36 protein-coding genes, 1 tRNA gene and 3 rRNA genes are annotated in these 40,819 nt (G+C 66.7%); 31 read left to right on the forward strand and 9 right to left on the reverse strand.

The features are described 5' to 3' along the window. The 5 genes from FPZ47_RS28910 to FPZ47_RS12075 all read right to left on the reverse strand — a co-directional run. Positions 1 to 257: hypothetical protein (locus FPZ47_RS28910; RefSeq protein WP_210419889.1), on the reverse strand; the 257-nt coding region annotated here is incomplete at its 3' end. 107 nt (positions 258 to 364) lie between these two features. After that, a complete protein-coding gene (locus FPZ47_RS12060) occupies positions 365 to 805 on the reverse strand; it encodes a DUF732 domain-containing protein (protein ID WP_168209427.1) in 441 nt (146 codons plus the stop codon). A 59-nt stretch (positions 806 to 864) separates the two neighbouring features. Further along, positions 865 to 1,218, reverse strand: a complete 354-nt coding sequence (locus FPZ47_RS12065) for a hypothetical protein (RefSeq protein WP_144952072.1) — start codon at positions 1,216 to 1,218, stop codon at positions 865 to 867. 290 nt (positions 1,219 to 1,508) lie between these two features. Beyond that, complete coding sequence (locus tag FPZ47_RS12070; protein WP_144952070.1) at positions 1,509 to 1,853, reverse strand: hypothetical protein; 345 nt, start codon at positions 1,851 to 1,853, stop codon at positions 1,509 to 1,511. 14 nt (positions 1,854 to 1,867) lie between these two features. Next, positions 1,868 to 1,943 (reverse strand) — tRNA-Arg (locus FPZ47_RS12075). 111 nt (positions 1,944 to 2,054) lie between these two features. On the opposite strand from FPZ47_RS12075, the gene argS reads away from it, so the two are divergent. The 21 genes from argS to FPZ47_RS12185 all read left to right on the forward strand — a co-directional run bounded on the left by argS (position 2,055) and on the right by FPZ47_RS12185 (position 23,779). Next, positions 2,055 to 3,707 carry an arginine--tRNA ligase gene (gene argS / locus FPZ47_RS12080; RefSeq protein ID WP_144952068.1) on the forward strand — a complete coding sequence of 551 codons (1,653 nt, stop codon included), beginning with the start codon at positions 2,055 to 2,057 and terminating at the stop codon, positions 3,705 to 3,707. An 80-nt stretch (positions 3,708 to 3,787) separates the two neighbouring features. Continuing rightward, a complete protein-coding gene (gene lysA / locus FPZ47_RS12085; RefSeq protein ID WP_246133415.1) occupies positions 3,788 to 5,122 on the forward strand; it encodes a diaminopimelate decarboxylase in 1,335 nt (444 codons plus the stop codon). A gap of 7 nt (positions 5,123 to 5,129) precedes the next feature. Beyond that, positions 5,130 to 6,452 carry a homoserine dehydrogenase gene (locus FPZ47_RS12090; RefSeq protein WP_144952063.1) on the forward strand — a complete coding sequence of 441 codons (1,323 nt, stop codon included), beginning with the start codon at positions 5,130 to 5,132 and terminating at the stop codon, positions 6,450 to 6,452. Between the two features lie 11 nt (positions 6,453 to 6,463). Beyond that, positions 6,464 to 7,540 carry a threonine synthase gene (thrC, locus tag FPZ47_RS12095; protein ID WP_144952079.1) on the forward strand — a complete coding sequence of 359 codons (1,077 nt, stop codon included), beginning with the start codon at positions 6,464 to 6,466 and terminating at the stop codon, positions 7,538 to 7,540. Positions 7,541 to 7,551: 11 nt separating this feature from the next. Then, positions 7,552 to 8,487: a homoserine kinase gene (gene thrB / locus FPZ47_RS12100; protein ID WP_425461792.1), complete on the forward strand. Its 936-nt coding sequence runs from the start codon at positions 7,552 to 7,554 to the stop codon at positions 8,485 to 8,487. A 281-nt stretch (positions 8,488 to 8,768) separates the two neighbouring features. Next, positions 8,769 to 10,643 (forward strand): transcription termination factor Rho, encoded by a 1,875-nt coding sequence (gene rho / locus FPZ47_RS12110; RefSeq protein WP_144952061.1) that lies wholly within the window; start codon positions 8,769 to 8,771, stop codon positions 10,641 to 10,643. A gap of 187 nt (positions 10,644 to 10,830) precedes the next feature. Further along, entirely contained in the window at positions 10,831 to 11,073 is a 243-nt protein-coding gene (rpmE, locus tag FPZ47_RS12115) for a 50S ribosomal protein L31 (RefSeq protein ID WP_144952059.1), read from the forward strand. A gap of 90 nt (positions 11,074 to 11,163) precedes the next feature. Then, the gene (gene prfA / locus FPZ47_RS12120) at positions 11,164 to 12,237 is read left to right on the forward strand and encodes a peptide chain release factor 1 (RefSeq protein ID WP_144952057.1); all 1,074 of its coding nucleotides are present in this window, start codon (positions 11,164 to 11,166) and stop codon (positions 12,235 to 12,237) included. Further along, positions 12,234 to 13,181 carry a peptide chain release factor N(5)-glutamine methyltransferase gene (gene prmC, locus FPZ47_RS12125; protein ID WP_144952055.1) on the forward strand — a complete coding sequence of 316 codons (948 nt, stop codon included), beginning with the start codon at positions 12,234 to 12,236 and terminating at the stop codon, positions 13,179 to 13,181. The genes prfA and prmC overlap by 4 nt, the downstream gene beginning before the upstream one ends. After that, positions 13,178 to 13,831 carry an L-threonylcarbamoyladenylate synthase gene (locus FPZ47_RS12130; protein WP_144952053.1) on the forward strand — a complete coding sequence of 218 codons (654 nt, stop codon included), beginning with the start codon at positions 13,178 to 13,180 and terminating at the stop codon, positions 13,829 to 13,831. The genes prmC and FPZ47_RS12130 overlap by 4 nt, the downstream gene beginning before the upstream one ends. Before the next feature lie 49 nt (positions 13,832 to 13,880). Beyond that, entirely contained in the window at positions 13,881 to 15,110 is a 1,230-nt protein-coding gene (locus tag FPZ47_RS12135; RefSeq protein ID WP_144952051.1) for a glycosyltransferase family 4 protein, read from the forward strand. Between the two features lie 228 nt (positions 15,111 to 15,338). Continuing rightward, on the forward strand, positions 15,339 to 15,797 hold the full coding sequence (locus FPZ47_RS12140) for an ATP synthase subunit I (protein ID WP_144952049.1): 459 nt from the start codon (positions 15,339 to 15,341) through the stop codon (positions 15,795 to 15,797). Further along, positions 15,794 to 16,549, forward strand: coding sequence for a F0F1 ATP synthase subunit A (atpB, locus tag FPZ47_RS12145; protein ID WP_144952047.1), 756 nt, complete (start codon positions 15,794 to 15,796; stop codon positions 16,547 to 16,549). Before FPZ47_RS12140 ends, atpB begins: the two co-directional genes overlap by 4 nt. Positions 16,550 to 16,641: 92 nt before the next feature. Further along, complete coding sequence (locus tag FPZ47_RS12150; RefSeq protein ID WP_024636915.1) at positions 16,642 to 16,890, forward strand: F0F1 ATP synthase subunit C; 249 nt, start codon at positions 16,642 to 16,644, stop codon at positions 16,888 to 16,890. A 9-nt stretch (positions 16,891 to 16,899) separates the two neighbouring features. Next, the gene (locus FPZ47_RS12155) at positions 16,900 to 17,451 is read left to right on the forward strand and encodes a F0F1 ATP synthase subunit B (RefSeq protein ID WP_144952045.1); all 552 of its coding nucleotides are present in this window, start codon (positions 16,900 to 16,902) and stop codon (positions 17,449 to 17,451) included. 6 nt (positions 17,452 to 17,457) lie between these two features. Then, entirely contained in the window at positions 17,458 to 18,798 is a 1,341-nt protein-coding gene (locus tag FPZ47_RS12160) for a F0F1 ATP synthase subunit B/delta (protein ID WP_144952043.1), read from the forward strand. A 61-nt stretch (positions 18,799 to 18,859) separates the two neighbouring features. Further along, the gene (gene atpA / locus FPZ47_RS12165) at positions 18,860 to 20,524 is read left to right on the forward strand and encodes a F0F1 ATP synthase subunit alpha (protein WP_144952041.1); all 1,665 of its coding nucleotides are present in this window, start codon (positions 18,860 to 18,862) and stop codon (positions 20,522 to 20,524) included. Positions 20,525 to 20,530: 6 nt separating this feature from the next. Next, on the forward strand, positions 20,531 to 21,445 hold the full coding sequence (locus FPZ47_RS12170; protein WP_144952039.1) for a F0F1 ATP synthase subunit gamma: 915 nt from the start codon (positions 20,531 to 20,533) through the stop codon (positions 21,443 to 21,445). A gap of 27 nt (positions 21,446 to 21,472) precedes the next feature. Continuing rightward, the gene (gene atpD / locus FPZ47_RS12175; RefSeq protein ID WP_144952037.1) at positions 21,473 to 22,924 is read left to right on the forward strand and encodes a F0F1 ATP synthase subunit beta; all 1,452 of its coding nucleotides are present in this window, start codon (positions 21,473 to 21,475) and stop codon (positions 22,922 to 22,924) included. Between the two features lie 39 nt (positions 22,925 to 22,963). Next, on the forward strand, positions 22,964 to 23,329 hold the full coding sequence (locus FPZ47_RS12180) for a F0F1 ATP synthase subunit epsilon (RefSeq protein ID WP_144952035.1): 366 nt from the start codon (positions 22,964 to 22,966) through the stop codon (positions 23,327 to 23,329). A 6-nt stretch (positions 23,330 to 23,335) separates the two neighbouring features. Beyond that, positions 23,336 to 23,779 carry a DUF2550 domain-containing protein gene (locus tag FPZ47_RS12185; protein ID WP_144952033.1) on the forward strand — a complete coding sequence of 148 codons (444 nt, stop codon included), beginning with the start codon at positions 23,336 to 23,338 and terminating at the stop codon, positions 23,777 to 23,779. Between the two features lie 8 nt (positions 23,780 to 23,787). Here FPZ47_RS12185 and FPZ47_RS12190 read toward each other — a convergent pair whose 3' ends face one another. Beyond that, complete coding sequence (locus FPZ47_RS12190; RefSeq protein ID WP_144952031.1) at positions 23,788 to 24,372, reverse strand: cob(I)yrinic acid a,c-diamide adenosyltransferase; 585 nt, start codon at positions 24,370 to 24,372, stop codon at positions 23,788 to 23,790. A gap of 127 nt (positions 24,373 to 24,499) precedes the next feature. Here FPZ47_RS12190 and murA point away from each other — a divergent pair, with 127 nt between their 5' ends. From murA to rrf, 4 genes are all read left to right on the forward strand, one after another. Further along, on the forward strand, positions 24,500 to 25,753 hold the full coding sequence (gene murA, locus FPZ47_RS12195; protein WP_144952029.1) for a UDP-N-acetylglucosamine 1-carboxyvinyltransferase: 1,254 nt from the start codon (positions 24,500 to 24,502) through the stop codon (positions 25,751 to 25,753). A 369-nt stretch (positions 25,754 to 26,122) separates the two neighbouring features. Further along, positions 26,123 to 27,641, forward strand: a 16S ribosomal RNA gene (locus tag FPZ47_RS12200). A 291-nt stretch (positions 27,642 to 27,932) separates the two neighbouring features. Continuing rightward, positions 27,933 to 31,020 (forward strand): 23S ribosomal RNA (locus FPZ47_RS12205). Between the two features lie 69 nt (positions 31,021 to 31,089). Further along, positions 31,090 to 31,203 (forward strand): 5S ribosomal RNA (rrf, locus tag FPZ47_RS12210). The 16S, 23S and 5S rRNA genes sit together here, the layout of an rRNA operon. Positions 31,204 to 31,247: 44 nt before the next feature. Here the strand turns inward: rrf and FPZ47_RS12215 are convergent. Further along, entirely contained in the window at positions 31,248 to 31,745 is a 498-nt protein-coding gene (locus FPZ47_RS12215; protein WP_144952027.1) for a methylated-DNA--[protein]-cysteine S-methyltransferase, read from the reverse strand. Further along, a complete protein-coding gene (locus tag FPZ47_RS12220) occupies positions 31,742 to 33,229 on the reverse strand; it encodes a DNA-3-methyladenine glycosylase 2 family protein (protein WP_144952025.1) in 1,488 nt (495 codons plus the stop codon). Before FPZ47_RS12220 ends, FPZ47_RS12215 begins: the two co-directional genes overlap by 4 nt. 180 nt (positions 33,230 to 33,409) lie before the next feature. Here FPZ47_RS12220 and FPZ47_RS12225 point away from each other — a divergent pair, with 180 nt between their 5' ends. The 6 genes from FPZ47_RS12225 (at position 33,410) to FPZ47_RS12250 (ending at position 39,040) form a co-directional block, all read left to right on the forward strand. Continuing rightward, positions 33,410 to 33,970: a sigma-70 family RNA polymerase sigma factor gene (locus tag FPZ47_RS12225; protein ID WP_144952023.1), complete on the forward strand. Its 561-nt coding sequence runs from the start codon at positions 33,410 to 33,412 to the stop codon at positions 33,968 to 33,970. Continuing rightward, positions 33,967 to 34,665, forward strand: a complete 699-nt coding sequence (locus FPZ47_RS12230; RefSeq protein ID WP_144952021.1) for an anti-sigma factor — start codon at positions 33,967 to 33,969, stop codon at positions 34,663 to 34,665. The genes FPZ47_RS12225 and FPZ47_RS12230 overlap by 4 nt, the downstream gene beginning before the upstream one ends. Before the next feature lie 106 nt (positions 34,666 to 34,771). Next, positions 34,772 to 35,437, forward strand: coding sequence for a fasciclin domain-containing protein (locus tag FPZ47_RS12235; protein ID WP_144952019.1), 666 nt, complete (start codon positions 34,772 to 34,774; stop codon positions 35,435 to 35,437). A gap of 96 nt (positions 35,438 to 35,533) precedes the next feature. Next, entirely contained in the window at positions 35,534 to 37,288 is a 1,755-nt protein-coding gene (locus tag FPZ47_RS12240) for a cytochrome c biogenesis protein DipZ (RefSeq protein ID WP_144957078.1), read from the forward strand. Between the two features lie 120 nt (positions 37,289 to 37,408). After that, a complete protein-coding gene (locus FPZ47_RS12245; protein WP_144957076.1) occupies positions 37,409 to 37,993 on the forward strand; it encodes a fasciclin domain-containing protein in 585 nt (194 codons plus the stop codon). A 78-nt stretch (positions 37,994 to 38,071) separates the two neighbouring features. Continuing rightward, a complete protein-coding gene (locus tag FPZ47_RS12250) occupies positions 38,072 to 39,040 on the forward strand; it encodes a 2-hydroxyacid dehydrogenase (RefSeq protein WP_425461847.1) in 969 nt (322 codons plus the stop codon). A gap of 5 nt (positions 39,041 to 39,045) precedes the next feature. On the opposite strand, the gene FPZ47_RS12255 is transcribed toward FPZ47_RS12250, so the two are convergent. Beyond that, a complete protein-coding gene (locus tag FPZ47_RS12255) occupies positions 39,046 to 40,671 on the reverse strand; it encodes an adenylate/guanylate cyclase domain-containing protein (protein WP_144957068.1) in 1,626 nt (541 codons plus the stop codon). Positions 40,672 to 40,819 lie beyond the last annotated feature (148 nt).

The following is a 40,819-nucleotide window of genomic DNA, read 5'->3' on the forward strand; positions in this document are numbered from 1 at the left end:
ATCAGTTCGATCAAAACTCCCTTGGCCGTGAACCCGAATGCCCAGCTCCGGGGCGGATCATCGTCGATCACGTCGTAAGAGATGTGTCTCGCCGAGGGCCGGGACGCCGAGATCGCCGAACGATTGTCGAAACTCGCTGCGGGACAGCGGAAATGACGGCCCATCCAGTAGTGTGCTGCGGGCGGCCACTCGCGCTGCTCGTCGACGAGGGGCCCGGCGGCGACCTCACCATCATTGGGGATCCAGAAACCTCCCAAACCATCATCGCGGCCGCCCCGGAGGGCCGAGTTTGTCGCGATTCGCGGACCCCTCCGGGCGTGCCCTCCCGCCGGGGCCTTTTGCGTGCGCAGGACGCTCCAGAGACTCAGCTGAGCTTTCCACGCTCCTGCGGGCAGTACGCGTCGATAGCGACATCTATCATCTGCGACAACCGAGGGTAGGTGACGCTCGGGTCTTGCGAGTGCATGTCCTCATAGATGTCCAAGCGGGTGGACCCGTGCTCAAGTCCCAAACACACCCCGCGACCCCAATGCTCTGCCAAGTCCCAGTCATCGGTGCCGGGAAATCCGGGGATCGCCCGAACGCCGGCGCGGAACCGCTCATCTGGTGTGGGCGCGGCGGCGTGGTGCGCCCACAGATACCAGGACGTCCCGGCCACGATCAGCACAGCAATGACTGCGACGGCGAACAGGATTGGCGACGCGGCGGCGAACGCGGCACGCCACGATGCGTCAACGACTGCGGGGGGCGGCTCGGCGTCGTCATCGTCGTCGCTCCAAGCCCGCGGCCTCGCAGTCCGCGTCACCGGGGGAACAACAGCCGTCTCATCGGGTGCCCCAATCGCGGTGGGGTCTGCGTCGTCGCTCATTTCACCGCGCCCCCGCAGCCGCCCGGCGGTGCGGGCTGCGGAACTGGCCCGTTATCGGGGTCGATAACGCATGACATGCCCAGATCGGCTGGCTCGCTCTGGCCGGGCACCATGATCGGCAGCGAGTACGCGCCGCCTGCCATCAGCTTGTGCCAGTAGGAGCCGTCGGGGTAATGCTCCCCGTCGCAATAGCCGCCCATGAGCACGTTGCCGGCGCCGCCGCCGGGGCAGTAGTCGCGCAACGGGTCGGGCATGTGTGGGTCGGGCGCGGCGTGCGCGGGCCACGTGGTGATGCAAGCCGCGCCCGCGGCGACAGTCGCAGCGGCCAGGATCGAGACAAGTCGATTCATGATCGACCACCTTTCAGACTGACGTGTTTAGCAAACCTGCAGATTGTGGCTCACGCAAGTGCCCGGCTGGCGTAACTCGTCGGCGAGGGGTAGCGCACGCCCACCGCAGGAAAGCCGCTCCTCATCGCGCCGACCCGCTGCACGTCAACGTACTCAACGGGGGCGGTAAGGACGCCGACCCGGCGCCCAGTGGCTCAACGAGAGTCCCCCCCGCGACTGGTGCGCAGGGGGGACAGACGACAGCCCATTCGATGACCGGCGCAGTCACCGCCAGCCCGGGGCTGATCTGATCATTTGGCCCACCCTTCGAGCAGGTCGGCAGCTTCGATGAGTGCTGCGGCCAGGACGCGGGCCTCCGCGCCGCTCACGGCCAGCCGCTCGAACGCCTCTCCATGTTCGCCGAGCTCGTCGATGTAGACCTTCGCATCGGCAACGTCCTGCCGCGCAAAGATCGTCCCGTCGGCGCGCTGACTGGCCACCGCGGAGACGAGCAGGCGGGTGCCTGGGAGGAGCCGTCGCGGCGTGGTGACTACGCGTAGACCGTCCTCCCAGTCGGTGAGGACCTCACTGCCGGCGGGGAGGGGGACGTTGGGGGTGTTGGTTGCTAGTTGTGCGTATCTTGCGCGGGATTGCATCTGCGCTGGTCAGATGGTGCCCCCGGCAGGATTCGAACCTGCGGCCTTCTGCTCCGGAGGCAGACGCTCTATCCCCTGAGCTACGGGGGCGCACCTGACAAGATGTTGCGCCGTTGGGCCCCGACAGCCTAACGCATTCCGGCGACCGCTTCGTCACCGCGATGGATGGCGGGAGCGCCCGAGCCAATAGGATGGACGCTCGTGACCCCCGTCGACCTGGCCGAGCTGCTCAAGACCACCGCCGCCGCGGTGCTGGCCGAGCACGGGCTCGACGCCGCCGCGCTGCCGGCGGCGGTCGCCGTGGAGCGTCCGCGCAACCCCGAGCACGGCGATTACGCGAGCAACCTGGCGCTGCAGCTCGCCAAGTTGGTCGGCGCCAACCCGCGTGAGCTGGCCGGATGGCTGGCCGCGGCGCTGGCGCGCAACGACGGCATCGCGCAAGCCGAGGTGGCCGGTCCGGGCTTCATCAACATGCGCCTCGAGGCCTCGGCGCAAGCCGTCGTCGTCACCAACGTGATCGACGCCGGCGACACCTTCGGCTACTCCGACGACCTGGCCGGGCAGAAGATCAACCTCGAGTTCGTCTCGGCCAACCCGACCGGACCGATCCACATCGGCGGCACCCGCTGGGCCGCCGTCGGGGATGCGCTGGGCCGGCTGCTGTCCAGCCAGGGCGCCGACGTGGAGCGCGAATACTATTTCAACGACCACGGCGCCCAGATCGACCGGTTCGCCAACTCGTTGATCGCCGCGGCCAAGGGCGAGCCCGCCCCCGAAGACGGCTACGCCGGCGACTACATCACCGACATCGCCGCGCACGTGCTGGCCAAGGCGCCCGACGCGTTGAGCCTGCCCGAACCCGAGATGCGCGAGACCTTCCGCGAAATCGGCGTCGACCTGATGTTCACCCACATCAAGGAGTCGCTGCACGAGTTCGGCACCGACTTCGACATCTACACCCACGAAGACTCGATGCACACCAGCGGCCGCGTCGAGGAGGCCATCACCCGGCTGCGCCAGACCGGCAACATCTACGAGAAGGACGGCGCAAGCTGGTTGCGCACCAGCGCTTTCGGTGACGACAAGGACCGCGTCGTGATCAAGAGCGACGGCAAGCCGGCCTACATCGCCGGCGACATCGCCTACTACCTGGACAAGCGGCAGCGCGGCTTCGACCTGTGCATCTACATGCTCGGCGCCGATCACCACGGCTACATCGCGCGCCTGAAGGCCGTGGCCGCCGCCTTCGGGGAGGACCCGGCCACCGTCGAGGTGCTCATCGGGCAGATGGTCAACCTGGTCCGCGACGGCCAGCCGATGAAGATGAGCAAGCGGGCCGGCACCGTGATCACCCTCGACGACCTGGTCGAGGCGATCGGCGTCGACGCGGCGCGCTACAGCCTGACCCGCTCCTCGGTGGACACTCCGATCGATATCGACCTGGCGCTGTGGTCCTCGGCGTCGAACGAAAACCCGGTCTACTACGTGCAATACGCGCACGCCCGACTTTCGGCGCTGGCCCGCAACGCCGCCGAGCTCGGCCTGGTGCCCGACACCGCCCACCTCGAGCTGCTCACCCACGACAAGGAGGGCACGCTGCTGCGCAGCCTCGGCGAATTCCCCCGGGTGCTCAAGACGGCGGCCGCCCTGCGCGAACCGCACCGGGTCTGCCGGTACCTGGAAGACCTGGCCGGTGACTACCACCGGTTCTATGACTCGTGCCGCGTGTTGCCGCAGGGCGACGAACAGCCCACCGACCTGCACACCGCGCGGCTTGCCCTGTGCCAGGCCACCCGCCAGGTCATCGCCAACGGACTGGCGATCCTGGGCGTCGGCGCACCGGAGCGCATGTGACCGTGCATCCCGCCGGTCCCCGGCATGCCGAAGAGACCCGCCACCCGGGCAGCCCACCGCGGCCGCAGTCGCCCGAAGAGCTGCTGCGCCTGGCGCCGAACGTGTGGCCGCGCAACACCATTCGCGACGCGACCGGCGTCGTCAACATCGCCGGCGTGCCGGTGACCGAGCTCGCCCGCGAGTACGGGACGCCGCTGTTCGTCGTCGACGAGGACGACTTCCGCTCACGCTGCCGGGAGATGGCGGCGGCCTTCGGCGGCGGGGGCAACGTGAACTACGCCGCCAAGGCCTTCCTGTGCGGCGAGATCGCGCGCTGGGTCGACGAGGAGGGCCTGTCCCTGGACGTGTCCACCGGCGGGGAGCTGGCCGTGGCGCTGCACGCGAACTTTCCCCCGGAGCGGATCACCCTGCACGGCAACAACAAATCGGTCGCCGAACTCACCGACGCCGTCAAGGCGGGGGTGGCGCACGTCGTCGTCGACTCGATGACCGAGATCGAGCGCCTCGACGGGGTCGCGGCGGAGGCCGGTGTGGTCCAGGACGTCTTCGTGCGCCTGACCGTCGGCGTGGAGGCGCACACCCACGAGTTCATCTCCACCGCCCACGAGGACCAGAAGTTCGGGCTGTCGGTGGCCAGCGGCGCGGCGATGGCCGCGGTGCGCCGGGTGTTCGCCGCCGATCACCTGCGACTGGTCGGGCTGCACAGCCACATCGGCTCGCAGATCTTCGACGTCGCCGGCTTCGAGATCGCCGCACACCGCGTCATCGGGCTGCTGCGCGAGATCGTCGCCGAGTTCGGCCCGGAGAAGACGGCGCAGCTCTCTACGGTGGATCTTGGTGGCGGCCTTGGTATTTCATATTTGGCGCCCGACGACCCCCCGCCGGTCGCCGAGCTGGCGGCCAAGCTGAGCGCCATCGTGCGCAGCGAGTCGGCGGCCGTGGGCCTGCCCACGCCGCGGCTGGTGGTCGAGCCCGGACGGGCCATCGCCGGACCGGGCACCATCACGCTCTACGAGGTCGGCACGGTCAAAGACGTCGACGTGAGCGCCACGGCGAACCGGCGTTACGTCAGCGTCGACGGCGGCATGAGCGACAACATCCGCACCGCGCTCTACGGCGCCGAGTACGACGCCCGGCTGGCCTCGCGGGCCAGCGATGCGCCGGCGGTGCAGGCCCGCATCGTGGGGAAACACTGCGAAAGCGGTGATATCGTCGTGCGCGACGCCTGGGTGCCCGGCGATCTGCAGCCCGGCGATCTGCTTGCGGTGGCCGCGACCGGAGCTTATTGCTATTCGCTCTCGAGCCGCTACAACATGATCGGTCGGCCGGCCGTGGTCGGGGTGCGCGCCGGGCGGGCCCGCCTGATCCTGCGCCGGGAGACGGTCGACGATCTGCTGAGTCTGGAAGTGAGGTGAACGACCTGTGCCCGGTGAAAAGCCAGTCGGCGTAGCGGTACTCGGGTTGGGCAACGTCGGCAGCGAAGTCGTGCGCATCATCGAGACCAGCGCCGAAGACCTCGCGGCCCGCATCGGCGCCCCGCTGCTGCTGCGCGGCATCGGCGTGCGCCGCGTGGCCGCCGACCGCGGCGTCCCCGTCGAGTTGCTCACCGACAACGTCGAAGAACTCGTCTCGCGCGAGGACGTCGACATCGTCGTGGAGGTGATGGGCCCGGTCGAGCCGGCGCGCAAGGCGATCCTGACCGCGCTCGAGCACGGCAAGTCCGTCGTCACCGCGAACAAGGCGTTGCTGTCGATCTCCACCGGCGAACTGGCGCAGGCCGCCGAAACCGCCAACGTCGACCTGTATTTCGAGGCGGCCGTCGCGGGCGCGATCCCGGTCATCCGCCCGCTCACCCAGTCGCTGGCCGGCGACACGGTGCTGCGGGTGGCCGGAATCGTCAACGGCACCACCAACTACATCCTGTCCGCGATGGACAGCACCGGCGCCGACTACGGCAGCGCACTGGCCGACGCCAGCGCGCTGGGTTACGCCGAGGCCGATCCCACGGCCGACGTGGAGGGCTACGACGCCGCGGCCAAGGCCGCGATCCTGGCCTCCATCGCCTTCCACACCCGGGTGACCGCCGACGACGTGTACCGCGAGGGCATCACCAAGATCACCCCCGACGACTTCGCCTCCGCGCGGTCCCTGGGCTGCACCATCAAGCTGCTGTCGATCTGCGAGCGTGTCACCACCGCCGACGGCCAGGAGCGGGTGTCGGCGCGCGTCTACCCGGCGCTGGTGCCCCTGTCGCATCCGCTCGCCACGGTCAACGGCGCCTTCAACGCCGTGGTGGTCGAGGCCGCGGCGGCGGGCCGGCTGATGTTCTACGGTCAGGGTGCGGGCGGGGCGCCCACGGCCTCGGCGGTGACCGGCGACCTGGTGATGGCCGCGCGCAACCGGGTGCTGGGCAGCCGGGGACCCAAGGAGTCCAGGTACGCCCAACTCCCCATCGCCCCAATGGGTTTGATCACAACCCGCTATTACCTGAGCATGGACGTCGCCGACAAGCCCGGCGTCTTGTCCACGGTGGCCGCGGAATTCGCCAAGCGCGAGGTGAGCATCGCCGAGGTTCGCCAGGAAGGCGTGGCCGACCAGGGTGGGCGGCGCGTCGGCGCCCGGATCGTGGTGGTCACCCACACCGCGACCGACGCCGCACTGTCCGAAACCGTAGAAGCGCTCGCCGATCTGGACGTCGTGCAGAGGGTGGCCAGCGTGTTGAGGTTGGAAGGAACCAGCCTGTGAGCATTCCACGGATGGCCCAGTCGGCCACCCACGTGCCGTGGCCGGGAGTGATCGCGGCCTACCGCGACCGGTTGCCGGTTGCGGCCGACTGGACCCCGGTCACGTTGCTCGAGGGCGGGACCCCGCTGATCTCGGCCCCCCGACTCTCGGAGCTGACCGGGTGCACGGTGCATCTCAAGGTCGAGGGCCTCAACCCGACCGGCTCCTTCAAGGACCGCGGCATGACGATGGCGGTGACCGACGCGGTGGCCCGCGGCCAGCAGGCCGTGCTGTGCGCCTCGACCGGGAACACCTCGGCCTCGGCCGCCGCCTACGCCGCGCGCGCCGGCATCACCTGCGCGGTGCTGATCCCGCAGGGCAAGATCGCCATGGGCAAGCTCGCGCAGGCCGTCATGCACGGCGCGAAGATCATCCAGATCGACGGCAACTTCGACGACTGCCTGGAACTGGCCCGCAAGATGACCGCCGACTTCCCGACGATCTCGCTGGTCAACTCGGTCAACCCGGTGCGCATCGAGGGCCAGAAGACCGCGGCCTTCGAGATCGTCGACGCGCTGGGCCGCGCACCCGACGTCCACTCGCTGCCCGTCGGCAACGCCGGGAACATCACCGCCTACTGGAAGGGCTACCGGGAGTACCACCAGGAGGGCGTGATCGACGCGCTGCCCCGCATGCTGGGCACCCAGGCCGCCGGCGCGGCGCCCCTGGTGCTCGGCAAGCCGGTGCGCCATCCCGAGACCATCGCGACCGCGATCCGCATCGGCGCACCGGCATCCTGGACGGCGGCCGTCGAGGCGCAGCAGCAATCGAAGGGCCGGTTCCTGGCCGCCACCGACGAGGAGATCCTGGCCGCCTACCACCTGGTGGCCGGCTCCGAAGGCGTCTTCGTCGAGCCGGCGTCGGCGGCCAGCATCGCCGGGCTGCTCAAGGCCGTCGAGGACGGCTGGGTGGCCCGCGGGTCGACCGTGGTGTGTACGGTCACGGGCAATGGGCTCAAGGACCCCGACACCGCGCTGAAAGACATGCCGTCCGTGTCGCCGGTGCCCGTGGATCCCGTGCTCGTCGTCGAGAAGTTGGGACTGGCCTGACGGTGACTGCCATGCTGCCCGCGGGCGTGGTGGCGAGCGCCGTGGTGTCGGCTTCCAGCGCCAACCTGGGTCCCGGCTTCGACAGCATCGGTCTCGCGCTGAGCCTTTGCGACGAGGTGGTCGTGGAGACAACGGATTCCGGCCTGCGGGTGCTGGTCGAGGGGGAAGGCGCCGACTCGCTGCCGCGTGGCCCCGAACACCTGGTGGTCCGCGCGGTCCGACGCGGTCTGCAGGTCGCCGGCGTCGACGCCCCGGGGCTGGTGGTCCGCTGCCGCAACGCCATCCCGCACTCCCGCGGTCTGGGCTCGTCGGCGGCGGCGGTGGTCGGCGGCCTTGCTGCAGCCAACGGCCTTGTCGCGCAGACGGATTCAGCTCCGCTGACGGATGCGCAGCTGGTCCAGTTGGCCTCGGAGTTCGAGGGTCACCCCGACAACGCCGCGGCCGCGGTGTTGGGCGGTGCGGTGGTCTCCTGGGTGGACCGCGCCGGTGCTGTTCCCGCCTATTCGGCGGTGCCGCTGCGGCTTCATCCGCGGATCCGCCTGTTCTGCGCGATCCCCGAGATGCGCTCGTTGACCGCCGAGACCCGGGTGTTGCTGCCCGCCCACGTCAGCCACGACGACGCGAGCTTCAACGTCAGCCGCGCCGCGCTGCTGGTGGTCGCGCTTACCGAACGGCCGGATTTGCTGCTGGTGGCCACCGAAGACCTGCTCCACCAACCCCAACGCGCCTCGGCGATGCCCGCCTCGGCGGAATATCTGCGGCTGCTGCGGCGTCATAACGTCGCAGCGGCGCTTTCCGGGGCTGGTCCGTCACTGATCGCACTCAGCACAGGGGCGCAGCTGCCCTGGCAAGCGGTGGAATACGGGGCCGCAAACGGTTTCACCGTCACCGAGATGACCGCCGGCGACGCAGTTCGCTGGGGCCCGGGGGTCACCGTCGCCCGTTGAGCCCCGGCGCGGCCAGGGGGGTTTGCTTGCTTCCGGCCAGGATGCGGGCTATCCTCGGCATCGTCCAGCAATCGCAGCATCTGCATCTGCATCCATACTGCCTTGCCGCTAGGACACCACCAATTCTTCTCGTGGACGAGGTCGCCGTTTCTCACGCCGATCCTGGCACTGATCCCGGCGATCACCGTTGCAGAGTCGACGATTGGGCGCACTCGGCAATTCGAGCCACGTGCGCGACGAACCCCCTTATGACGTGATCAGCGGGGGAAGAAAGGAAATCCGTGACTGATACGGACCTCATCACGGCTGGCGAAAGCATCGAGAACGATCACACGTCGAATTCCGTGAACCATGACGCGCCAGCCGTCAAAGCCTCGTCCTCGGGCGGGTCGCTGTCCGCGATGGTGCTGCCCGAGTTGCGCGCGCTGGCTAGCCAAGCCGGCGTCAAGGGCACGTCGGGCATGCGCAAGAATGAACTGATCGCTGCAATCCAGGAACACCGGGGAAAGGCCAACGGCACATCCGCCGGTGGCGGGCCGGCTCCTGAGAACAGCGGTAAATCGGACAACGCTTCCGGCGGCGAAACCGCCACCGCCGAAGCGCCGGCACCCCAGCCGGACCGGAACGATGCGACAACCGAGGCGCCCCGCCGGGAACGCCGCGGCGCGTCCCGCGAAGCCGGAGCCAAAGACCGCAGCCAGGAAGACGAGCGCGACGGCTCGGCTCATGCCGAGGGCAGAGCGGGTGACGCGGCCGACAATCGCCACGAGCGCCGGCGCGACAGCCAAGAGCGCCAACAGAACACGAAGTCCGACGACCGCGGGCGGGACACCGGTGGCGAGCAGGGCAATGACCAGCAGGGCTCGGGCAGCCAACAGTCGCGCGGCTCGAACCAGCAGGACGACGAGGGCGACGGGCGTCAGGGCCGGCGCGGACGCCGCTTCCGGGACCGCAAGCGCCGAAGCGAACGTTCCGGTGACGGCACCGACACCGAACTGCGCGAGGACGACGTCGTCCAGCCGGTGGCCGGGATTCTCGACGTCCTCGACAACTACGCGTTCGTCCGCACCTCCGGGTATCTGGCCGGTCCGCACGACGTCTACGTGTCGATGAACATGGTGCGCAAGAACGGCCTGCGCCGCGGCGACGCGGTGACCGGCGCGGTGCGGGTGCCCCGCGACGGCGAGCAGGCCAACCAGCGGCAGAAGTTCAACCCGCTGGTCCGCCTGGACACCATCAACGGCGGATCGATCGAAGACGCCAAGAAGCGGCCCGATTTCTCCAAGCTGACGCCGTTGTACCCCAACCAGCGGCTGCGTCTGGAAACCACCCCCGACCGGCTGACCACGCGGGTCATCGACCTGATCATGCCGATCGGCAAGGGGCAGCGCGCGCTGATCGTCTCGCCGCCCAAGGCGGGCAAGACGACGATCCTGCAGGACATCGCCAACGCGATCACCAAGAACAACCCGGAATGCCACCTCATGGTCGTGCTCGTCGACGAGCGGCCCGAAGAGGTCACCGACATGACGCGCTCGGTCAAGGGCGAGGTCATCGCCTCGACGTTCGACCGCCCGCCGTCGGACCACACCTCGGTGGCCGAGCTGGCGATCGAACGCGCCAAGCGGCTCGTCGAGCAGGGCAAGGATGTCGTGGTGCTGCTGGACTCGATCACCCGCCTCGGGCGCGCCTACAACAACGCGTCGCCCGCGTCGGGCCGGATTCTCTCCGGTGGTGTCGACTCCACCGCGCTGTATCCGCCGAAGCGCTTCCTGGGCGCCGCGCGCAACATCGAGGAGGGCGGGTCGCTGACCATCATCGCCACCGCGATGGTCGAGACGGGATCCACCGGTGACACGGTGATCTTCGAGGAGTTCAAGGGCACCGGTAACGCCGAGCTCAAGCTGGACCGCAAGATCTCCGAGCGACGGGTGTTCCCCGCGGTCGACGTGAACCCGTCGGGCACCCGCAAGGACGAGCTGCTGCTCTCGCCGGACGAGTTCGCGATCGTGCACAAGCTGCGCCGCGTGCTGTCTGGTCTGGATTCGCACCAGGCCATCGACCTGCTGATGTCGCAGCTGCGCAAGACCAAGACCAACTACGAGTTCCTGGTCCAGGTGTCCAAGACGACGCCCGGCTCCATGGACAACGACTAAAAGGGGCCATCACCGGCCGGTTGGTTCGCGACACATAAACCACCCACACGACACGCCGGGTGACGTCGCCGTGGTTTATGTCTCGACGCAGCCCGGTGCGCCGGGAATGCCGGGTTGCACCTCGGTGTTTTGGGGAGGTACCGGTTGACCTGGCATAATCGACGCTCGACAACCCGAAGAGGACAGCATGAAAACTGACATCCATCCCGCCTACGAGCCGACCACGGTGCACTGCGGATGCGGCAACACGTTCGAGACCCGCAGCACCAAGCCGGGCGGCCGCATCGTCGTCGAGGTTTGCTCGCAGTGCCACCCGTTCTACACGGGCAAGCAGAAGATCCTCGACAGCGGCGGCCGCGTGGCCCGCTTCGAGAAGCGCTACGGCAAGCGCAAGGGCGCAGCTGACAAGGCCGACGCGGCCGACAAATAGCTGGCTCACCGACGCCCGGACTGTGTGTGACCCGCACAGGCGGGCGTCGGTTCGTGTCTGCGCCGAACAGCGTGTGGAAGGAGGTGTGACATGACGCAGCCGACCCAGGCGATCGATGTGCTGCTCGCCGAGCATGCCGAGCTCGAGCACCATTTGGCAGATCCGGAGTTGCACAGCAATCCCGGCGAGGCCCGCAAAGCCGGCCGCCGGTTCGCCCGGCTGGCCCCCATCGTCGCCACCCACCGCAAGCTGACGTCGGCGCGGGGCGATCTGGAGACGGCACGCGAACTGGCCGCCGACGACCCGTCGTTCGCCGAGGAGGTCACCGCGCTCGAAGCGCGGGTGGCCGAGTTGGACACCCAGCTGACCGACATGCTGGCGCCCCGCGACCCGCATGACGCCGACGACGTCGTGCTCGAGGTGAAATCCGGCGAGGGTGGCGAGGAGTCGGCGTTGTTCGCCGCCGACCTGGCCAGGATGTATGTCCGCTACGCCGAACGGCACGGCTGGACGGTGGCGGTGCTGGACGAGACGTTCTCGGACCTGGGCGGCTACAAGGACGCGACGCTGGCCATCACCAGCAAGGGCGACACCGTCGACGGGGTCTGGGCGCGGTTGAAGTTCGAAGGCGGGGTGCACCGCGTGCAACGGGTCCCGGTGACGGAGTCCCAAGGCCGCGTGCATACTTCGGCGGCCGGGGTGCTGGTCTATCCGGAGCCCGAGGAAGTCGGCGAGGTGCAGATCGACGAGTCGGACCTGCGCGTCGACGTCTACCGGTCGTCCGGCAAGGGCGGCCAGGGCGTCAACACCACCGACTCCGCGGTGCGGCTGACCCACCTGCCCACGGGAATCGTCGTCACCTGCCAGAACGAACGTTCGCAGCTGCAGAACAAAGCCCGCGCCATGGCGGTGCTGGCCGCCCGCCTGCAGGCGATCGCCGAGGAACAGGCGCTGGCCGACGCGTCGGCGGATCGGGCCAGTCAGATTCGCACCGTCGACCGCAGCGAGCGCATCCGCACCTACAACTTCCCGGAGAACCGGATCACCGACCACCGGATCGGCTTCAAGGCGCACAATCTCGACCAGGTTCTCGACGGCGACATGGACGCGCTTCTCGACGCGCTGAGCGCCGCCGACAAGCAGTCAAGGCTGCAGCAGGCATGACGACTCGGCTGCGGCGTTCGATCGACTCCGCGGCGGCGCTGCTCGCCCGGGCGGGGATCGATTCGGCGCGTTGGGACGCCGAGGAGTTGGCCGCGCACCTGGCCGGCACTGACCGCGGCCGGCTGAGTCTGCTGGATACGCCCGACGACGAATTCTTCGGTCGCTACCGCGACGTCGTCGCCGAGCGCTCGCGGCGGGTGCCGTTGCAGCATCTGGTCGGGACGGCGGCATTCGGGCCGCTGGTGCTGCACGTCGGGCCGGGTGTGTTCATCCCGCGTCCGGAAACCGAAGCCGTGCTGGAGTGGGCGACCGCGCAGCCGCTCGCCGCGCGGCCCGTGATCGTCGATGTGTGCACCGGATCCGGGGCCCTGGCGGTCGCGCTGGCCCGGCACCGCGCCGGCCTCGGGCTCGACGCCCGGATCATCGGCATCGACGACTCCGCACCGGCGCTCGAGTACGCGCGCCGCAACGCCGAGGGCACGCCCGTCGAGCTCGTGCACGCCGACGTCACCGCACCGGGGTTGCTTCCGGAGCTCGACGGCGGCGTCGACCTGGTCGTGGCCAACCCGCCTTACGTGCCCGACGACCCGGTTTCCAACGCCGTGCTGGAACCCGAAGTGGTCCAACACGATCCGCATCATGCGGTGTTCGGCGGGCCGGACGGGATGGCCGTGATCGGGCCTGTGGTGGACCTCGCGGGGCGCTGGCTGCGCCCGGGCGGCCTGTTCGCCGTCGAACACGACGACACCACCGCGGCGTGCACCGCCCAATTGGTGCGGGACACGGGACTTTTCGACGACGTCCGGTGCCGGCGCGATCTGGCGGGCCGGCCGAGGTTCGTGACCGCCCGCAGGAGCGGCGCCGATGACTCGCGTCGTGACGATGCAGAGCGCAGCGATGAGGTGGGGGCACCTCCCGCTTGCGGGGGAGAGCGGCGCCGATGATTGAGGTGTTCAGCTGTGCCGACCCCGAGCAGCGCGCGCGCGGAATCGCCTCGGCGGTCGGCGCGATCAAGGGCGGCCGGCTGGTCGTGATGCCGACCGACACCGTTTACGGAATCGGTGCCGACGCCTTCGACAGCGCCGCGGTGGGCGCGCTGCTGTCGGCGAAGGGGCGGGGCCGGGACATGCCGGTCGGGGTGCTCGTCGGCTCCTGGCACACCATCGAGGGCCTGGTCTACACCATGCCCGACGGGGCCCGCGAGCTGATCCGCGCGTTCTGGCCGGGCGCGTTGAGCCTGGTGGTGATGCAAGCGCCGTCGTTGCAGTGGGATCTCGGCGACGCCCGGGGGACCGTGATGCTGCGGATGCCGTTGCACCCGGTCGCCATCGAGTTGCTGCGCGAGGTGGGGCCCATGGCGGTATCGAGCGCCAACGTGTCCGGACGCCCGCCCGCGGTGGACGCCGACCAGGCGCGCGACCAGCTCGGCGATCTCGTCGACGTCTACCTCGACGCGGGCGCCGCCCAGCAGCAGGCCGCGTCCACGATCGTCGACCTGACCGGGGCCGCCCCGCGGATTCTGCGCGCGGGACCGGTGAGTGCCGAGCGGATCGCCGAGGTGCTGGGCCTGGACGCCGAAACCCTGACCGCGTAGGGCCGACGGTCGGACTCAGCCCGGCGGCGGTGTTCGGTGCTCGCGGCCGGTGCAGTACGGTCTCGAGGTGTCCAGCGACGTGACCAGCCTTGCCGGTGGTCTGCTCGCCCTGGCTGATCGCGGCGCCGGCGTTCCCCTGCGTGAACTCGCCGTGGTCGGCCTGACCGCGGCGGTCATCACCTACTTCGCGACCGGACCGGTGCGGGTGCTGGCGACCCGGCTGGGAGCGGTGGCCTACCCGCGGGAACGGGATGTGCACGTGACGCCGACCCCGCGGATGGGCGGGCTGGCGATGTTCCTCGGCATCCTGGCCGCCGTGTTCCTGGCCTCCCAGCTTCCCGCGCTGACCCGCGGCTTCGTGTACTCCACCGGCATGCCCGCGGTGCTGGTCGCGGGCGCGGTCATCATGGGGATCGGGCTCATCGACGACCGCTGGGGCCTGGACGCCCTGACGAAATTCGCCGGGCAGATCACCGCGGCCAGCGTGCTGGTCACCATGGGCGTCGCCTGGACCGTCCTGTACATACCGATCGGGGGAGTCGGCACGATCGTGCTGGATCAGGCCTCGTCGATCCTGCTCACCCTGGCGCTGACGGTGTCGATCGTCAACGCGATGAACTTCGTCGACGGGCTCGACGGACTGGCCGCCGGGCTGGGACTCATCACCGCGCTCGCGATCTGCATGTTCTCGGTGGGCCTGCTGCGCGACCACGGCGGTGACGTGCTGTTCTATCCGCCGGCCGTCATCTCGGTGGTGCTCGCCGGCGCCTGCCTGGGCTTCTTGCCGCACAACTTCCACCGGGCGCGGATCTTCATGGGCGATTCGGGCTCGATGCTGATCGGTTTGATGCTGGCCGCCGCTTCCACGACCGCCGCCGGCCCCGTCTCGCAGAACGCCTACGGCGCCCGTGACGTGTTTGCTCTGTTGTCGCCGTTCTTGCTGGTGGCGGCGGTGATGTTCGTGCCGATGCTGGATCTGCTGCTGGCCATCGTGCGGCGCACCCGCGCGGGCCGCAGCGCCTTCAGCCCCGACAAGATGCATCTGCACCACCGGTTGCTTCAGATCGGTCACTCGCACCGCCGGGTGGTGCTGCTGATCTATCTGTGGGTGGGCATTGTCGCCTTCGGCGCGGCCAGCACGATCTTTTTCAACCCCCGCGATACCGGCGCGGTGATGCTGGGCGCGATCGTGGTTGCGGGCGTCGCGACGGCGATCCCGTTGCTGCGCCGGCGTGACGACTACGACGACGACAGATACGACACCTACGACAAGGAGTAGTAGTGGTGTCTGTCGTATGGTACGGTCCAGGCAGAGCCCCGAAAAGAACCTCGAGGGTTGTCGGCCTACCGGCCCATCGGTCGCCTGCCTGATCGCGCCGACTCACGAACGGACGCAGGGAGCTACCCCTTGGGTTATTCCATCGTGATGACTGCGATACGCTCGGCGGGCCACCGATCAGTCGGTCGGGGCGTTCCCGCTCCACTAACCCGGGATTGAGGTGCTGCAGTGACGACGCCAGCGCAGGACGCGCCGTTGGTGTTTCCCTCTGTTGCTTTCCGACCCGTTCGGCTTTTCGTGATCAGTATCGGGATCAGCGCGGTCGCGGTTGTCGCCGCCGCGTTCTCGGGTCATCTCATGCTCGGGGTGTTCTTCGGTGGCGGGCTGCTGCTGGGTTTGCTCAACGCATTGTTGGTGCGCCGCTCGGTTGATTCGATCACCTCCCAGGATCACCCGCTGAAAAGGTCGATGGCGATCAACTCGGCGTCGCGGCTGGCCCTCATCACGGTGATCGCGCTGATCATCGCCTACGTGTTCCGGCCGGCAGGACTGGGCGTCATGTTCGGGCTGGCGCTGTTCCAGGTGCTGTTGGTGATATCGACCGCCGTGCCGGTCTGGAAGAAGCTACGTGCAGGGGTGCCCGGTGACTCGTCGACAGGGCCGGAAGAAAGGGGTACCGGCACATGACCGGTCTGATCCTGGCCGATGCGCAGATCGAGGTCGGAGAGCACACCCACGCCACGTGGCTGGGGATGACCGTCAACACCGACACGATCCTGTCGACCGCCATCGCCGCGCTGATCGTGATCGGGCTGGCGTTCTTCCTGCGCGCGAAGATCACCGCGACGGGCGTGCCCAGCGGGGTGCAGTTGTTCTGGGAGGCGATCACCGAGCAGATGCGCGCCCAGGTCGAGAGCGCGATCGGCATGCGGATCGCCCCCTTCGTGCTACCGCTGGCCGTCACCATCTTCGTGTTCATCCTGATCTCCAACTGGCTGTCCGTGCTGCCGTTGCAGTACACGGACAAGTCGGGGCACACCACCGAGTTGCTCAAGTCGGCGGCCGCGGACATCAACTACGTGCTGGCGCTGGCCCTGTTCGTCTTCGTCTGCTACCACGTGGCGGGAATCTGGCGCCGCGGCATCGTCGGGCACCCGATCGCCGTGCTCAAGGGTCACGTGGCCTTCTTGGCGCCGATCAACCTCGTCGAAGAGCTTGCGAAGCCGATCTCGTTGTCGCTGCGACTTTTCGGCAACATCTTTGCCGGCGGCATCCTGGTCGCGCTGATCGCGCTGTTTCCGCCCTACATCATGTGGGCGCCCAACGCGATCTGGAAAGCATTCGACTTGTTCGTCGGCGCGATCCAGGCCTTCATCTTCGCCATCTTGACGATCTTGTATTTCAGCCAGGCGATGGAGGTCGAAGAGCACCACGACTGAGGCCGCCACCCGTCGGCCTCGTCCGCGCATCATCATCGGCTCCTGGTAGACCGCTACCAGACAGCCACCACTCAAAGGAGGAAAGAATGGCCCTGGACCCCCAAGTCGCTGCCGCCGCACTCATCGGCGGTGGCCTGATCATGGGTGGCGGCGCGATCGGTGCCGGCATCGGTGACGGCATTGCCGGCAACGCGCTGGTTTCGGGTATCGCCCGGCAGCCGGAGGCGCAGGGACGGTTGTTCACGCCGTTCTTCATCACCGTCGGTCTGGTCGAGGCGGCCTACTTCATCAACCTGGCGTTCATGGCGCTGTTCGTCTTCGCTACCCCGGTCGGCACCTAATTCGCTGTGATGGGTGACGCAAGCACTCAGATTCTGGCCGCGGGGATTCTGGCCGCGGGCCAGGCGGCGGAGGAGGGGAAGCCCAACAACTTCCTCATCCCCAACGGCACGTTTTTCTTCGTGCTGGCCATCTTCCTCATCGTTCTCGCCGTCATCGGCACGTTTGTCGTACCGCCGATCTTGAAGGTGTTGCGCGAACGTGACGCGATGGTCGCCAAGACCATCGCCGACAACAAAAAGGCGGCCGAGCAGTTCGAGGCCGCCCAGGCCGATTACGACGAAGCCCTGACGGGAGCCCGGATGGAGGCGTCGTCGCTGCGCGACAACGCGCGAGCCGAGGGTCGTCACGTCGTGGAAGACGCGCGTGCCCGTGCCGAGCACCAGGTGATGTCGACGTTGCAGACGGCCGCCGAGCAATTGAAGCGGGAGAGGGACGCGGTGGAACTGGACCTGCGCGCCAACGTGGCGGCGATGTCGGCGACGTTGGCCAGCCGAATTCTCGGCGTCGAGGTCGCCCCCGTCGCCACGGCGACATCCGCATCCAAGACATCCGGACGGTAATCACGCATGTCGACTTTCATCGGTCAGCTGGTCGGATTCGCGGCCATCGTGTTTCTCGTGGTGCGTTACGTCGTGCCGCCGGTCCGTCGGCTGATGGCCACGCGGCAGGACGCGGTACGCCGCCAGTTGGAGGACGCGTCGGCGGCCGCGGATCGGCTGACCGAGTCGACCACGGCCCACAGCACGGCCGTGCAAAACGCCCAGTCCGACGCGAAACGGATCGTCGAAGAGGCGCAGACGGACGCGGCCCGCATCGCCGAGCAGTTGCAGGCCCAGGCCGGCATCGAGGCCGCGCGTATCCAGGCTCAGGGCGGCCGCCAGGTCGAGTTGCTGCGGACGCAACTGAGCCGTCAGCTTCGGCTCGAACTCGGACACGAGGCGGTGCGCCAAGCGGGCGAGTTGGTCCGTAACTATGTTGCTGATCCCGCCCGGCAGTCGGGTACCGTGGATCGTTTCCTGGACGATCTCGACGCCATGGCCCCCGCGTCCGCGGAAGTCCAGTACCCGTTGTTGTCGAGGATGCGCTCGGCCAGCCGCCAGGCAGTGGTCAATCTGTCGAATCGGTTCGGCGACATAGCCAAAAACCTGGACAGCGAAGGCCTGTCCACCATGTCCAGTGAACTGGTGGCGGTCGCCGGAATGCTGGTTCACGAGGTTGTCGTCACTCGCTATCTCACCATCTCCGCCGAGGATGCGGCGCCGAGGGTCCGGCTGGTCGAGAGGTTGCTTTCCGGCAAGGTCGGCGACGTCACCCTCGACATGCTGCGGTTCGCCGTCTCGCAACGGTGGTCGGCCAACTCCGACTTGGTCGACGCCATCGAACAGGTGTCGCGGCAAGCACTGCTCGAAGTCGCCGAACGTGACGACAAGGCCGACGAGGTCGAGGAGCAACTGTTCCGGTTCTCGCGCATTCTCGACTTGCAGCCGCGACTCGCCATTCTGCTCGGCGACTACTCCGTTCCGGTAGAGGGCCGCGTTGCCCTGTTGCGCAAGGTCCTTGACGCCGCGAGCGGCGGGGTCAACGAGGTTGTGGTGTCGCTGCTGACCCAGACCGTCGAACTGCTCAGGGGCCAGCCGGCCGAGGACGCCATCCAATTCCTGGCGCAGGTCGCGGTGGCGCGTCACGGGGAAATCGTCGCGCGGGTCAGCGCGGCCGCCGAGCTGAGTGACGCCCAGCGCACGCGTCTCACCGAAGTGCTTGCCCGCATCTACGGTCATCCGGTGACCGTGCAGCTGCAGATCGATGCCCAATTACTGGGTGGGCTGCTCATCGCCGTGGGCGACGAAGTGATCGACGGCACGCTTTCGGCGCGATTGACCGCGGCCGAGGCTCAACTGCCCGACTGACCACCAACCATTCATCCCGAAATCGCACACGAATGAAGACCAAGTAGGAAGACGAAAAGCCATGGCCGAGTTGACAATCTCCGCTGACGACATTCAGGGCGCCATCGATGAGTACGTAGGCTCCTTCACCTCCGGCACCTCCCGCGAGGAGGTCGGCACCGTCGTCGACGCCGGGGATGGCATCGCTCACGTGGACGGTTTGCCGTCCGTGATGACCCAGGAGCTGCTCGAGTTCCCCGGCGGGGTCCTCGGCGTCGCGCTCAACCTCGACGAGCACAGTGTCGGCGTCGTGATCCTGGGCGACTTCGAGAAGATCGAGCAGGGCCAGCAAGTCAAGCGCACCGGCGAGGTTCTGTCGGTGCCCGTGGGCGACGCGTTCCTGGGGCGTGTGGTCAATCCGTTGGGCCAGCCGATCGACGGGCAGGGCGACATCGACTCCGAGACGCGCCGCGCTCTGGAGATCCAGGCGCCTTCGGTGGTGGAGCGGCAAAGCGTCAAAGAGCCGCTGCAGACGGGGATCAAGGCCATCGACGCGATGACGCCGATCGGTCGCGGTCAGCGGCAGCTGATCATCGGAGACCGGAAGACGGGTAAGACCGCCGTCTGCGTCGACACCATTCTCAACCAGCGGCAGAACTGGGAGACCGGCGACGTGAGCAAGCAGGTGCGTTGCGTCTACGTCGCCATCGGCCAGAAGGGCACCACGATTGCGTCCGTTCGGCGCGCCCTGGAAGAGGGCGGCGCGATGGACTACACCACCATCGTCGCGGCGCCGGCGTCCGACGCTGCCGGTTTCAAATGGCTGGCGCCCTTTACCGGTTCGGCGATCGCCCAACACTGGATGTACGACGGCAAGCACGTGCTGATCGTGTTCGACGACCTGAGCAAGCAAGCCGAGGCCTACCGCGCGATCTCACTGCTGCTGCGTCGCCCGCCTGGCCGCGAGGCCTACCCGGGCGACGTGTTCTACCTGCACTCGCGGATGTTGGAGCGCTGCGCCAAGCTCTCCGACGAGCTCGGTGGCGGTTCGCTGACCGGGCTACCGATCATCGAGACCAAGGCCAACGACATCTCGGCCTACATCCCCACCAACGTGATCTCGATCACCGACGGACAGTGCTTCTTGGAGTCCGACCTGTTCAACCAGGGCGTCCGCCCGGCCATCAACGTCGGTGTCTCGGTCTCCCGCGTCGGTGGCGCGGCGCAGATCAAGGCCATGAAAGAAGTGGCGGGAAGTCTGCGCTTGGACCTGTCACAGTTCCGCGAGCTGGAAGCCTTCGCCGCGTTCGCCTCCGATCTGGACGCCACGTCCAAGGCGCAGCTGGACCGCGGTGCGCGCTTGGTGGAACTGCTCAAACAGCCGCAGTACCAGCCCATGCCCGTCGAGGAGCAGGTGGTATCCATCTTCCTCGGTACCGGTGGTCACCTGGACTCGGTGCCCGTCGCGGACGTCAGGCGTTTCGAGACCGAACTGCTGGACCACATCAGGGCGTCCGAGGACAAGATTCTCAGCAGCATCCGCGACACCCAGAAGCTCTCCGACGAAACCGCCGAAGAACTCGAGAAGGTCATCGAGCACTTCAAGAAGGGCTTCGCGGCCACGGGTGGGGGATCGGTGGTGCCCGACGAGCACGCCCAGGCGATGAGCGCAGATGAACTGGAAAAGGAAACGGTGAAGGTGAAGAAGCCTGCGCCGGAAAAGAAGGCAAAGAAAGAGAAGAAGTAGCAACCGATGGCTGCCACACTTCGTGAATTGCGCGGACGGATCCGCTCCGCCGGGTCGATCAAAAAGATCACCAAGGCCCAGGAGCTGATCGCGACCTCGCGCATCGGGCGGGCTCAGGCTCGGCTGGAGTCCGCCAGGCCGTACGCCTCCCAGCTCACGGCGATGCTCACCACCTTGGCCGCCGAAGCCGCGTTGGATCATCCATTGCTCGTCGAGCGCCCCGAACCCACGCGTGCGGGCGTGCTCGTGGTGACGTCCGACCGCGGTCTGTGTGGCGCCTACAACGCGAGCACCTTCCGCCGGGCCGAGGAACTTTTTGCCTTGCTTCGGGAAGAGGGCAAAACTCCGGTGCTCTACACGGTCGGCCGTAAAGCATTGAATTACTATAGGTTTCGCAACTGGGACATCGCTGGATCCTGGACCGGCTTCTCCGAGCAGCCGCAGTACGAGAACGCCGCCGAGATCGCCGGGGCTTTGGTCGACGTGTTCATGCTCGGTGCCCGCGGCGAGGGCGACAACGATCGCGACACCGAGGGTGTCGACGAACTGCACATCGTCTACAGCGAGTTCAAGTCGATGTTGTCGCAATCGGCGGAGGCGCACCGGATTGCCCCCATGGTGATCGAGTACGTCGAGGAAGAGCCCGAAGTGCGCACGTTGTATTCGTTCGAGCCCGATGCGACGACGCTTTTCGAGTCCCTCCTGCCGCGGTACCTGACCACCCGTGTGTACGAGGCGCTGCTCGAATCCGCGGCATCGGAGCTGGCGTCACGCCAGCGGGCGATGAAGTCGGCCACCGACAACGCCGACGACCTGATCAAGGCCCTGACGCTGTTGGCGAACCGCGAGCGGCAGGCCCAGATCACCCAGGAAATCAGCGAAATCGTCGGCGGCGCAAACGCGCTCGCCGACGCGCGCTAGCCAGGCCCCACGAGGAAGCGAAAAGATATGACTGCCACTGCCCAAAAAAACGAGAAGGCGACCCAGAGCGACAGCAGCGGCCGCGTGGTCCGGATCACCGGGCCGGTCGTCGACGTCGAGTTCCCGCGGGGTTCGGTCCCGGGCCTGTTCAACGCGTTGCACGCCGAGATCACTTACGAGGAGCTCGCGAAGACCCTCACGTTTGAGGTCGCCCAGCACCTGGGTGACAACCTGGTGCGCACCATCTCGATGCAGCCCACCGACGGACTGGTCCGTGGTGTCGAGGTCACCGATACCGGTAACCCGATCTCGGTGCCGGTCGGCCAAGAGGTCAAGGGCCACGTCTTCGACGTGCTGGGCCAGTGCCTGGACAAGCCGGGTTATGGGGAAGACTTCGAGCACTGGTCGATTCACCGCAAGCCCCCGGCGTTCGAAGATCTCGAACCGCGCACCGAGATGCTCGAGACCGGTCTGAAGGTCGTCGACCTGCTGACCCCCTACGTGCGTGGCGGCAAGATCGCGCTGTTCGGCGGCGCCGGTGTGGGTAAGACGGTGCTCATCCAGGAGATGATCAACCGCATCGCCCGCAACTTCGGCGGTACGTCGGTTTTCGCCGGCGTGGGGGAGCGCACCCGCGAGGGCAACGACCTGTGGGTGGAGCTGCAAGAGGCCAACGTGCTCAAGGACACCGCGCTGGTGTTCGGTCAGATGGACGAGCCCCCGGGCACCCGTATGCGGGTGGCACTGTCGGCGTTGACGATGGCGGAGTGGTTCCGCGACGAGGCGAACCAGGACGTGCTGCTGTTCATCGACAACATCTTCCGGTTCACCCAGGCGGGATCCGAGGTGTCGACGCTGCTCGGCCGCATGCCGTCGGCGGTGGGCTACCAGCCCACGCTGGCCGACGAGATGGGTGAGCTCCAGGAGCGCATCACCTCGACGCGTGGGCGTTCGATCACCTCGATGCAGGCGGTCTACGTGCCCGCCGACGACTACACCGACCCGGCGCCGGCGACGACGTTCGCGCACCTGGACGCCACCACCGAGCTGTCCCGTTCGGTCTTCTCCAAGGGCATCTTCCCCGCGGTGGACCCGCTGGCCTCCAGCTCGACGATCCTCGACCCCGGTGTCGTCGGCGAGGAGCACTACCGTGTGGCGCAGGAGGTCATCCGGGTGCTGCAGCGCTACAAGGACCTTCAGGACATCATCGCCATCCTCGGCATCGACGAACTGTCCGAGGAGGACAAGCAGTTGGTGAACCGGGCCCGCCGCATCGAGCGGTTCCTCTCGCAGAACATGATGGCCGCCGAACAGTTCACCGGACAGCCGGGCTCGACGGTGCCGCTGAAGGAGACCATCGAGGCGTTCGACCGCCTGACCAAGGGCGAGTTCGACCATGTGCCCGAGCAGGCGTTCTTCCTGATCGGCGGTCTCGACGACCTGGCCAAGAAGGCCGAGAGCCTCGGCGCCAAGCTGTGATCGACATCCGGCTGGCAGCAAGGCGAAAGGCGGCGTGAAATGTCGGAATTGAATGTCGAGATAGTCGCCGTGGACCGAAAGATCTGGTCCGGGGAGGCGACGTTCCTGTTCACCCGCACCACCGTCGGCGAAATCGGCATCCTGCCCCACCACATCCCGCTGGTGGCCCAGTTGGTCGACGACGCCATGGTGCGCGTCGAACGGGACGGCGAGGACGATCTCCGGATCGCGGTGGACGGCGGATTCCTGTCGGTCACCGAGGAGACCGTCAGCATCCTGGCCGAATCCGCGGCATTCGAATCGGAGATCGACGAGAGCTCCGCCAGGGAGGATTCCGAGTCCGACGATCCTCGTATCGCCGCACGGGGCCGCGCCAGATTGCGTGCCGTCGGCGCGATCGACTAGCGCCCGATGAGCGCGCCCATGGGTCTCATGGTCGCGCTTGTCGTCGTGCTGGGCTTGGCCGTGCTCGCCCTGAGCTATCGGCTGTGGAAGCTGCGCCAGGGTGGGACGGCGGCGATCATGCGGGACATTCCCGCGGTGGGGGGCCATGGCTGGCGTCACGGCGTGATCCGTTATCGCGGCGGCGAAGCCGCGTTCTACCGGCTGTCCAGTCTGCGGTTGTGGCCGGACCGGCGGCTCAGCCGGCGCGGAGTGGAGATCGTGGGTCGGCGCGCGCCGCGAGGTGACGAGTTCGACATCATGACCGCCGAGGTCGTCGTTTTGGAGCTGCGCGACACGACGCAGGACCGCAGGTCTGGTCACGAGATCGCGCTGGACAGGGGCGCTTTGACCGCATTCCTGTCCTGGCTGGAATCCCGGCCGTCGCCCCGCGCCCGTCGGCGCAGCGTTTAGCCTTTCGGTCAGCCCGGCGCCGGCGCGCCGCCGCCGGGCTTCCAGAGCACGTCGTCGCCGTCATTGGCCACCCGCGTCAGGATGAACAGCAGGTCCGACAACCGGTTGAGGTATTGCGCCGGCACGACGCTGACCGACTCCCGATGGGCGTCCACGGCGGCCCACGCCGAACGCTCGGCCCGGCGTACCACGGTTCGCGCGACGTGTAACAGCGCGGACAGCGCCGAACCGCCCGGCAGCACAAAGGAGTTCAGTGCCGGCAACGCCTCGTTATATGTGTCACACCATTTTTCGAGCCGGTCGATGTAGGGCTGGCTGACTCGCAGCGGGGGGTATTCGGGGTTCTCCACCACCGGGGTCGACAGGTCCGCACCCGCGTCGAACAGGTCGTTCTGGATCTGGCGCAGCACGCCGGAGATCTCCTGGCCGGGCTGCCCGAGGGCGAGGGCGACACCGATCGCGGAGTTGGCCTCGTCGCAGTCCGCGTACGCCACCAGGCGAGGGTCGTTCTTCGAGACCCGCGAGAAGTCGCTCAGCCCGGTCGTGCCGTCGTCGCCGGTCCGGGTATAGATGCGGGTCAGGTGTATCGCCATGACAAAACCGTACCCGGCCCGGCCACTTGGCTCGATGGCTTGACTCCTGCTCACGCCGCTCCACCGGGCGCATCGTCGTCACGCGGGCTGACTGACAAGCCGATAGGCCTTCACTAGACTGACGCGGGTGGCCGAGCGATTCGTGGTGACCGGTGGCAACCGGTTGTCCGGCGAAGTCGCCGTGGGCGGCGCCAAGAACAGTGTGCTCAAGCTCATGGCCGCGACACTGCTGGCCGAAGGCACGAGCACGATCACCAACTGCCCCGACATCCTCGACGTGCCGCTGATGGCGGAGGTTCTGCGCGGTCTGGGCGCCACCGTCGAACTCGACGGCGACGTCGCGCGCATCACTTCGCCCGACGAGCCGAAATATGACGCCGACTTCGCCGCGGTGCGGCAGTTCCGGGCCTCGGTCTGCGTGTTGGGGCCGCTGGTGGGCCGCTGCAAACGGGCCAGGGTCGCCCTTCCGGGCGGCGACGCGATCGGATCGCGTCCGCTGGACATGCACCAGGCGGGTCTGCGCCAGCTGGGTGCGCAGTGCAACATCGAGCACGGGTGCGTGGTCGCGCAGGCGGAGACGTTGCGCGGCGCGGAGATTCAGCTGGAATTCCCGTCGGTGGGAGCGACCGAGAACATCCTGATGGCCGCGGTGGTGGCCGACGGGGTGACGACGATCCACAACGCGGCGCGGGAACCCGACGTGGTCGATCTGTGCATGATGCTCAACCAGATGGGGGCGCAGGTCGAGGGTGCGGGTTCTCCGACGATGACGATCACCGGCGTCCCGTGGCTACACCCGACCGAGCACCGGGTGATCGGCGACCGCATCGTGGCGGCGACCTGGGGTATCGCCGCGGCGATGACCCGCGGAGACATCTCGGTGACGGGCGTCGACCCCGCCCACCTGCAGTTGGTCCTGCACAAGTTGCACGACGCCGGTGCCACCGTCACCCAGACCGACGACAGCTTCCGGGTGGCCCAGTACGAACGTCCCAAGGCGATCAGCGTTGCGACATTGCCGTTTCCGGGCTTTCCGACCGATCTGCAACCGATGGCCATCGCCCTGGCGTCAATCGCCGACGGCACCTCGATGATCACCGAAAACGTCTTCGAGGCGCGCTTCCGCTTCGTCGAGGAGATGATCCGGCTGGGCGCCGATGCGCGCACCGACGGCCATCACGCGGTGGTGCGGGGCCTCCCGCAACTCTCCAGCGCGCCGGTGTGGTGTTCGGACATTCGCGCCGGCGCCGGCCTGGTGCTGGCGGGGCTGGTGGCCGACGGCGACACCGAGGTGCACGACGTCTTTCACATCGACCGCGGCTACCCATTGTTCGTGGAAAACCTGCAGATTTTGGGAGCGGAGATCGAGCGGGTACAGTAGTCGGAGTCCGGGACCGACAAGGGCCCAAAGGTGCGGCCAGAGAACGAAGTTGGCCAAAACCTGGCTTGACCCTCCTGCTGGATCCGTACTAACCTGGCACGGCCGGCCCTAGCGGGCCACGGAAAGGCCAAAAACTGGGGCTTGACTCCAAAGCCAAGTTTGTATTAAGCTGGCAGGGTTGCCCCGGAGCGGGTGCGACAAGCAAGAGTGTTGTTTGAGAACTCAATAGTGTGTTTGGTGTTTTTGTTTGTTGTTGTTTTTTGACCATGCTTACACGCCCCGTGTGTGGGCATGGTTGTTTTTGATGCCAGATTTTGGTGTCTTGTCAGGTATCTCTGATTTGAATTCACCTCGTTCGCGAGGAGTTTTTGTTTGGAGAGTTTGATCCTGGCTCAGGACGAACGCTGGCGGCGTGCTTAACACATGCAAGTCGAACGGAAAGGCCTCTTCGGAGGTACTCGAGTGGCGAACGGGTGAGTAACACGTGGGCAATCTGCCCTGCACTTCGGGATAAGCCCGGGAAACTGGGTCTAATACCGAATAGGACCTCGAGACGCATGTCCCGAGGTGGAAAGCTTTTGCGGTGTGGGATGGGCCCGCGGCCTATCAGCTTGTTGGTGGGGTGATGGCCTACCAAGGCGACGACGGGTAGCCGGCCTGAGAGGGTGTCCGGCCACACTGGGACTGAGATACGGCCCAGACTCCTACGGGAGGCAGCAGTGGGGAATATTGCACAATGGGCGCAAGCCTGATGCAGCGACGCCGCGTGGGGGATGACGGCCTTCGGGTTGTAAACCTCTTTCAGCAGGGACGAAGCGAAAGTGACGGTACCTGCAGAAGAAGCACCGGCCAACTACGTGCCAGCAGCCGCGGTAATACGTAGGGTGCGAGCGTTGTCCGGAATTACTGGGCGTAAAGAGCTCGTAGGTGGTTTGTCGCGTTGTTCGTGAAAACCGGGGGCTTAACCCTCGGCGTGCGGGCGATACGGGCAGACTAGAGTACTGCAGGGGAGACTGGAATTCCTGGTGTAGCGGTGGAATGCGCAGATATCAGGAGGAACACCGGTGGCGAAGGCGGGTCTCTGGGCAGTAACTGACGCTGAGGAGCGAAAGCGTGGGGAGCGAACAGGATTAGATACCCTGGTAGTCCACGCCGTAAACGGTGGGTACTAGGTGTGGGTTTCCTTCCTTGGGATCCGTGCCGTAGCTAACGCATTAAGTACCCCGCCTGGGGAGTACGGCCGCAAGGCTAAAACTCAAAGGAATTGACGGGGGCCCGCACAAGCGGCGGAGCATGTGGATTAATTCGATGCAACGCGAAGAACCTTACCTGGGTTTGACATGCACAGGACGCCGGCAGAGATGTCGGTTCCCTTGTGGCCTGTGTGCAGGTGGTGCATGGCTGTCGTCAGCTCGTGTCGTGAGATGTTGGGTTAAGTCCCGCAACGAGCGCAACCCTTGTCTCATGTTGCCAGCACGTAATGGTGGGGACTCGTGAGAGACTGCCGGGGTCAACTCGGAGGAAGGTGGGGATGACGTCAAGTCATCATGCCCCTTATGTCCAGGGCTTCACACATGCTACAATGGCCGGTACAAAGGGCTGCGATGCCGCAAGGTGGAGCGAATCCTTTAAAGCCGGTCTCAGTTCGGATCGGGGTCTGCAACTCGACCCCGTGAAGTCGGAGTCGCTAGTAATCGCAGATCAGCAACGCTGCGGTGAATACGTTCCCGGGCCTTGTACACACCGCCCGTCACGTCATGAAAGTCGGTAACACCCGAAGCCAGTGGCCTAACCCTTTGGGAGGGAGCTGTCGAAGGTGGGATCGGCGATTGGGACGAAGTCGTAACAAGGTAGCCGTACCGGAAGGTGCGGCTGGATCACCTCCTTTCTAAGGAGCACCACGAAAAGCACCCCAACAAGTGGGGTGCGAGCCGTGAGGGGTTCTCGTCTGTAGTGGACGGGACCGGGTGCGCAACAGCAAATGATCGCCAGACACACTATTGGGCCCTGAGACAACACTCGGGCTGTCCTGTTCGGACTGCCTCAGTGGTGTCCCTCCATCTTGGTGGTGGGGTGTGGTGTTTGATTACTGGATAGTGGTTGCGAGCATCTAAACGGATGCGTTGCTCATAGCGGTGACGTGTTCGTTTTGTGTAATTTCTTCTAGATTTTTGTGTGTTAGTAAGTGTTTAAGGGCGCATGGTGGATGCCTTGGCATCGAGAGCCGATGAAGGACGTGGGAGGCTGCGATATGCCTCGGGGAGCTGTCAACCGAGCATTGATCCGAGGATGTCCGAATGGGGAAACCCAGCACGAGTGATGTCGTGTTACCCGCATCTGAATATATAGGGTGCGGGAGGGAACGCGGGGAAGTGAAACATCTCAGTACCCGTAGGAGAAGAAAACAATTGTGATTCCGCTAGTAGTGGCGAGCGAACGCGGAACAGGCTAAACCGCACGCATGTGTAACCGGGTAGGGGTTGTGTGTGCGGGGTTGTGGGAATGATATGTCTCAGCTCTACCTGGCTGAGAGGTAGTCAGAAAGTGGCGTGGTTAGCGGAAGTGACCTGGGATGGTCTGCCGTAGACGGTGAGAGCCCGGTACGCGAAAACCCGTCACCTACCTAGTATCAACTCCCGAGTAGCAGCGGGCCCGTGGAATCTGCTGTGAATCTGCCGGGACCACCCGGTAAGCCTAAATACTTCTCGATGACCGATAGCGGATTAGTACCGTGAGGGAATGGTGAAAAGTACCCCGGGAGGGGAGTGAAATAGTACCTGAAACCGTGTGCCTACAATCCGTCAGAGCCTCCTTGTGGGGTGATGGCGTGCCTTTTGAAGAATGAGCCTGCGAGTCAGGGACACGTCGCAAGGTTAACCCGTGTGGGGTAGCCGCAGCGAAAGCGAGTCTGAATAGGGCGATTGAGTGGCGTGTTCTGGACCCGAAGCGGAGTGATCTACCCATGGCCAGGGTGAAGCGCGGGTAAGACCGCGTGGAGGCCCGAACCCACTTAGGTTGAAGACTGAGGGGATGAGTTGTGGGTAGGGGTGAAAGGCCAATCAAACTCCGTGATAGCTGGTTCTCCCCGAAATGCATTTAGGTGCAGCGTTACGTGTTTCACCACGGAGGTAGAGCTACTGGATGGCCGATGGGCCCTACTAGGTTACTGACGTCAGCCAAACTCCGAATGCCGTGGTGTATAGCGTGGCAGTGAGACGGCGGGGGATAAGCTCCGTACGTCGAGAGGGAAACAGCCCAGATCGCCGGCTAAGGCCCCTAAGCGTGTGCTAAGTGGAAAAGGATGTGCAGTCGCAGAGACAACCAGGAGGTTGGCTTAGAAGCAGCCACCCTTGAAAGAGTGCGTAATAGCTCACTGGTCAAGTGATTGTGCGCCGATAATGTAGCGGGGCTCAAGCACACCGCCGAAGCCGCGGCAACCGCAAGGTTGGGTAGGGGAGCGTCCCTCATTCAGCGAAGCCTCTGGGTAACCGGTGGTGGAGGGTGGGGGAGTGAGAATGCAGGCATGAGTAGCGATTAGGCAAGTGAGAACCTTGCCCGCCGAAAGACCAAGGGTTCCTGGGCCAGGCCAGTCCGCCCAGGGTGAGTCGGGACCTAAGGCGAGGCCGACAGGCGTAGTCGATGGACAACGGGTTGATATTCCCGTACCCGTGTGTGGGCGTCCCTGACGAATCAGTGGTACTAACCACCCAAAACCTCAACGACTGTTCCCCTTCGGGGGCGTGGCGTTGTGGGGCTGCGTGGGAACTTCGCTGGTAGTAGTCAAGCAATGGGGTGACGCAGGAAGGTAGCCGTACCAGTCAGTGGTAATACTGGGGTAAACCTGTAGGGAGAGCGATAGGCAAATCCGTCGCTCACTAATCCTGAGAGGTGATGCATAGCCGATTGAGGCGAATTCGGTGATCCTCTGCTGCCAAGAAAAGCCTCTAGCGAGCACACACACGGCCCGTACCCCAAACCGACACAGGTGGTCAGGTAGAGAATACCAAGGCGTACGAGATAACTATGGTTAAGGAACTCGGCAAAATGCCCCCGTAACTTCGGGAGAAGGGGGACCGGCATACCGTGAACACCCTTGCGGTGGGAGCGGAAACCGGTCGCAGAAACCAGTGAGAAGCGACTGTTTACTAAAAACACAGGTCCGTGCGAAGTCGCAAGACGATGTATACGGACTGACGCCTGCCCGGTGCTGGAAGGTTAAGAGGACCCGTTAACCGCAAGGTGAAGCGGAGAATTTAAGCCCCAGTAAACGGCGGTGGTAACTATAACCATCCTAAGGTAGCGAAATTCCTTGTCGGGTAAGTTCCGACCTGCACGAATGGCGTAACGACTTCTCAGCTGTCTCAACCATAGACTCGGCGAAATTGCACTACGAGTAAAGATGCTCGTTACGCGCGGCAGGACGAAAAGACCCCGGGACCTTCACTACAACTTGGTATTGGTGTTCGGTACGGTTTGTGTAGGATAGGTGGGAGACTGTGAAACTCCAACGCCAGTTGGGGCGGAGTCGTTGTTGAAATACCACTCTGATCGTATTGGACACCTAACGTCGAACCGTATATCCGGTTCACGGACAGTGCCTGGCGGGTAGTTTAACTGGGGCGGTTGCCTCCTAAAATGTAACGGAGGCGCCCAAAGGTTCCCTCAACCTGGACGGCAATCAGGTGTTGAGTGTAAATGCACAAGGGAGCTTGACTGCGAGACTTACAAGTCAAGCAGGGACGAAAGTCGGGATTAGTGATCCGGCACCCCCGAGTGGAAGGGGTGTCGCTCAACGGATAAAAGGTACCCCGGGGATAACAGGCTGATCTTCCCCAAGAGTCCATATCGACGGGATGGTTTGGCACCTCGATGTCGGCTCGTCGCATCCTGGGGCTGGAGCAGGTCCCAAGGGTTGGGCTGTTCGCCCATTAAAGCGGCACGCGAGCTGGGTTTAGAACGTCGTGAGACAGTTCGGTCTCTATCCGCCGCGCGCGTCAGAAACTTGAGGAGTGCTGTCCCTAGTACGAGAGGACCGGGACGGACGAACCTCTGGTCTACCAGTTGTCCCACCAGGGGCACCGCTGGATAGCCACGTTCGGCTAGGATAACCGCTGAAAGCATCTAAGCGGGAAGCCTTCTCCAAGATCAGGTTTCTCACCCTTTTAGAGGGATAAGGCCCCCCGCAGACCACGGGTTCGATAGGCCAGACCTGGAAGCTCAGCAATGAGTGCAGGGAACTGGCACTAACCGGCCGAAAACTTACCAACACACCTCGCAACCACTATCTCCGAACGCCACACCCCCCACCAGAACACTTTGTTCAAAATAAATAGAGTTACGGCGGCCAGAGCGACAGGGAAACGCCCGGTCCCATTCCGAACCCGGAAGCTAAGCCTGTCAGCGCCGATGATACTGCCCTTTTCGGGTGGAAAAGTAGGACACCGCCGAACATACACAAAAACACCCCCGTAACCCGGGGGTGTTTTTGTGCTTTCTAGTCGAATAATGACAAGTTCGCGCACGCCCGCCGTTTCTCCAGTTCGAGCAGGATGCGTTTGCGTTCCAGGCCTCCTCCGTAACCGGTGAGGTTTCCGCCGGCGCCGATGACACGGTGGCACGGCACGACTATTGCGATGGGGTTCCGGCCGTTGGCCAACCCCACTGCGCGCGCGGAACCGGGGGCGCCGATCTGTTCGGCGATTTGTCCGTAGGACCGGGTCTCCGCATACGGAATCGTCAACAGCGCCTTCCAGACTCGCCGCTGGAACTCGGTACCCCGCAGGTCGAGATCGAGGTCGAAGTCGACGAGCTCTCCGGCGAAGTAGGCCTCGAGTTGCCCGACGGCGTTGTCGAACGCCCCGGGGCCGGGCGTCCAGCCGGCGCGGCTGGGTTCATGGGTCTGGTCGGCCATCCGCAGATTGGTCAGGGTCGATCCGCGGCCGGCCAGGGTTAGGGGTCCTATCGGGCTGTCGATGGTGCGGTACTGAATCATGCGACGTCCCAATGGTTTACCGGATGCGCGAGGGTGGTCCACAGATGTTGGGTGGCATACGAGCGCCAGGGACGCCAACGAGCGCTGTGCGCGACGAGAGCCCGTTGCCCCGCGGGGAAACCCAGCCGCTGGGCGGCGAGTCTCAGGCCGAGGTCACCGGCGGGAAACGCGTCGGGGTCGCCGAGCGCGCGCATGGCGATCACCTCCACGGTCCACGGGCCGATCCCCGGCAGAACCAGCAGCTGCTCGCGTGCGCGAGTCCAGTCGCTGCCGGCGTCCAACACGACGTGCCCCTGGGCGAGGCCGGAGACCAACGCGCTCAGTGCCCGTCGACGGACCCCGGGCACCGCCAGATGCGCCGGATCGATGTCTGCGAGTTGGTCGATCGAGGGGAACGTGTGGGTCAACGCGCCCTCGGGATCGTGGATCGGGTGCCCGTAGGCCGCAGCCAGCCTGCCCGCGTGGGTTGTGGCCGCTTGAGTGGACACCTGTTGGCCCAGTACCGCGCGCACGGCGAGTTCGGCCTCGTCGACCGTGCGGGGAATGCGCTGTCCCGGGGCGCGAGCCACCACGGGACCGAGCGCCGGGTCGTCGGCCAGCGCGTCGACCACCGCCTCGGGATCGGCATCGAGGTCCAGCAGGCGCCGGCAGCGCGCGATCGCGGTGGCGAGGTCGCGGAAGTCGGCGAGCGCCAGTCTGCAGCGGACATGGTCGGCGGCGGGGGCGAGCGCAACCACGGCGTTGCCGGCCTGAAGCCGCAGGCTGCGCCGGTAGCTGCCGGCGCGGACCTCTTCGCACCCGGGTACGGCCGTGGCGGCGAGATGGCCGAACACGCCCTCGTACGCGAACGGGGTGCGTACCGGCAGCCGCAGGCTCACCGCCCCCGGGGACGGATTGGCGGATTTCGCGGGTTCGGGCCGGGCCGCCGCGCTCCGGCGCAGCGCCGTCGGCGTGCTTTCGAAGACCAGGCGCACGGTGTCGTTGAACTGACGGATGCTCGAAAAGCCCGCCGCGAAGGCGACGTCGCCGAAGGACAGGTCGGTGGTCTCGATCAGCAGCCGCGCGGTCTGCGCCCGCTGCGCGCGGGCCAGCGCAAGCGGGCCGGCGCCCGCTTCGGCGCGCAACACGCGCTCCACTTGGCGGGCGGTGTAGCCCAGGTGCGCCGCCAGGCCGCCGACGCCCAGCCGATCCACCGTGCCGTCGGCGATCAGCCGCATGGCGCGGGCGACGAGGTCGCCGCGCACGTTCCATTCCGGGGACCCCGGCGAGGCGTCGGGACGGCACCGCTTGCAGGCCCGAAACCCCGCCTGTTGGGCGGCCGCCGCGGTCGGAAGGAAGCGGACGTTGCGGGCGAAGGGCGGTCGCACGGGGCAACTGGGCCGGCAGTAGATCCGGGTCGTGAGCACGGCGGTGACAAACCAGCCGTCGAACCGGGTGTCCTTGGACTGTACGGCCCGGTAGCAGCGTTCGAAGTCCTCGTGCACGTCTCCTACAGTGACACCCGCCCGCCGACAACGCTGGCGGAAACGCGACATCAAAGTGGGGCGCGGGAAAAGCTCGTCCGCCTGCCCGGCAGCTTCGAATCACCAACGTGAAAGAAAGACCGGCGCGCGGGAGCGGGAATCCGGGCGGACGTTTGCAGGCCTCACATAGGCTACCCATCGATGAGTGGGTCGCGCGCGGGCAACGAGCTGGACGCATTGCTGCGTCGGGTCGCGCGCGGCGACAGCGCCGCATTCGCCGCCGTGTACGACCTCACCGCGAGCCGCGTGTACGGAATGGTGATGCGGGTGCTGCGTGATCCCGGCTACAGCGAGGAAACGACCCAGGAGATTTATTTCGAGTTGTGGCGCTCGGCGGGAGAGTACGACTCGGGTAAAGGTTCGGCTTTGGCCTGGCTGCTGACCATGGCGCACCGGCGCGCCGTCGACCGGGTGCGCTCGGAGGAGGCCTTCAGCAGGCGGGAGTCCCGCTACGCCGCGGCCAGCGCCGAGCCGCCCGGTGATGTCGTCGTAGAGTCGGCGATCGCCGGTGAGGAGCGTCGCCGGGTGGTCGCATGCCTGGACGCGTTGACCGACACGCAGCGGCAGTGTATCCAGTTGGCCTACTACGAGGGATTGACGTATAGCGAAGTGTCGCAGCGGTTGGACGCGAATCTGTCGACGGTCAAGTCGCGCATGCGCGACGCGCTGCGGAGCCTGCGAAACTGTCTGGACGTGCGATGACCGAACCGACCGAATTCGAATTGCTCGCGCTTGCCGCGCCATACGCGCTCGACGCCGTGTCGGATCAGGAGCGGGTCGACATCGAGCGGCGCGTCGCGGCCGCCCCGCGGTCGTTGGCGGCGGCCTTCGACGCGGAAGTCCGGGCCACCCGCGAGACGATGGCGGTCGCGTCGGCGGCGACCGCGGTCGAGCCGCCGCCCCGTCTGCGCGCCGTCATGCTGGCGGCGGCGGAACCCCGCGGCAAGCGCCGGTCGGGTTGGCGTACGGCAGTTCTGGCTTCCGCGGCGGCGGCGATCGTGGTCGGCGCGGTCGCCTTCGGTGTCGGCGTGCTGGTGCGGCCGCACCCACCCGCGACCGTCGCGGCGCAAGTCTTGGCCGCTCCGGACGTGCGCACGGTGTCCGGCCCGCTTGCCGACGGTACGGCCACGGTGGTGTTCTCGCGTGATCGCAACGCGGGTGTGCTGGTGATGAACAATGTCCCGCCGCCCTCCCCGGGCACCGTCTATCAGATGTGGTTGCTGGGCGCCAAGGGTGCGACCTCGGCGGGGACGATGGGCACAGCGGCAGTGGCGCCCTCGACCACCGCGACGCTGACCAACCTCGGAACGTCGACAGCCCTGGCGTTCACCGTCGAACCCGGCACCGGCTCGGCCCGGCCGACCGGGACGATACTGGCCGAGTTGCCGCTGCGCTGAACGGCCCACTGCCAGCACCCGTCCGCGGCCGCGCTGTCTCCGAATAACCTGCGTCCGGTCGAAAGGCGGTGCACGAGGCCGTCCCTGATGAAGGAGTACAAACGCGATGATGAACGCTCGGGCCAGAACAGTCGCTGCGGCAAGCCTCGCGACGATTGCGGTCGTTGGTTTCTCGGCATGTTCAAGCAACAAGTCGGCGTCTGGGCCGACGACCACTCACAGCACGCCGACCAGCATGGCGGCGCCCGCGACGACCTCGGGGATGGCCGATCCCGCGGCCGACCTGATCGGCACCGGCTGCGCCGCCTACGCCAAGCAGAACCCCAGCGGTCCGGGGTCCGTCGCCGGAATGGCCCAGGACCCGGTCGCCACCGCCGCGTCGAACAACCCGATGCTGACCACCCTGACGTCGGCGCTCTCGGGCAAGCTGAACCCGGACGTCAACCTGGTCGACACGCTCAACGACGGCCAGTACACGGTATTCGCGCCGACCAACGCCGCCTTCGACAAGCTGCCGGCCGCCACCATCGACAAACTCAAGACCGACGCGCCGTTGCTCAAGAGCATCCTGACCTACCACGTGGTGCAAGGTCAGCAGAGTCCGGCCAAGGTCGACGGCACCCACCCGACCCTGCAGGGCGCCACCTTGACCGTGACCGGACAGGGTGACGCCCTGAAGGTCAACGACGCCGGTCTGGTTTGCGGCGGTGTTCACACCGCCAACGCGACGGTGTACATGATCGACACCGTGCTGATGCCTCCGGGCCGGTAATCCCCGATGCGAGACAGGGACAGCCCGGCCGCGGCCGGGCTGTCCCTGTCTCGCATCGGCACCAATCCATGAGCGGACCGGCCACGAATCCCTGTCGTGTTGACCGTCGCGCTGATCGGCTTTTTCGGGGGCCTGCTTACCGGCGTATCGCCGTGCATTCTCCCGGTGCTTCCCGTGGTCTTCTTCGCGGGAACCCAAAACCCCATCGATGACATTGCCGCGCAACCGGTTTCCGGTGAGGGAGTCGCGGTTGCGATCGAGCCGCGACGTACGCGGCGGACGACCATGCGGCCCTACCTGGTCGTCGGCGGCTTGGTGCTCAGCTTCAGCCTGGTCACCTTGACCGGCTCGGCGGTGCTGACGCTCCTGCACCTGCCGCAGGACGCCATCCGCTGGATCGCGCTCGTGGCGCTCGTCGCGATCGGCCTGGGCCTGATCTTCCCGGCGTTCCAGCACCTGCTGGAGCGGCCTTTCGCGCGCATCCCGCAGAAGCACATCGGCATGGATGGCAGTGGCTTCGGCCTGGGTTTGGCGCTGGGTGCTCTCTACGTCCCCTGCGCGGGCCCCGTTCTCGCAGCCATCGCGGTCGCCGGCGCCACGGCAGCCATCGGCCCGGCGACCGCGGTGCTGACCGGCGCGTTCGGGCTCGGCGTCGCCCTGCCGTTGTTGGTGTTCGCACTGGCGGGCCAACGAATTGCCCAGCGGATAAGCGTGTTCCGGCGCAACCAGCGGCAAATCCGCGTCGCGGCGGGGCTGGTGATGATTCTGCTCGCGGTGGCGTTGGTCTTCAATGTGGCCGCGGTGCTGCAGACCGCCGTGCCCGACTACACCGGCCCGCTGCAGGACAGGCTGGCCGCCGACCATGGTGTCGGGCAGCAGCTGCCGCTCGGCGGCATCGTCAACGACGAGAACGTCCGGCTGTCCAACTGCGGCAATGGTGCCTCGGAGCTCGAAAACTGTGGTCCGGCACCCGATCTCAAGGGGATCACCGGCTGGTTGAACACACCCGGAGATCGGCCGGTCGACCTCGCGTCGCTGCGCGGCAAGGTCGTTCTGATCGATTTCTGGGCGTATTCGTGCATCAACTGCCAGCGCGCCATCCGCCATCTCGTCGGCTGGTACGACGCGTACAAGGACTACGGGTTCGAAGTGGTCGGCGTGCACACGCCCGAGTACGCCTTCGAGAAGGTGGCAGGCAATGTCGCCAAGGGCGCCGCCGATCTGGGCATCCGGTATCCGATCGCCCTCGACAACCGCTATTCGACGTGGACGAACTACCGAAACCGCTACTGGCCCGCGGAATACCTGATCGACGGGGCCGGCCAGGTGCGGCACATGAAATTCGGCGAAGGCGGCTACAGCGTCACCGAGAAGCTGATCCGGCGGCTGCTCGTCGACGCGCATCCCGGGCTCAAACTTCCGCCGCCGCGCGACACGACGGATCCCGCCCCCCGCCGACAGACCACCCCGGAGACCTATCTGGCAGTGGGCAAGGTCGTCAACTACGGCGGGGAGGGCCGGTACGACGAAGGGGCCGCGACGTTCGACTACCCGCCGGTCCTGGCCGCCGACAGGTTCGCGCTGCGGGGACGGTGGTCGCTGGACTACCAGGGCGCGACGGCCGACACGGACCAGTGCGGCATCGAACTGAACTACCACGCCAAAGACGTCTATATCGTCGCCGGCGGCACGGGAACCCTGACCGTCACCCGCGGCGGACGGTCCGTCGCGCTGCCGATCAGCGGCCCGCCCACGTCGCACCGGATCGTCGCCGACGATCAGCCGGCGTCGGGAACGCTGGAGGTCCGGCCCGGCCGGGGGTTGCAGATCTACTCCTTCACCTACGGCTGACCCCGATCACGATCGACTTCCCCGGTCGGCAGTCCAAAACGGTCCGGGCTCCGAATCATCCATGTCGGTAGGAATCCGGCGGCGGACACCCGCCGCCGACACTTAGGAGGCCAGATCCACATGAAAGCACGCACCACGTCATTTTTGGCGACGGGATTCGCGGCGGCGACCCTCGTCGGTTTTGCGGTGACCACCGCCCCGACCGCGGCCGCGGCCGACCTGGTCGGGCCGGGATGCGCGGAATACGCGGCGGCCAACCCCAGCGGTCCGGGATCGGTGGAGGGGATGTCGCAGGCCCCGGTGGCGGTGGCGGCGTCGAACAACCCGATGTTGACGACGTTGACCGCCGCTCTTTCGGGCAAGCTGAATCCCGATGTGAACCTGGTCGACACGCTGGACAACGGGCAGTACACGGTGTTCGCCCCGACCGACGCCGCCTTCGCCAAGCTGCCGGAGTCGACCATCGGCCAACTCAAAACCGATTCGAAGCTGCTGACCAGCATCCTGACCTACCACGTGGTGCAGGGGCAGTTGAGTCCGGCCCGGGTCGTGGGCTCCCACAAGACCCTGCAAGGCGCGAACGTGACCGTGTCCGGGCAGGGAAACAACCTCAAGTTCGACAACGCGGGTCTCGTCTGCGGCGGCGTGCCGACCGCGAACGCGACGGTGTACATGATCGACACGGTCCTGATGCCGCCCAGGTAGTCAGTCGTCCCGTCGGGAACGTCTCCATCACACCGCGAGCCGGGGGAGGCCCCCCGGCTCGTGGGTGATGATGGGGCCGTGACGGTGACGATTCCGGACGGCGTGCTGGGCATCGGCGAGTTCGAGCCGACGTTCGAGGCCGAGTTGGCCGCGCGCTATCAGATTCCCAGGCTTCCCGACGGTCCGGGTCGGGCCGAGTACCTGGCTGAGCGCGCGGCCGGCATTCGAGTGGTGGTGACGTCGGGCCGGCCCGGCGTCGACGCGGAGACGATGGCGGCACTGCCCGTCCTGGAAGCGATCGTCAACAACGGCGCCGGTGTCGACCTGATCGATCTCGACGCGGCGAAGCGCCACGGGGTCGGCGTGAGCAACACCCCCGACGTGCTCTCGGACACGGTCGCCGATACGGCGCTGGGGCTGCTACTGATGACGGTGCGTCGTTTCGGTGCCGCCGACCGCTACGTGCGGGGCGGCCGATGGGCGCGCGGGGGCCAGTTCCCGTACACCGGCGACGTCAGCGGCCTGCGGGTCGGCATCCTGGGCCTGGGCCGGATCGGTTCGGCCATCGCGACCAGGCTGCTCGGATTCGACTGTGCCATCGCCTATCACAACCGCAACCGGATCGCCGGGTCGCCGTACCGCTACGCCGAGTCGCCGGTCGAGTTGGCGGAATCGGTCGACGTGCTGGTCATCGCCACCACGGGAGATCACGGAACGCGCCACCTGGTCGATCGCGGCGTCCTGCACGCGTTGGGGCCCGAGGGCTACCTGATCAACATTGCCCGCGGCAGCGTCGTGGACCAGGACGCGCTGGTGGAGTTGGTGGCCTGCGGCGGGCTGGCCGGGGCGGGCCTGGACGTCTTCGCCGACGAGCCCCGGGTGCCCACGGAGTTGCTCGGGCTCGACAACGTGGTGCTCTTCCCGCACATCGGCAGCGCGACCGCCCGAACCCGCCGGGCGATGGCGCGGCTGGCGATCCGCAACCTCGACAGCTACCTCGAGACCGGTGAGCTCGTGACACCGGTGCTGCGGCCCCGCGACCGGTAGCGCGTTTACCCGCTCGCCCGAGCGGGCCCGGCGGGCAAGGCCAGCCGGGTGGGACGCTCGTGTCCGCGCAGGGTGACCGTCTCGCCCAACGACCAACGGGCACGCTCGTTTTCGCTCGCGCCGTCCAGGGCGCCGGCCGTCGCGAGCAACCCGCCCGGATACGTCTTGGCCAGCTCGCAGAGCCGGGCGGCCTCGTTGACCGACTCACCGATCACGGTGTACTCGAAGCGTTCCCGGGCGCCGACGTTGCCGGCGACCACTTGGCCCGCCGCGACGCCGATGCCGGCCCGGCAGTCGGGCATCTCCTCGGCCAGCCGCTCGGCGATGCGACGGGCGGCCGCCAGCGCCTCCTCCTCCGGGCGGTCGAGGTGGTTCGGGGCGCCGAACACCGCCAGCGTCGCATCGCCCTCGAACTTGTTGACCAGACCGCGGTGGCGGTCCACCTCCTCGACGACGATGCCGAAAACCCGGTTGAGCACCGCGACGACTTCGGCGGGAGGCCGACTGGTCACCAACTGCGTGGAGCCGACGATGTCGATGAACACGACGGCGACGTGGCGTTCCTCCCCGCCCAGCTTCGGTCGCTCGCGTTCGGCAGCGGCGGCCACCTCGCGTCCGACGTGCCGGCCGAACAGGTCGCGCACGCGTTCTCGTTCCCGCAGGCCGTCGACCATCGCGTTGAAACCGCGCTGCAGCTCGCCGAGTTCGGTCCCGTCGAACACCACCAGGTTGCCGCGCAGATCGCCTTGTGCGACGCGCTCGAGCGCCGCGCGCACCACCCGCACCGGTGTTGCGGTGAGCCAGGCCAGGATCCACATCAACAGGCAGCCGAAGATCAGCCCTGCGAGCGACACCATCAGCACGCCGACGGCGAACTCGGTTTCGGTGAGGTTCCGCATCAGGATCTGGAAGACCGCCAGCAGGGCGATGCCGATGACGGGCACGGCCGACCCGAGGAACCAGACCATCATCGTCCGGCCCATGATGCCCGCGGTCAGCCGCTGGGGTGGTCGTCCCGCCTCCAGCGCCTGGGCGGCCACCGGCCGCAGCGCGAACTCGGCCAGCAGATAACTACCGGTGGCGACCAGGATGCCGCAGAACGTCACCACGAACAGGAACCGCGGGATGAACAACGTGTTGACCAGTCCGTAGAGGGTGGTCAGCAGCGCCGCGCCGGATCCCCACAGGACGAGGTCGACGATCGCGATCCGCCACGGGGCCAGGAACGTGTTGCGCTCGTCGTCGCGGGTCGGGGTGCGCTCCTCGATCGCCCAGCGCAGCGCGAGCACCGTCCGTCGGGTGATCCAGTAGGCGCCCAGCGCCAGGGCGACCGCCAGGTAGCCCGGGACGACCCCGAACGTGAGCCACAGCGGGGCGTCGCTGAACACGCTCGGCTCGGGAATCGCGACCGTCACCAACAGAAGGGCCGCGCCGATGCCGAGCAGGTTCGCGGCGACGACGAGCACCGTCAGGATGACCTGGATGCGTACCCGCCGACGACGTTGGCTCTCCGTCACGCGCCCGAGCAGCAGCGAGCCGTACGCCGGGGTTTCCGGCAGCCGGCCGCTCTGCCGGGTGACCGTCTCGAGCACCCGGCCCAGGCGTCGCGCCACGGTCTTCTGTGCCGACATGGTGGCGTCAGCCTAATTTGTCGGCCACGCTCTGATATGGAATCGGTTTTGTCAAGTGGGCAGGGGGAAGCGGGGGGGGGGGGCGGGGGGGGGGGGGGGGGGCGGCGGGGGGCGGCGGGGCGTGGGGGGGGGGGGGGGGGGGGGGGGG

Origin of the sequence: Mycobacterium helveticum (assembly GCF_007714205.1) — a bacterium.
GTDB classification, from domain to species: domain Bacteria; phylum Actinomycetota; class Actinomycetes; order Mycobacteriales; family Mycobacteriaceae; genus Mycobacterium; species Mycobacterium helveticum.

Excerpts from the sequence above, each read along its gene's own strand:
- FPZ47_RS12185 (WP_144952033.1), top strand. The coding sequence starts at position 23,336 with ATGAGCGCGCCCATGGGTCTCATGGTCGCGCTTGTCGTCGTGCTGGGC.
- FPZ47_RS12225 (WP_144952023.1), top strand. The coding sequence starts at position 33,410 with ATGAGTGGGTCGCGCGCGGGCAACGAGCTGGACGCATTGCTGCGTCGG.
- FPZ47_RS12255 (WP_144957068.1), bottom strand. The coding sequence starts at position 40,671 with ATGTCGGCACAGAAGACCGTGGCGCGACGCCTGGGCCGGGTGCTCGAG.
- atpD (WP_144952037.1), top strand. The coding sequence starts at position 21,473 with ATGACTGCCACTGCCCAAAAAAACGAGAAGGCGACCCAGAGCGACAGC.
- FPZ47_RS12130 (WP_144952053.1), top strand. The coding sequence starts at position 13,178 with ATGATTGAGGTGTTCAGCTGTGCCGACCCCGAGCAGCGCGCGCGCGGA.
- atpB (WP_144952047.1), top strand. The coding sequence starts at position 15,794 with ATGACCGGTCTGATCCTGGCCGATGCGCAGATCGAGGTCGGAGAGCAC.
- rpmE (WP_144952059.1), top strand. The coding sequence starts at position 10,831 with ATGAAAACTGACATCCATCCCGCCTACGAGCCGACCACGGTGCACTGC.
- thrC (WP_144952079.1), top strand. The coding sequence starts at position 6,464 with ATGGCCCAGTCGGCCACCCACGTGCCGTGGCCGGGAGTGATCGCGGCC.
- FPZ47_RS12065 (WP_144952072.1), bottom strand. The coding sequence starts at position 1,218 with ATGAATCGACTTGTCTCGATCCTGGCCGCTGCGACTGTCGCCGCGGGC.
- thrB (WP_425461792.1), top strand. The coding sequence starts at position 7,552 with ATGCTGCCCGCGGGCGTGGTGGCGAGCGCCGTGGTGTCGGCTTCCAGC.
- FPZ47_RS12230 (WP_144952021.1), top strand. The coding sequence starts at position 33,967 with ATGACCGAACCGACCGAATTCGAATTGCTCGCGCTTGCCGCGCCATAC.
- prmC (WP_144952055.1), top strand. The coding sequence starts at position 12,234 with ATGACGACTCGGCTGCGGCGTTCGATCGACTCCGCGGCGGCGCTGCTC.
- FPZ47_RS12215 (WP_144952027.1), bottom strand. The coding sequence starts at position 31,745 with ATGATTCAGTACCGCACCATCGACAGCCCGATAGGACCCCTAACCCTG.
- FPZ47_RS12245 (WP_144957076.1), top strand. The coding sequence starts at position 37,409 with ATGAAAGCACGCACCACGTCATTTTTGGCGACGGGATTCGCGGCGGCG.
- FPZ47_RS12190 (WP_144952031.1), bottom strand. The coding sequence starts at position 24,372 with ATGGCGATACACCTGACCCGCATCTATACCCGGACCGGCGACGACGGC.
- atpA (WP_144952041.1), top strand. The coding sequence starts at position 18,860 with ATGGCCGAGTTGACAATCTCCGCTGACGACATTCAGGGCGCCATCGAT.
- FPZ47_RS12160 (WP_144952043.1), top strand. The coding sequence starts at position 17,458 with ATGTCGACTTTCATCGGTCAGCTGGTCGGATTCGCGGCCATCGTGTTT.
- FPZ47_RS12180 (WP_144952035.1), top strand. The coding sequence starts at position 22,964 with ATGTCGGAATTGAATGTCGAGATAGTCGCCGTGGACCGAAAGATCTGG.
- prfA (WP_144952057.1), top strand. The coding sequence starts at position 11,164 with ATGACGCAGCCGACCCAGGCGATCGATGTGCTGCTCGCCGAGCATGCC.
- FPZ47_RS12070 (WP_144952070.1), bottom strand. The coding sequence starts at position 1,853 with ATGCAATCCCGCGCAAGATACGCACAACTAGCAACCAACACCCCCAAC.
- FPZ47_RS12170 (WP_144952039.1), top strand. The coding sequence starts at position 20,531 with ATGGCTGCCACACTTCGTGAATTGCGCGGACGGATCCGCTCCGCCGGG.
- FPZ47_RS12155 (WP_144952045.1), top strand. The coding sequence starts at position 16,900 with ATGGGTGACGCAAGCACTCAGATTCTGGCCGCGGGGATTCTGGCCGCG.
- FPZ47_RS12235 (WP_144952019.1), top strand. The coding sequence starts at position 34,772 with ATGATGAACGCTCGGGCCAGAACAGTCGCTGCGGCAAGCCTCGCGACG.